This window comes from Ancylobacter lacus (assembly GCF_018390635.1).
Classification (GTDB): domain Bacteria; phylum Pseudomonadota; class Alphaproteobacteria; order Rhizobiales; family Xanthobacteraceae; genus Ancylobacter; species Ancylobacter lacus.
Map to the genome: position 1 here is coordinate 54,843 of NZ_JAHBGE010000008.1, position 55,033 is coordinate 109,875.

The 55,033-nt window shown below is 70.1% G+C and carries 52 protein-coding genes and 1 tRNA gene (2 of these 53 only partly in view); 24 read left to right on the forward strand and 29 right to left on the reverse strand.

Going from position 1 to position 55,033, the window contains the following annotated elements; all coding sequences use genetic code 11:
- The 4 genes from dapF to KHC27_RS01690 all read left to right on the forward strand — a co-directional run.
- Positions 1 to 251: the 3' end of a diaminopimelate epimerase gene (gene dapF / locus KHC27_RS01675; protein ID WP_213334249.1), read on the forward strand. The gene continues 613 nt to the left of window position 1, outside the view; the window shows 251 of its 864 coding nt (coding positions 614-864); its start codon lies off the left edge, out of view; it ends in the stop codon at positions 249 to 251.
- A gap of 113 nt (positions 252 to 364) precedes the next feature.
- Entirely contained in the window at positions 365 to 1,612 is a 1,248-nt protein-coding gene (mtaB, locus tag KHC27_RS01680) for a tRNA (N(6)-L-threonylcarbamoyladenosine(37)-C(2))-methylthiotransferase MtaB (RefSeq protein ID WP_246518701.1), read from the forward strand.
- Between the two features lie 17 nt (positions 1,613 to 1,629).
- Positions 1,630 to 2,568 (forward strand): signal recognition particle-docking protein FtsY, encoded by a 939-nt coding sequence (ftsY, locus tag KHC27_RS01685; protein WP_213334253.1) that lies wholly within the window; start codon positions 1,630 to 1,632, stop codon positions 2,566 to 2,568.
- Between the two features lie 104 nt (positions 2,569 to 2,672).
- Positions 2,673 to 3,293: a septation protein A gene (locus KHC27_RS01690; RefSeq protein ID WP_213334255.1), complete on the forward strand. Its 621-nt coding sequence runs from the start codon at positions 2,673 to 2,675 to the stop codon at positions 3,291 to 3,293.
- A gap of 34 nt (positions 3,294 to 3,327) precedes the next feature.
- Here KHC27_RS01690 and KHC27_RS01695 read toward each other — a convergent pair whose 3' ends face one another.
- The 3 genes from KHC27_RS01695 to KHC27_RS01705 form a co-directional block, all read right to left on the reverse strand.
- On the reverse strand, positions 3,328 to 4,377 hold the full coding sequence (locus tag KHC27_RS01695) for an NADP(H)-dependent aldo-keto reductase (protein ID WP_213334257.1): 1,050 nt from the start codon (positions 4,375 to 4,377) through the stop codon (positions 3,328 to 3,330).
- 129 nt (positions 4,378 to 4,506) lie between these two features.
- A complete protein-coding gene (locus tag KHC27_RS01700) occupies positions 4,507 to 4,992 on the reverse strand; it encodes a DUF2267 domain-containing protein (RefSeq protein ID WP_213334259.1) in 486 nt (161 codons plus the stop codon).
- Between the two features lie 10 nt (positions 4,993 to 5,002).
- Positions 5,003 to 5,590, reverse strand: coding sequence for an arylesterase (locus tag KHC27_RS01705; RefSeq protein WP_213334512.1), 588 nt, complete (start codon positions 5,588 to 5,590; stop codon positions 5,003 to 5,005).
- Between the two features lie 160 nt (positions 5,591 to 5,750).
- Between KHC27_RS01705 and KHC27_RS01710 the strand changes: the two genes are divergently transcribed.
- The 3 genes from KHC27_RS01710 (at position 5,751) to KHC27_RS01720 (ending at position 10,052) form a co-directional block, all read left to right on the forward strand.
- Positions 5,751 to 6,488, forward strand: a complete 738-nt coding sequence (locus tag KHC27_RS01710) for an ABC transporter ATP-binding protein (RefSeq protein ID WP_213334261.1) — start codon at positions 5,751 to 5,753, stop codon at positions 6,486 to 6,488.
- Positions 6,485 to 9,091, forward strand: coding sequence for an ABC transporter permease (locus KHC27_RS01715; protein ID WP_213334264.1), 2,607 nt, complete (start codon positions 6,485 to 6,487; stop codon positions 9,089 to 9,091). Before KHC27_RS01710 ends, KHC27_RS01715 begins: the two co-directional genes overlap by 4 nt.
- A 169-nt stretch (positions 9,092 to 9,260) precedes the next feature.
- Positions 9,261 to 10,052, forward strand: coding sequence for a Bax inhibitor-1/YccA family protein (locus KHC27_RS01720; RefSeq protein WP_213334266.1), 792 nt, complete (start codon positions 9,261 to 9,263; stop codon positions 10,050 to 10,052).
- Positions 10,053 to 10,159: 107 nt separating this feature from the next.
- Here the strand turns inward: KHC27_RS01720 and KHC27_RS01725 are convergent, their stop codons facing one another.
- A complete protein-coding gene (locus tag KHC27_RS01725) occupies positions 10,160 to 10,426 on the reverse strand; it encodes a hypothetical protein (protein ID WP_213334268.1) in 267 nt (88 codons plus the stop codon).
- Between the two features lie 166 nt (positions 10,427 to 10,592).
- Here KHC27_RS01725 and KHC27_RS01730 point away from each other — a divergent pair, with 166 nt between their 5' ends.
- Positions 10,593 to 11,348, forward strand: coding sequence for a bestrophin-like domain (locus KHC27_RS01730; RefSeq protein WP_213334270.1), 756 nt, complete (start codon positions 10,593 to 10,595; stop codon positions 11,346 to 11,348).
- Between the two features lie 72 nt (positions 11,349 to 11,420).
- Positions 11,421 to 12,494 carry a class I SAM-dependent methyltransferase gene (locus tag KHC27_RS01735; protein WP_213334272.1) on the forward strand — a complete coding sequence of 358 codons (1,074 nt, stop codon included), beginning with the start codon at positions 11,421 to 11,423 and terminating at the stop codon, positions 12,492 to 12,494.
- A gap of 4 nt (positions 12,495 to 12,498) precedes the next feature.
- Here KHC27_RS01735 and KHC27_RS01740 read toward each other — a convergent pair.
- Positions 12,499 to 12,574, reverse strand: a tRNA-Thr gene (locus KHC27_RS01740).
- 228 nt (positions 12,575 to 12,802) lie between these two features.
- The gene (htpX, locus tag KHC27_RS01745) at positions 12,803 to 13,792 is read right to left on the reverse strand and encodes a zinc metalloprotease HtpX (protein WP_213334274.1); all 990 of its coding nucleotides are present in this window, start codon (positions 13,790 to 13,792) and stop codon (positions 12,803 to 12,805) included.
- 128 nt (positions 13,793 to 13,920) lie between these two features.
- On the opposite strand from htpX, the gene KHC27_RS01750 reads away from it, so the two are divergent.
- A complete protein-coding gene (locus tag KHC27_RS01750; protein ID WP_213334277.1) occupies positions 13,921 to 14,133 on the forward strand; it encodes a DUF1674 domain-containing protein in 213 nt (70 codons plus the stop codon).
- Between the two features lie 41 nt (positions 14,134 to 14,174).
- Here the strand turns inward: KHC27_RS01750 and KHC27_RS01755 are convergent, their stop codons facing one another.
- The 5 genes from KHC27_RS01755 to KHC27_RS01775 all read right to left on the reverse strand — a co-directional run bounded on the left by KHC27_RS01755 (position 14,175) and on the right by KHC27_RS01775 (position 19,297).
- Complete coding sequence (locus tag KHC27_RS01755; RefSeq protein WP_213334279.1) at positions 14,175 to 14,648, reverse strand: tellurite resistance TerB family protein; 474 nt, start codon at positions 14,646 to 14,648, stop codon at positions 14,175 to 14,177.
- Between the two features lie 197 nt (positions 14,649 to 14,845).
- The gene (locus KHC27_RS01760) at positions 14,846 to 15,565 is read right to left on the reverse strand and encodes a GntR family transcriptional regulator (protein ID WP_213334281.1); all 720 of its coding nucleotides are present in this window, start codon (positions 15,563 to 15,565) and stop codon (positions 14,846 to 14,848) included.
- A 418-nt stretch (positions 15,566 to 15,983) separates the two neighbouring features.
- On the reverse strand, positions 15,984 to 17,489 hold the full coding sequence (locus KHC27_RS01765; RefSeq protein ID WP_213334282.1) for a tripartite tricarboxylate transporter permease: 1,506 nt from the start codon (positions 17,487 to 17,489) through the stop codon (positions 15,984 to 15,986).
- Positions 17,490 to 17,542: 53 nt separating this feature from the next.
- Positions 17,543 to 18,046, reverse strand: coding sequence for a tripartite tricarboxylate transporter TctB family protein (locus KHC27_RS01770; RefSeq protein ID WP_213334284.1), 504 nt, complete (start codon positions 18,044 to 18,046; stop codon positions 17,543 to 17,545).
- Positions 18,047 to 18,289: 243 nt separating this feature from the next.
- Complete coding sequence (locus tag KHC27_RS01775) at positions 18,290 to 19,297, reverse strand: Bug family tripartite tricarboxylate transporter substrate binding protein (RefSeq protein ID WP_213334286.1); 1,008 nt, start codon at positions 19,295 to 19,297, stop codon at positions 18,290 to 18,292.
- An 800-nt stretch (positions 19,298 to 20,097) separates the two neighbouring features.
- Between KHC27_RS01775 and zwf the strand changes: the two genes are divergently transcribed.
- The 3 genes from zwf to edd are packed head-to-tail and all read left to right on the forward strand — an operon-like array spanning position 20,098 to position 24,190.
- Entirely contained in the window at positions 20,098 to 21,576 is a 1,479-nt protein-coding gene (gene zwf / locus KHC27_RS01780) for a glucose-6-phosphate dehydrogenase (RefSeq protein ID WP_213334289.1), read from the forward strand.
- Positions 21,573 to 22,286, forward strand: coding sequence for a 6-phosphogluconolactonase (gene pgl, locus KHC27_RS01785; RefSeq protein WP_343210806.1), 714 nt, complete (start codon positions 21,573 to 21,575; stop codon positions 22,284 to 22,286). The genes zwf and pgl overlap by 4 nt, the downstream gene beginning before the upstream one ends.
- 59 nt (positions 22,287 to 22,345) lie before the next feature.
- Positions 22,346 to 24,190, forward strand: a complete 1,845-nt coding sequence (gene edd, locus KHC27_RS01790; RefSeq protein ID WP_213334294.1) for a phosphogluconate dehydratase — start codon at positions 22,346 to 22,348, stop codon at positions 24,188 to 24,190.
- Between the two features lie 43 nt (positions 24,191 to 24,233).
- On the opposite strand, the gene KHC27_RS01795 is transcribed toward edd, so the two are convergent.
- From KHC27_RS01795 to KHC27_RS01805, 3 genes are all read right to left on the reverse strand, one after another.
- On the reverse strand, positions 24,234 to 25,724 hold the full coding sequence (locus KHC27_RS01795; protein WP_213334298.1) for a CoA-acylating methylmalonate-semialdehyde dehydrogenase: 1,491 nt from the start codon (positions 25,722 to 25,724) through the stop codon (positions 24,234 to 24,236).
- A gap of 104 nt (positions 25,725 to 25,828) precedes the next feature.
- Positions 25,829 to 26,812 carry a Bug family tripartite tricarboxylate transporter substrate binding protein gene (locus KHC27_RS01800; protein WP_213334300.1) on the reverse strand — a complete coding sequence of 328 codons (984 nt, stop codon included), beginning with the start codon at positions 26,810 to 26,812 and terminating at the stop codon, positions 25,829 to 25,831.
- 172 nt (positions 26,813 to 26,984) lie between these two features.
- Positions 26,985 to 27,662 (reverse strand): GntR family transcriptional regulator, encoded by a 678-nt coding sequence (locus KHC27_RS01805; RefSeq protein ID WP_213334303.1) that lies wholly within the window; start codon positions 27,660 to 27,662, stop codon positions 26,985 to 26,987.
- Positions 27,663 to 27,810: 148 nt separating this feature from the next.
- Here KHC27_RS01805 and KHC27_RS01810 point away from each other — a divergent pair, with 148 nt between their 5' ends.
- The 5 genes from KHC27_RS01810 (at position 27,811) to KHC27_RS01830 (ending at position 33,228) form a co-directional block, all read left to right on the forward strand.
- Entirely contained in the window at positions 27,811 to 28,707 is an 897-nt protein-coding gene (locus KHC27_RS01810) for a dihydrodipicolinate synthase family protein (RefSeq protein ID WP_213334306.1), read from the forward strand.
- A gap of 64 nt (positions 28,708 to 28,771) precedes the next feature.
- Positions 28,772 to 30,010, forward strand: a complete 1,239-nt coding sequence (locus KHC27_RS01815) for an NAD(P)/FAD-dependent oxidoreductase (RefSeq protein WP_213334309.1) — start codon at positions 28,772 to 28,774, stop codon at positions 30,008 to 30,010.
- A 36-nt stretch (positions 30,011 to 30,046) separates the two neighbouring features.
- Positions 30,047 to 31,048 (forward strand): 4-hydroxyproline epimerase, encoded by a 1,002-nt coding sequence (locus tag KHC27_RS01820; protein ID WP_213334312.1) that lies wholly within the window; start codon positions 30,047 to 30,049, stop codon positions 31,046 to 31,048.
- Between the two features lie 33 nt (positions 31,049 to 31,081).
- The gene (locus KHC27_RS01825) at positions 31,082 to 32,185 is read left to right on the forward strand and encodes a cis-3-hydroxy-L-proline dehydratase (protein WP_213334314.1); all 1,104 of its coding nucleotides are present in this window, start codon (positions 31,082 to 31,084) and stop codon (positions 32,183 to 32,185) included.
- Positions 32,186 to 32,193: 8 nt separating this feature from the next.
- Entirely contained in the window at positions 32,194 to 33,228 is a 1,035-nt protein-coding gene (locus KHC27_RS01830; protein WP_213334316.1) for a trans-3-hydroxy-L-proline dehydratase, read from the forward strand.
- 21 nt (positions 33,229 to 33,249) lie between these two features.
- Here the strand turns inward: KHC27_RS01830 and KHC27_RS01835 are convergent, their stop codons facing one another.
- Positions 33,250 to 33,687 (reverse strand): MerR family transcriptional regulator, encoded by a 438-nt coding sequence (locus KHC27_RS01835; protein WP_425514850.1) that lies wholly within the window; start codon positions 33,685 to 33,687, stop codon positions 33,250 to 33,252.
- A 97-nt stretch (positions 33,688 to 33,784) separates the two neighbouring features.
- Between KHC27_RS01835 and KHC27_RS01840 the strand changes: the two genes are divergently transcribed.
- Positions 33,785 to 36,133 carry a heavy metal translocating P-type ATPase gene (locus KHC27_RS01840; protein WP_213334318.1) on the forward strand — a complete coding sequence of 783 codons (2,349 nt, stop codon included), beginning with the start codon at positions 33,785 to 33,787 and terminating at the stop codon, positions 36,131 to 36,133.
- Between the two features lie 61 nt (positions 36,134 to 36,194).
- Here the strand turns inward: KHC27_RS01840 and argH are convergent, their stop codons facing one another.
- Positions 36,195 to 37,577 (reverse strand): argininosuccinate lyase, encoded by a 1,383-nt coding sequence (gene argH, locus KHC27_RS01845; protein WP_213334320.1) that lies wholly within the window; start codon positions 37,575 to 37,577, stop codon positions 36,195 to 36,197.
- Between the two features lie 27 nt (positions 37,578 to 37,604).
- On the opposite strand from argH, the gene tlpA reads away from it, so the two are divergent.
- Positions 37,605 to 38,381, forward strand: coding sequence for a thiol:disulfide interchange protein TlpA (gene tlpA / locus KHC27_RS01850; protein WP_213334323.1), 777 nt, complete (start codon positions 37,605 to 37,607; stop codon positions 38,379 to 38,381).
- 155 nt (positions 38,382 to 38,536) lie between these two features.
- Here the strand turns inward: tlpA and KHC27_RS01855 are convergent, their stop codons facing one another.
- Complete coding sequence (locus tag KHC27_RS01855; RefSeq protein ID WP_213334325.1) at positions 38,537 to 41,122, reverse strand: mechanosensitive ion channel family protein; 2,586 nt, start codon at positions 41,120 to 41,122, stop codon at positions 38,537 to 38,539.
- A 397-nt stretch (positions 41,123 to 41,519) separates the two neighbouring features.
- Between KHC27_RS01855 and KHC27_RS01860 the strand changes: the two genes are divergently transcribed.
- Positions 41,520 to 42,413 carry a DMT family transporter gene (locus KHC27_RS01860; protein WP_246518670.1) on the forward strand — a complete coding sequence of 298 codons (894 nt, stop codon included), beginning with the start codon at positions 41,520 to 41,522 and terminating at the stop codon, positions 42,411 to 42,413.
- 342 nt (positions 42,414 to 42,755) lie between these two features.
- Here the strand turns inward: KHC27_RS01860 and KHC27_RS01865 are convergent, their stop codons facing one another.
- The 3 genes from KHC27_RS01865 to KHC27_RS01875 form a co-directional block, all read right to left on the reverse strand.
- On the reverse strand, positions 42,756 to 43,598 hold the full coding sequence (locus KHC27_RS01865) for a pirin family protein (RefSeq protein WP_213334329.1): 843 nt from the start codon (positions 43,596 to 43,598) through the stop codon (positions 42,756 to 42,758).
- 115 nt (positions 43,599 to 43,713) lie between these two features.
- A complete protein-coding gene (locus KHC27_RS01870; protein ID WP_213334331.1) occupies positions 43,714 to 44,370 on the reverse strand; it encodes an NAD(P)-dependent oxidoreductase in 657 nt (218 codons plus the stop codon).
- Between the two features lie 238 nt (positions 44,371 to 44,608).
- Positions 44,609 to 45,163 carry an FMN-dependent NADH-azoreductase gene (locus KHC27_RS01875; protein ID WP_213334333.1) on the reverse strand — a complete coding sequence of 185 codons (555 nt, stop codon included), beginning with the start codon at positions 45,161 to 45,163 and terminating at the stop codon, positions 44,609 to 44,611.
- Between the two features lie 106 nt (positions 45,164 to 45,269).
- On the opposite strand from KHC27_RS01875, the gene KHC27_RS01880 reads away from it, so the two are divergent.
- The gene (locus KHC27_RS01880) at positions 45,270 to 45,668 is read left to right on the forward strand and encodes a winged helix-turn-helix transcriptional regulator (protein ID WP_213334336.1); all 399 of its coding nucleotides are present in this window, start codon (positions 45,270 to 45,272) and stop codon (positions 45,666 to 45,668) included.
- A 51-nt stretch (positions 45,669 to 45,719) separates the two neighbouring features.
- Here the strand turns inward: KHC27_RS01880 and KHC27_RS01885 are convergent, their stop codons facing one another.
- The 9 genes from KHC27_RS01885 to KHC27_RS01925 form a co-directional block, all read right to left on the reverse strand.
- Complete coding sequence (locus KHC27_RS01885) at positions 45,720 to 46,601, reverse strand: 3-hydroxybutyryl-CoA dehydrogenase (protein ID WP_213334339.1); 882 nt, start codon at positions 46,599 to 46,601, stop codon at positions 45,720 to 45,722.
- An 87-nt stretch (positions 46,602 to 46,688) separates the two neighbouring features.
- Complete coding sequence (locus KHC27_RS01890; protein WP_213334342.1) at positions 46,689 to 47,636, reverse strand: electron transfer flavoprotein subunit alpha/FixB family protein; 948 nt, start codon at positions 47,634 to 47,636, stop codon at positions 46,689 to 46,691.
- Positions 47,637 to 47,638: 2 nt separating this feature from the next.
- Positions 47,639 to 48,391 (reverse strand): electron transfer flavoprotein subunit beta/FixA family protein, encoded by a 753-nt coding sequence (locus KHC27_RS01895; RefSeq protein ID WP_213334345.1) that lies wholly within the window; start codon positions 48,389 to 48,391, stop codon positions 47,639 to 47,641.
- A gap of 163 nt (positions 48,392 to 48,554) precedes the next feature.
- A complete protein-coding gene (locus tag KHC27_RS01900; protein ID WP_213334346.1) occupies positions 48,555 to 49,280 on the reverse strand; it encodes a rhomboid family intramembrane serine protease in 726 nt (241 codons plus the stop codon).
- A gap of 219 nt (positions 49,281 to 49,499) precedes the next feature.
- Positions 49,500 to 50,084, reverse strand: a complete 585-nt coding sequence (locus KHC27_RS01905; protein ID WP_213334347.1) for a cob(I)yrinic acid a,c-diamide adenosyltransferase — start codon at positions 50,082 to 50,084, stop codon at positions 49,500 to 49,502.
- A 133-nt stretch (positions 50,085 to 50,217) separates the two neighbouring features.
- Positions 50,218 to 50,421 carry a twin transmembrane helix small protein gene (locus KHC27_RS01910; protein ID WP_213334348.1) on the reverse strand — a complete coding sequence of 68 codons (204 nt, stop codon included), beginning with the start codon at positions 50,419 to 50,421 and terminating at the stop codon, positions 50,218 to 50,220.
- Positions 50,422 to 50,456: 35 nt separating this feature from the next.
- Entirely contained in the window at positions 50,457 to 50,936 is a 480-nt protein-coding gene (locus tag KHC27_RS01915; protein ID WP_213334350.1) for a TspO/MBR family protein, read from the reverse strand.
- 81 nt (positions 50,937 to 51,017) lie between these two features.
- Positions 51,018 to 51,476 (reverse strand): baeRF12 domain-containing protein, encoded by a 459-nt coding sequence (locus tag KHC27_RS01920; protein ID WP_213334352.1) that lies wholly within the window; start codon positions 51,474 to 51,476, stop codon positions 51,018 to 51,020.
- A gap of 174 nt (positions 51,477 to 51,650) precedes the next feature.
- Positions 51,651 to 52,460 (reverse strand): YihY/virulence factor BrkB family protein, encoded by an 810-nt coding sequence (locus tag KHC27_RS01925; RefSeq protein ID WP_213334515.1) that lies wholly within the window; start codon positions 52,458 to 52,460, stop codon positions 51,651 to 51,653.
- A gap of 743 nt (positions 52,461 to 53,203) precedes the next feature.
- On the opposite strand from KHC27_RS01925, the gene KHC27_RS01930 reads away from it, so the two are divergent.
- Both KHC27_RS01930 and KHC27_RS01935 read left to right on the forward strand, forming a co-directional pair.
- A complete protein-coding gene (locus KHC27_RS01930) occupies positions 53,204 to 54,445 on the forward strand; it encodes a glutamate-5-semialdehyde dehydrogenase (RefSeq protein ID WP_246518707.1) in 1,242 nt (413 codons plus the stop codon).
- Between the two features lie 61 nt (positions 54,446 to 54,506).
- A protein-coding gene (locus KHC27_RS01935) for a nicotinate-nucleotide adenylyltransferase (protein ID WP_213334519.1) crosses the window boundary here: on the forward strand, positions 54,507 to 55,033 show its 5' portion. The gene runs 193 nt beyond the window's last position; the window shows 527 of its 720 coding nt (coding positions 1-527); the start codon lies at positions 54,507 to 54,509; the stop codon falls past the right edge of the window.

A 55,033-nucleotide genomic window follows, 5' to 3' on the forward strand; every position in this document is an offset into this window, starting at 1 on the left:
GCCTCGCGGTGTGGGAGCGCGGCGCCGGCCTCACCCGGGCCTGCGGCTCGGCGGCCTGCGCCGCCGCGGTCAACGCCATGCGCACCGGGCGCAGCCCGCGCCGCGACGGCCAGCCGCTCCGCGTCACCCTGCCCGGCGGCGACCTGCTGATCGAATGGCGGCAGGCCGACGATCACATCCTCATGACCGGCCCGGCCGAGACCGAATTCGTCGGCGAACTCTCGCCCGCCATGCTCGGCGCCGCCGCCTGAGAGCGTCCATGACCGACTCCTCCCTGACCGACCCCGCCCCGACCGACGCGGCCGCCGCCGCGGCTTCCGGCGATCTGCCGGGCCACGTGCCGGCCGCGGCCGGCGTCGCGGTGATGACGTTCGGCTGCCGGCTCAACACGCTGGAATCGGAGGCGGTGCGCCGCGCCGCCGAGGCGGCGGGACTGGAGCGCGCCGTGGTGGTCAACACCTGCGCGGTCACCGCCGAGGCGGTGCGGCAGGCGCGGCAGGCGATCCGCCGGCTGAAGCGGGAGGACCCCGGCCGCCGTATCCTCGTCACCGGCTGCGCCGCGCAGACCGAGCCGGAGACCTTCGCCGCCATGGACGAGGTCGAGCGGGTGGTCGGCAACGCCGAGAAAACCCTGCCGCAGACCTGGGTCGCGGCGCGGCAGGCGGTCGATTTCGGCATCGGGGCGGAGGAGAAGGCGGTCGTCGGCGACATCATGAGCGTGCGCGAGACCGCGCTGCACCTCATCGACGGCATCGAGGGCCGCACCCGCGCCTTCGTGCAGGTGCAGAACGGCTGCGACCACCGCTGCACCTTCTGCATCATCCCCTATGGCCGGGGCAATTCCCGCTCGGTGCCGATGGGCGAGGTGGTGGCGCAGGTGCGCCGGCTGGTCGAGAACGGCTATGGCGAGGTGGTGCTGACCGGCGTCGACCTCACCTCCTACGGCGCCGGCCTGCCGGGCGCGCCGAAGCTCGGCACGCTGGTGCGCGCCATTCTGCGCCATGTGCCGGAGCTGGCGCGGCTGCGGCTGTCCTCGATCGATTCGGTGGAGGCCGATCCCGAACTGATGGCGGCGCTGGCGGAGGAGGAACGGCTGATGCCCCATCTCCACCTCTCGCTGCAGGCCGGCGACGACCTCATCCTCAAGCGGATGAAGCGCCGGCATTCCCGGGCCGACGCCATCGCCTTCTGCCGGGAGGCCCGGCGGCTGCGCCCCGATCTGGTGTTCGGCGCCGACATCATCGCCGGCTTCCCCACCGAGACCGAGGCGCATTTCCGCAATTCGCTGGCGCTGGTCGAGGATTGCGGGCTCACCCATCTGCACGTCTTCCCCTTCTCCCCGCGCCGGGGCACGCCGGCGGCCCGCATGCCGCAGCTTGCCCGCGAGGTGGTGAAGGAGCGGGCCAGGCGGCTGCGCGAGCGGGGCGCCCAGGCCCTGCTGCGCCACCTCTCCGGCGAGGTGGGCCGCCTGCGCGCGGTGCTCGCCGAGACCGAAGGCCTCGCCCGCACCGAGGGGTTCACCCCGGTGCGCCTTGCCCGCCCGCTGGAGCCGGGCACCCTTTCGACGCTGCGCATCGCGGGCCATGACGGCACGCGGCTGCTCGCGGCCTGAACCTGCCGGAACCCGACATGAGCGAGAACGACGCCCCCCGGCCCGGCTTCTGGAAGCGGCTGACCCAGGGCCTGACCCGCACCGCGACCAACCTGTCGAGCGGCATCACCGACCTCTTCACCAAGCGCAAGCTCGACGCCGCCACGCTGGAAGACCTCGAGGACATCCTCATCCGCGCCGATCTCGGGGTGGAGACCGCCGGCCGCATCAGCGAGGCGGTGGGCAAGGGCCGCTACGAGAAGAGCATCGACCCCGACGAGGTGCGCGGCCTCGTCGCGCAGGAGATCGAGCGGGTGCTGGCCCCGGTCGCCACCCCGCTGGTGTTCGATCCCGCCATCCGGCCGTTCGTGCTGCTGATGGTCGGCGTCAACGGCTCGGGCAAAACCACCACCATCGGCAAGGTGGCGGCGCGTCTGCGCGCCGAGGGCAAGAAGGTGGTGCTGGCCGCCGGCGACACCTTCCGCGCCGCCGCCATCGAGCAGCTCAAGGTCTGGGCGGACCGCACCGGGGCCAGCATCGTTTCCCGCGAGCCGGGCGCGGATGCCGCCGGCGTCGCCTTTGACGGGCTGGCGAAGGCCCGCGCCGAGGGCGCCGACGTGCTGATCGTCGACACCGCCGGCCGGCTGCAGAACCGCGCCGAGCTGATGGCGGAGCTGGAGAAGGTGGTGCGGGTGCTGAAGAAGCAGGACCCCGCCGCCCCGCACGCGGTGGTCCTGGTGCTGGACGCCACCGTCGGCCAGAACGCGCTGTCCCAGGTCGAGGCGTTCCGCCGGGTGGCGGGCGTCACCGGCCTCGTCATGACCAAGCTCGACGGCACCGCCCGCGGCGGCATCCTGGTCGCGATCGCCGCCAGGCACGGCCTGCCGGTGCATCTGGTCGGGGTGGGCGAGGGGGTGGACGACCTCCAGCCCTTCACCGCCCGCGATTTCGCCCGCGCCATCGTCGGGCTGGACTGAGCGCCCTCGCCTTCCCGCCCCGCCGGCACGCCCCGGCACACCCGGCGCGGCCTTGATCCTGCCGCGCCCGCGGGCCACAACGGGGCATCACCCGAGGACACCGCATGACCGAGACGACGCCGGCGCCCGCGCGCACCATGCACCCGCTGCTCAAATTCGCGCTGGAGATGGGCCCGCTCGTCATCTTCTTCGTCGCCAACGGCAAGGCCGGCATCTATGTCGCCACCGCCGCCTTCATGGTGGCGACCTTCGCCGCGCTGGCGCTGATGTGGGTGCTGGCGCGCAAGATCGCGGTGATGCCGCTGATCTCCGCCGCGGTGGTGCTGGTGTTCGGCACGCTGACGCTGTGGCTGCAGGACGACCACTTCATCAAGCTGAAGCCGACCATGGTGAACGCGCTGTTCGGCGCCGCGCTGCTCGGCGGGCTGGCCTTCGGCCGGCCGCTGCTGCCCTATGTGCTGGGCGACGTGTTCCGGCTGAAGCCGGAGGGCTGGCGCCGGCTCACCATCCGCTGGGGGGTGTTCTTCCTCGCCATGGCGGTGCTGAACGAGATCGTGTGGCGCTCGGTGTCGACCGACACCTGGGTCGCCTTCAAGACCTTCGGCTATCTCCCGCTCACCTTCGTCTTCGCCCTGGCCCAGGCCCCGCTGCTGAACCGCTACGCGCTGGAGCCGGAGGCCGATGCCGCCGCCCGCGCCGCCGAGGGCCGCCCGGCGGCGGAGTAGGGGGAGCGGGCCGGGGTGCCGGCCCGCCCGCCGTTCACGGGCAGGGGTTGCCCACGCGCTGGTGCACCGCGTCGATCTTCGCCTCGACCTCGGGGCTGAGGACGAGGTCGATCGCGTCGATGTCGGTCTTGAGCTGCGCCATGGTGGTGGCGCCGATGATGACCGACGTCATGAAGGAGCGCGACAGGCAGAAGGCGATCGCCATCTGCGCGGGGTCGAGCCCGGCTTCCGCGGCGATGCCGAGATAGGCCGCCACCGCCTCCTCCGTGCCCGGCGTCTCGTAGCGCTGGCCGCGGTTGAAAAGGGTGGAGCGCGCCCCGGCCGGGCGGGCGCCGTTCTGGTACTTGCCGGTGAGGTAGCCCTGCGCCAGCGGGGAATAGGCCAGCAGGCCGACATCCTCGCGCAAGCTCACCTCGGCAAGGTTCACCTCATAGGTGCGGTTCAGCAGATGGTATGCGTTCTGGATCGACACCACGCGCGGCAGCCCCCCTCGCGCGTCGGCCTCGTGGAGGAAGCGCATCGTGCCCCAGGCGCTCTCGTTGGAGAGCCCGAAATGGCGGATCTTGCCTTCCTTCACGAGGTCCCCCACCGCTTCCAGCGTTTCGAGGATCGGGGTCTCCTCGCCGGAGACGTCCTTCCACCGCGTGGGGTTGGAGCCGAAATACGGCACCGGCCGGCCCGGCCAGTGGAGCTGGTAGAGGTCGATATAGTCGGTCTGCAGCCGCGTCAGGCTCTTCTCCACCGCCTCGCGGATCTGCGCCCGGTTCGGCCGCGCCGGCGAGCCGTCGTCGCGGAACCACGTCATGTCGGAGAGGCCGCAGACCTTGGTGGCCACGATGACCTTGTCGCGGTTGCCCCGCGCCTTCATCCAGGTGCCGATGATGCGCTCGGTCGAGCCCTGGGTGTCGGGCTTGGGCGGGATGGAATAGAGCTCGGCGGTGTCGAGGAAGTTGATGCCCCGGTCGAGGGCATAGTCCATCTGGGCGTGGCCTTCGGCCTCGGTGTTCTGCTGGCCATAGGTCATCGTGCCGAGGCAGATGGCGCTGACCTCAAGGCCGGTGCGGCCAAGCGGGCGATACTGCATGGGATTGTCCGGGAATCTGGGGGCAGGATGGAAGCAGGTGCGGCGTTGCACCGGGTTCTGCATGATAGGGGGCCACCCCCGGCCGGACAAGATGCCGCTTGGTCAGTGGCCTTGATCAGCCGCCTTTGGTCACTCGCCTGCCCCGCCGCGCGTGGCGCCCGCCGCCCTTCCCTCCCCGGCCCAGAAGGCGCGGGCCTGCGGCGGCAGCCGCGCCAGCGCCGCGGCAAGCCCCGCGGCATCGTCCCGCGCGGCATCGTCCGGAGCGGCCAGCGTCACGGCGAGGGCGGCGGCGACATGGCTGACCGCGTCGGCCCCGGCGAGGTTGTGGTGCGGCCGCAGCGCCTTCACGTCCCGCAGCACCGCCGCGGGGTCCCAGTTCTCCTCGCGTGGCTGCGGCTCCCAGTGCTGGATGAACATCCCGCCCAGCAGCGGCGGCAGCGCGGCGGCGAACAGCAGCGTTTCGGTGGGGTCGAGCCGGCGGCGGAAGGCCCGGAACACCGCGTCGACCACGGTGTAGGCCTGATGCCGGCTCGACAGGCCGGCGCGCTCCGCGACCTCGCCGAGAAAGCCGTCCAGCTCGGCGCTGGCGCGGCGATAGGCCATCGGAACCGTCATGCCCGCGTCCTCAGCCCTTCAGCGTCGCCAGCCACGCCTCCACCGCCGGCAGCATGCGCTCGACGATGATGTCGACGCCGGCCGCGGTGGGGTGGACACCGTCGGCCTGGTTCAGCTTGCCCTGCCCGGCGACGCCGTCGAGGAAGAACGGGTAGAGCGGCACGCCGTATTTCGCCGCCAGCGCGGGGTAAAGGGCGTCGAAGCGCTGCTTGTAGGCGGCGCCCATGTTGGGCGGGGCCAGCATGCCGGCGAGCAGCACGGGAATGCCGCGCGCCTTCAGCCGCGCCAGCATCTCGTCCAGCGCCTTTTCCGCGAGGCCCGGGTCGAGCCCGCGCAGCGCGTCATTGGCGCCGAGTTCGAGGATCACCCCCTGGGTGCCGTCGGGGATCGACCAGTCCAGCCGGGCGAGGCCGGCGGCGGTGGTGTCGCCGGAAACCCCGGCATTCTCGATCACAACGTCGTGTCCGCGCGCCTTGAGCGCCGCCTGCAGCCGGGCCGGAAAGGCCTCCTTCGCCGGCAGGCCGAGGCCGGCGGTGAGGCTGTCGCCAAAGGCCACCAGCCGCAAAGGCTCCGCCCGCGCCGGTCCGGCGAGGGCCATAGTGCCCAGCGCCAGCAGCGCCAGCGCCAGATGACGCAAGGTCGTGAACGCCCCCACCCGCCCCTTTCGCCGACGGTGCAGCGCACCATATGCTGGCGTTCCGAACCATAGCCGGCTCGCGAATCCGGGGCGCCGCGAACGGCCGTTGAAACCAGAGATCATGCAGCGCGATTCCTTCTCGTCTTCCGCTCCGGCGGTCCGGCTGGACAATGTCCAGCTTTCCCTCGGCTCCGGCGCGGCGCGGGTCCACATCCTCAAGGGCGTTTCCCTTCATATAGGGTCGGGCGAGGCGGTTGGACTGGTCGGCCCCTCGGGTTCGGGCAAATCGAGCCTGCTGATGGTGCTGGCCGGGCTGGAGCGGGCCGACAGCGGCACGGTCGAGGTGGCGGGCGAGCCGCTGACCGGGCTGGGCGAGGACGCGCTGGCGCGGTTCCGCGGCCGCCATGTCGGCATCATCTTCCAGGCCTTCCACCTCATCCCCACCATGACCGCGCTGGAGAATGTCGCGGTGCCGCTGGAGCTGGCGGGCCGGGCGGACGCCTTCGCGCGGGCCGCGGCGGAGCTGACGGCGGTCGGGCTCGGCCATCGGCTGGACCATTACCCCGCCCAGCTCTCCGGCGGCGAGCAGCAGCGCGTGGCGGTGGCCCGGGCGCTCGCCCCCGAGCCGGCCATCCTCGTCGCCGACGAGCCCACCGGCAATCTCGACGAGGAAACCGGCCGCCAGATCATGGAGCTGATCTTCGCCAGCCGCGCCGCGCGCGGCACCACGCTGGTGATCGTGACCCACGATCTCGGTCTCGCCCGCCGCTGCGACCGGGTGGTGCGGCTGCGCTCCGGCCATATCGAGGCGGAAGACGCGGGAGCCGCGCCGCTGCCGGCCGGCGCGGTGCCGGCATGAGCGTCGCCGCCTCGCCGGCCACCACCGCCGCCCGCTCCACGCGCCGCCCGCCCGGGCGGGCCGCCGGGCTCGGCATCGCGCTGCGCTTTGCCCTGCGCGAGCTGCGCGGCGGGCTGCGCGGCTTCGCCGTGTTCCTCGCCTGCCTCACCCTCGGCGTCGCCGCCATCGCCGGGGTCGGCTCGCTGTCCCGCGCGCTGACCGACGGGCTGGCGCGGGAGGGCTCCACCCTGCTGGGCGGCGACGCCGCCTTCACGCTGGTGCAGCGCGAGGCCACCGCGCCGGAGCTGGCGCTGCTCGGCGCGCGGGGCCAGGTGTCCACCATCGCCACGCTGCGGGCCATGGCCCGGGTCGGGGAGGGCGAGTCCTTCGTCTCGACCCTCGCCGAGGTCAAGGCGGTGGACGGCGCCTATCCCCTCACCGGGACGCTGGAGACCGTGCCGCCCGGCCCGCTGGCGCCGGCGCTGGCCGAGGTCGACGGCGCCTTCGGCGCGGTGGTCGATCCGCTTCTGGCCGAGCGGCTGGGGCTGAAGCCCGGCGACCGCTTCCAGATCGGCGAGGCGACGCTGCGGCTCGCCGCGACCATCGTCCGGGAGCCGGACCTGCTCTCCACCGGCATCGGCTTCGGCCCCCGGCTGATGATCTCCCGCGCCGCGCTGGACGCCTCCAGGCTGGTGCAGCCCGGCAGCGTGGTGCGCTGGCAGTATCGGGTGAGGCTGGACGACCCCGCCGGGCTCCCCGCCTTCCTCGACGCGGTGAAGGCCGGCGCCCCGCAGGCGGGCTTCGAGATCCGCAGCCGCGACGCCGCCGCTCCCCGGCTGGAGCGGGACGTGAACCGGTTCGCCCAGTACCTCACCCTGGTCGGGCTCACCGCGCTGCTGGTCGGCGGGGTGGGGGTGGCCAATGCGGTGAAGAGCCATCTCGACGCCAAGCGGGCGGTGATCGCCACCTTCAAGTCGCTCGGCGCCACCGGGGGCACGGTGTTCGCGATCTACCTGATCGAGGTCGGTCTCATCGCACTGATCGGCGTCCTCATCGGCCTCGGAATCGGCGCGACCATACCGTATGGCGTGCTCTGGGCGGCAGGTTCCATGATACCCCTCGCCATCGAGCCGAGCGTGCAGCCGCTGGCGCTGCTGCTGGCGGTCGGCTACGGCCTGCTGGTGGCGCTGGCCTTCGCGCTGTGGCCGCTGGGGCTCGCCCACGAGGTGCCGGTCTCGGCGCTGTTCCGCGACCGCACCGACCCCGGCCGCCGCCGTCCCCGCCTGCTTTATCAAACACTTGCCTATGGCGCGGCGGCCGCGCTGGCCGGGCTCGCGGTGTTCGCGGCGGAGGATCGGCGCATCGCGCTGTACTATCTCGTCGGCGCCGGCAGCGTTCTGCTGGCGCTGCGGCTCGTCGCCTTCGGCCTCATGGCCCTCGCCCGCCGCCTGCCGCGCCCGCGCGCCACCGAGGCCCGGCTCGCCCTCGCCAACATCCACCGCCCCGGCGCCCTGACCCCGACCGTGGTCCTGTCGCTGGGCCTCGGCCTCACGCTGATCGTGACGCTCGCCCTCATCGACCGCAGCCTTACCCGGGAATTGACCGCAAACCTGCCGAATGAGGCCCCGAGTTTCTACTTCGTCGACGTTCAGAGCACGGAAGTCGACGATTTCACCCAATTTCTCGGAACGGAGGCGCCCGGCGCCAAGGTCGAGGTGGTGCCGATGCTGCGTGGCCGGCTGATCACCATGGGCGAGCGGGCGGTGGAGGACATCACCCCGCCGCCGGAATTCGCCTGGGTCCTCTCCTCCGACCGCGGCATCACCTATGCCGACTCGCTGCCCGAGGGCTCCGCCCTGGCCGAAGGCACGTGGTGGGCGCCCGACTATGCCGGCCCGCCGCTGGTCTCCTTCGAGAAGGAGATTGCCGATGCTTTCGGTCTGAAGATCGGCGACAGCGTGGTGGTGAACGTGCTGGGCCGCCCGATCACCGCGAAAATCGCCAATCTGCGCCATGTCGACTGGGAAAGGCTGGCGATCAACTTCGTCATGGTGTTCTCGCCCAACACCTTCCGCGGCGCCCCCCACACCTCGCTCGCCACCCTCGCTCTGGCGCCCGGCGCCGATTCCGGGACCGCGGAGCGGCAGGTCGCGCGCGCCGTCGGCACCCGCTTTCCCGGGGTGACGGTGGTGCGGGTCAAGGATGCGCTGGCGCAGATCGGCGATATCGTCGGCCAGCTCCTGCTCGCCATCCGCGCCGCCAGCCTGGTGACGCTGGTGTCGAGCGTGCTCGTGCTGGCCGGCGCGCTGGCGGCGGGCCAGCAGCAAAGGGTCTACGACGCGGTGGTGCTGAAGACGCTCGGCGCGACCCGAGGTCGGCTTCTGCTCGCCTATGGGCTGGAATACGCCGCCCTCGGCCTCGCCACCGCGCTGGTCGCCATCGCCGCCGGCTCGCTCGCCGCCTATGTCGTGGTCACCAGCGTGATGAAGATCGGCTTCGCCTTTTCCGCCCCGGCCGCGCTGGGAGCGGTGGCGGCGGCACTGCTGCTGACCGTCGGCTTCGGCCTGATCGGCACATGGCGCGCTCTGGGGCAGAAGCCTGCACGCCTGTTGCGCAATCTGTGACATACTGGGGTAGCAGGGGGGATCGCGCCTGACGTTGGGTCAATTCTGACGCAAAGTTCACTTGCGGCGTGATCCGGCCTTGCCCATATTCCTGAACGAAAACAGTCCATAGCTGCGGCATCCGGCCGACAGGAGGCTGTTTCGGGGAATTTCGAGAGGATCCGACACGATGTCCGACTATGATCGCAACGTCGCCGCCGCGCGGTTCGGCACCAGGGCGGCGCGGACGGAGGCCGCGATCGACCAGGGCCTCCGCTCGTATATGCTGAGCGTCTACAACTACATGACCCTCGGCCTCGCCATCACCGGCGCTGCGGCTCTGGGTATCTACATGCTCGCCGTGACCAACGATGCGAGCCAGGCGGCCGGCCAGGTGGCCGGCGGCATCATGCTGACGCAGTTCGGCTATGCGCTGTTCGTGAGCCCGCTGAAGTGGGTGGTGATGCTGGCCCCGCTGGGTGCGGTGTTCTTCCTCAGCTTCCGCATCAACAGCATGAGCGTATCCGCCGCGCAGCTGACCTTCTGGGTCTATGCCGCGCTCGTCGGCATTTCGCTCTCGACGATCTTCCTGGTCTATACCCACGCCAGCATCGTCCGGGTGTTCTTCATCACCGCGGCGTCGTTCGGCGCGCTGAGCCTGTATGGCTACACCACGCCGCGCAGCCTCTCGGGGATGGGCTCGTTCCTGATCATGGGCCTGTTCGGCATCATCATCGCGAGCCTGGTGAACATCTTCCTCGGCTCGTCGATGCTGCAGTTCGTCATCTCGGTGGTGGGCGTGCTGGTCTTCGCCGGCCTGACGGCCTACGACACCCAGCGCATCAAGGAGATGTATTTCGAGGGTGACGACACGCTCGTCGCCGGCCGCAAGGCCATCATGGGCGCGCTGACGCTCTATCTCGACTTCATCAACCTGTTCATGATGCTGCTGCAGCTCTTCGGCAATCGCAACAGCGACTGATCCCGCGTCGCTTGCGCCGTCACGATAGAAATGGGCCCCGGCACGTCGTGCCGGGGCCTTTTCATTGCCCGCGCCTGTGGGACACCCGTCTGCGGGAGTGCCTGCAGCTACCAGCGCAGATTTGCCTCGAGCCAGTAATTGACTTCGCGAGGCCCGAGGCCGCGATAGGGCATTTTCATCAAGGCGAGGTAGAGGCTGTCGCCGTCGTCGACGAAATCGCGCAGCCGGTCGAACAGATCCTCGTCGTTCTCCGTCGTGGCGACCGCGAAACTGCGCGAGGTGAGCTGCGTCCAGGGCGTCTGCTTGATCGCGGCGACCAGCCCCGCTTCCCGATCGGGGTGGCCGACATCGTACGTCACGAGAAAAACAGCCATCGTTCCCTCAAAGAATGCGTAACGTGGCGGAAGGGAGCACAGCCTGTGCCATATCGCCACTGCAAGGACGACGTGCCTGCGCGGCACTCGTGACAATCCCTCCGGCCTTGCTCCATAGTGCCGGCGGCGCCACACGGCGCACGTGTCCTTCTGGAGTTCGGCGCCGATGGTGTCGCTGGTCATTGCCGCCGCTGTGTTCGTCAGCCTGCTGGTGGGCGCTTTCGTCGGCATCCTTGCCCGCAGCCGGCTGCCGCAGCACCATCTGAGCCGGGACAGCCTCGACGTCGTCGCCATCGCCATGGGCATGGTGGCGGCCATCACCTCCGTGGTGCTCGGGCTGCTGATCGCGTCGGTGAAGGAATCGTTCGACCAGGTGCAGGGCGATGTGCGCACGTTCGCGGTGCAGTCGATCCTTCTCGACGAGGCGCTGCAGCCCTTCGGTCCTTCGGCCGATACGGCCCGCGCGGCGCTGGTTCGCGAGATGGAGGTCGTGCTGCGCGATCAGTTCGGGCAGATGGAACGGCTGGACGACACCCGATCGGCCCTGACCGGCGCGATGATCGCGCTCGGCGGCGCCCTCAATGCGCTGCAGCCGTCAAACGTCACCCAGGAACAGTCCATCGCCAATGCGCGCTCGGCGTATAACCAGCTCATCCAGTTGCGCTGGACGGTGGTGGAGCAGCGTAACGGCAGCATTTCGCCGATACTCCTCATCGTCATCGTGAGCTGGATCGCCATCGTCTTCTTCAGCTTCGGCCTTGCGGCGCCGCCGAATGGCACGCTGATCGCGACCTATGTGCTGTGTGCGTGGTGCATCGCGGCCTGCATTTTCGTGCTGGTCGAGATGGACCGGCCGCTGGACGGCCTGATCCGCATCGATCCCTCGCCCCTGTCGGATGCACTGGTACGGGTGCGCGGCTGAGCGGACCCCCCTTGTCGCGGCCACGGCGGCGGTGCCACGATGATGCGCGACCGTTCGCCGGAGGGGCCGATCATGACCATGCGCCGGCCCGGCCGCCCGGCTCCCATGCTGGGCGGCGGATTCTACAACCGGCACTCGCGGCTGCAGTCCGGCGGCAGCGCCTTTGCCCTGCCGATGATCGCGCCGGCCATCGCCGGCCTTCCGCAGCCTCTCGGTGTGCCGGCCGTCATCGCGGATTACGGTTGCGCCCAGGGGGGCAATTCCCTGCAGCCGGTCGGCCTCGCCGTTGCCGCGCTGCGCGAGAGGATCGATGCCGAGGCGCCGGTGTGCGTGGTGCATGTCGACCAGCCCGACAATGACTTCGCCACCTTGTTCCATCTCATCGAGGAACATGAGGCGAGCTATCGCCGGGTCAGTCCCCGGGTGTTCGCCTCGGCGGTGGGCCGCAGCCATTTCGAGCAGGTGCTGCCCGATGACACCGTGAGCTTCGGCTGGTGCGCCTTCGCGGTCCACTGGCTCAGCCGCGCGCCTGTCAGCGCCGCGGGCCATCTCTGGGGGCGGATGGCGCCGCCGCCGATCCGCACCGCGCTCGCAGCGCAGTCGGCGGAGGACTGGCGGACGTTTCTGCGCTGCCGGGCGCGGGAATTGCGGTCCGGCGCCGCCCTGCTCGTGGTCCAGCCGACGGTGGAGGACGAGGCGGCGACCACCTTTCCGGTGATGATGGCCGCGGCACAGGCGCAGATCGAGGCGCTGGCGGCCTCGGGCGTGTTACGTCCGGCCGAGCGCGAGCGGCTGACGGTGTGGCTGTTCGAGCGCACGCCGGAGGCGATCCGCGCACCCTTCGCGGCGGGGGACGTCGCTGGGCTGGCCCTCGTCGAGGAGCGGCTGGACCGCCGGCCGGACCCTTACTGGGCGGCGTATCGGGAAAATGGCGATGCCGCCGCGCTCGCGGCCGGGCAGATCGGCTTTATCCGGGCGGCTTTCGGCCCCTCGCTGCTGGCCGCCCTCGATGCCGACCGCAGCGCGAGCGAGCGGGAGGGCATTCTGTCGGACCTGCTGTCGGGCCTTGAAGCCGGCATGGCGGCTTCCCCCAGCGCGCTGCTGGAGCCGCTGACGGTGCATGCCGGGCTGATCGTGAAACGCTAGAGTGTGGTGCCCCAAGACGGATTCGAACCGCCGACCTACTATTTACGAAACAGTTGCTCTACCGGCTGAGCTATTGGGGCATTTCCACATCGGTACGACCTGAAAGGCCGTTTGCCGTCGTCGGCACCCGCTGGTGCGTCGGTCCGGCCGCGCCGACGGGTCCCCGCGGCGCGGCCCTTCTGTAACCGCGAAGCGCCGGCATTTCAAGCCGGTGCCGGCAGGCCATCGCCACCCCGGCGCAAGCCCCGGTGTGGCGGTGGCGCCGGCCTTGGCCCCAGCGCCGCACCGCCCGCCGGCGCGGCGTCGCCTCAGCCCCAGGGGCCTCGGCGCGGCGCGGTGCGGCCCGCCGTGGCGCGCCCCCAGGCACCCGACCGGGTCTGCGGCCCGCCGCCGCCCCAGGGGCCGGCCGGCGCGTCGCCAGCGGTTGAGCCGTCGCTCCAGCCCCCCGCAGCGCCGCCTCGTTCGGCGAGGGCACGCAGCGCGGCGATGCGGTTTTCGGTGGCGGGGTGGGTGGAGAACAGGTTGTCCATCCGCTCGCCAGAAAGCGGATTGATGATGAACATGTGGGCGGTGGCGGGATTGTGCTCGGCCGCCATGTTCGGCACCTGGTGAGCGGCATTGGCAATGCGCGCCAGCGCCGAGGCGAGCCAGAGCGGCTGGCCGCAGATCTCGGCCCCCAGCTTGTCGGCCTCGTATTCGCGCGAGCGCGACACCGCCATCTGCACGACCATCGCCGCCAGCGGCGCCAGCACCATCATCAGGAGGGTGCCGATCATGCCGAAGGGCTGGTTGTTGTCGCGGTTGCCACCGAAGAACATGCCGAAATTCGCCAGCATGGAGATCGCGCCCGCCAGCGTGGCGGTGATCGTCATGGTCAGCGTGTCGTGATTCTTGATGTGGGCGAGCTCATGGGCCATCACGCCCGCCACTTCCTCGCGGGAGAGGGAGTTGAGCAGGCCGGTGGTCGCGGCCACCGCGGCATTGCGCGGGTTGCGGCCGGTGGCGAAGGCGTTGGGCTGGGGGTTATCCATGATGTAGACGCGCGGCATCGGCAGATCGGCCCGGCGGGCGAGATCCTCGATCATGCCGACGAACTCGGGCGCGCTGGAGCGATCCACCGGACGTGCCCCATACATCGAGAGCACCATGCGGTCGGAATTCCAGTAGCTGAAGACGTTCATGCCCGCCGCGACGATGAGCGCGATCACCATGCCGCCCTGCCCGCCGATCATGAAGCCGACGCCCATGAAGAGCGCGGTCATGCCTGCCAGCAATATCGCCGTTCGCATGTAGTTCATTGGGTCCTCCGGCTTGCGCCGACCGGCCGGCGCGCCGAAATTAGGATGGGAAGAAGGCGGGGCTTCCGCAAGGGTTCCGCCTTCCCCAACGTTATGACACTCCGCCGTGCCCATGCTGTGAGCGAGCCATGACCGACGAAAATCCTGTTGCCGAAGGCGTCCCGGTGCGGACGCGGCTTTTGAGCCCGGCGGCGCAGCGCGCCCTCGCCGAGGCCGCCGCCCGACGTGCGGCCCGCGACCGCGAGGAAAGCGTCCCCGCCCGCGAGATCAACGGGCGGGATGGGCCGGAGCCGGTGCGCTATGGCGATTGGGAGGTGAAGGGTATCGCCTCGGATTTCTGAGGTCGGCCCATGTGGCGGCGGTCGGCCTGGGCGGCGGTGGCTCAGACCTCGTCGGCCTCGCCGTCGTCGAAGGCGTCGCGCACCCGCTTGCGGATCTCCACCCGGTCGCGCGAGGCGACATTCAGCAGTTCCGCCGCCCGCCAGACCAGATTGTCCTCGAACTCGGTCAGCCCGCCATCGGCAAAGGCGACCTCGAACATCATCTCGACGATGCGGCGGCGGCCCTCCTCGTCCAGCGCGCGGTTCAGCACGCTGGTGAAGCTGTAGAGGTCCACCGCTTCGGCATCGCGGGCGATCGCCGATTCCACCAGCTCGGCGGCCTCGGCCGGACCGAGGCTGAAGCGCGCGGCGAGGATGCGGCGCAGCTTTTCCATTTCCTGCGCGCCGACCACGCCGTCGATGGTCACGACATGCACCAGCAGTGCCGCTGCGGCGAGACGGTAGTCGGTGTCGACGAAGGTCTCGCGGTGCCCGCCGGCGATCTCGGCGATGAAATCGGTCAGGGTGCGCAGCATGGCTGGGCTCGTATCCTCGCGGCGGCGCGGTGTGCGGGCGATGGGTGGTCGCTGATGATCGGGAGGCGGCCGGGAAGGCCACGCCAGCTTGGGTTAGCTGAAAGCCGCCAAAGGCGCAACGGCCGCCGGACGCAAAGAAATCCCGGCGGCACCGAGGGAGCCGCCGGGAGAGTCGAGAGAGTGCGGGCCGCTGTCGGTCAGCTCAGATAGTCGGCGTGGCGGGCGACATGATCGGCAAGACCCAGCGCGTGCATCTTCACCAGTGTCTCGGCGCGCTCGGTGTCGCGCGCCTCCAGCGCCTGGATGATGGCGAGGTGATCCTGGATGGAGCGGGCCACCCGGTCGTTCTCGCCGATCGTCTTGCGCCGGATCATGCGCATATGGGTGAAGAGATTTTCGGCGAGGTTCACCAATATCCCGTTGCCGCCCATGGCGATGATGGTCTGGTGGAACTGGATGTTTATCTCGGAATATTCGTCGAGCTTGGCGTGGAGCGTGCCGTCTTCGAAGGTCGTGAACATCTCCCGGAGACGGGAAATCTCCTCATCCGTGGAGTGCAGCGTGATGAGGCGGGCGGCCAGTCCTTCCAGCGCCGCCCAGACCTGGATCATCTCGATGACTTCGCGCCGGGTCTTGCGCACGACATAGATGCCCCGGCGGGGAACCGAATGGACGAAGCCCTCGCGTTCGAGCTGGGCCATGGCTTCGCGCACCGGCGTGCGGCTGACACCGAGGCTTTGCGCCAGCTGGCGCTCGTCGAGGCGAACCTCGTGGGGCTGGTCGTAGATGTTGAGCGAGACGATGACCTCCTTCAGCGCGCTGTAGGCGCGGTTCTTGAAGGTCGAGGTATCCTCCAGCGGCGCCACCGCCAGTTTCGGCGCTCCTGGCAGGCGGCGGATCTGCGGATCAAAGCTCATGGAGCGCTCTCCCGTTCGGGAAGGCCGGCAGCGTGGCGGACGACGTCGGGGATCTTGTGCCGGCCGTGGCGCGGGTATCGGCGGGTGCCGTTAGCCTCGCGCCCGTTCGCCCGGGCCATTCCGCCGGTGAGTAGGGTGATGAGATGGACCATTCGCGTTTCCTCCCGAACCCGGAATCTATGTGGACGGGCGCCTTGCCGGCGGATCGCATTCTGCGGCGTCCGTCCGACACGGCAAGCCGTGTCTCCGAATGCCCGAGCTCCGCTCTCCGGGGAGGGTGAGGGATCGGGTGATGGCCTGGGCCGCTCACCGGGCAGAAGCCCCCGCCGCGCCGGCTGGGCCGGTACGGCGGGGGCTTGTCGAGGTCGAGGCCGCCGCTGCCTGCGCGGCGATGGCCTCGTTCACGGTGCCGGCAGTGTCATGCCGGCTGTGCCACCCGGAAGCGGCCGATCGCGTTGGAGATCAGCGGCCAGAGGCCGGCCACCAGGCCGAGGACCATGATGGTGGAGACCAGCGGGTTGGAGAAGAACACCCCGAGCGAGCCACCCGAGCCGAGCAGGGACTGGCGGAACGCCTCCTCCGCGCTGTCGCCGAGGACGATGGCGAGCACCAGCGGCGCCAGCGGGTAGCTGGTCTTCTTGAGCAGGTATCCCAGCACGCCGAACACCATCATCATCAGCACGTCGAAGACGTTGTTGTTCACGGTGTAGGCGCCGATCGCGCAGATCACCAGGATGACCGGGGCGATGATCGAGAACGGAATGCGCAGGATCGAGGCGAACAGCGGAACCGTGGTGAGCACCAGCAGCAGGCCGACGACGTTGCCGAGATACATGGAGGCGATCAGGCCCCACACGAACTCGCTCTGCTCCACGAAGAGCATCGGGCCGGGCTGGAGACCCCAGATCAGCAGGCCGCCCAGCAGCACCGCGGCGGTGGGCGAACCGGGGACGCCGAGGGCGAGCATCGGCAGCATCGCCGACGTGCCGGCGGCATGGGCCGCGGTCTCCGGCGCGATGACGCCCTCGATCTCGCCATTGCCGAAGTTCTTGCCGTTCTTGGACACGCGCTTGGCGATGCCATAGGCCATGAAGGAAGCGGGAGTCGCGCCGGCGGGGGTGATGCCCATCCAGCAGCCGATGATGCAGGAGCGCAGCGAGGTTGCCCAATAGCGCGGCAGCGTGGCCCAGGTCTTGAGAACGACCTTGGGGTCGATCTTGGCGGCCTTGCCGCGGAACTCCAGCCCTTCTTCCATGGTCAGCAGGATTTCGCCGATGCCGAACAGGCCGATGACCGCGATCAGGAAGTCGAAGCCGTTCAGCAGTTCCTCGGAACCGAAGGTGAGGCGCAGCTGGCCGGTCACCATGTCAAGTCCGACCGCGGCGAGCGCGAAGCCGATCATCATGGAGACGATGGTCTTGGCCGGCGGTTCCTTGCTCATGCCGACGAAGGAGGCGAAGGCGAGGAAATACACCGCGAACTTCTCGGCCGGGCCGAACTGGAGGGCGAAGCGGGCAACCAGCGGCGCGATCAGGGTGATCATGATGACGGCGACGAAGGCGCCGACGAAGGACGAGGTGAAGGCCGCCGTGAGCGCTTCGCCCGCCTTGCCGTTGCGTGCCATCGGGTGGCCGTCGAAGGTGGTCGCCACCGACCATGGTTCGCCGGGGATGTTGAACAGCACCGAGGTGATGGCGCCGCCGAACAGCGCACCCCAGTAGATGCAGGTCAGCAGAATGATGGCCGAGGTCGGCGACATCGAGAAGGTGAGCGGCAGCAGGATGGCGACGCCATTGGCGCCGCCGAGGCCGGGCAGCACGCCGATGATCACGCCGAGCAGGATGCCCACCGCCATCAGCAATATGTTGAACGGATCCGAGGCTATGGCGAACCCGTGGTAGAGATTGATGAAATTGTCGAACATTGGCGCATCCCTGGGACGGCGCGAGCCGCCTGTGCATGTCTCGCGTTACGGGTTCAGAGTCCGAGCATGGCCTCGATGGGCCCCTTGGGCAGCGGGATGAGGAACCAGCGCTCAAGCGTGAGGAAGAAGAACACCGGCACGCCGATGGCCACGGCGAGCGTCAGGGGCCAGCCATATTTGCCGAGCCAGATCATGAAGAGGGTGATCAGAAGAAAGGACGGCACGTAGATCCCGAGATACGGGATCAGGATGACGTAGATCGTCGCCGGAATGAGCACCTTGAGGACCTGGCTCATCTGGCCCCATTCGGCGAACAGCTCGGTCGGGTCGACACGGAGCGCCTGAACGAGATTGATGATGCTGCAGCCGGCGATGACGAGACCGACATAGAACGGGAAGAAGCCGGCCTGGGGGCCGTCGCTGCTCCAGCCGACGCCGACCAGCAGGCTGCCATAGATGACGATGCCGCCGAAGAGGAGGGTGAGGAGCGCGGTGCCGAGTTCGGCATTGCGCTGCGTCGGCCCGGAGCCTGGGGCTCCGTGGGGTGGATGTGCCATCAGTGTCTCCGAAAAACCGCGCAAGAAGCCTTCCGGCGGGCAAGGCCCGCCAGGGATGGGTCGCGCCCAGCGCTTCAGGCTGGGCCTCTATGTTGTTGCCGGCATCCGCGCCGGAACGTCCGCCATCGGTGGGAGCGCCACGGTGGGCGCGTCCGACGCGCTCCCGCGTTCCTTTGGAAGAAACCGGAGCGCGGCAGGCGGAAGGGGTGTCGCGCACCGCACCAGGCGGTGCGCGACACAGGCTCAGTTACCCGCGATAAAGCCGGCTTCCTGCATCAGAGCCTTGTGGTTCTTCTCACTGCCCTCGAGCCAGCTCACGAATTCCGGGCCGGCCATGAAGGTCGGGTTGAAAGCGCCGTCCTTCATGAGCTGCTGCCACTCGGGCGTCTCGCGGACCTTCTTGAAGAGGTCGACGAAGTACGCCACCTGCTCGGCGCTGACCCCCGGCGGCATGAAGATGCCGCGCAGCATCAGATATTCCACGTCGACACCGGCCGACTTGCAGGTCGGCACGCTCGACCAGGAGAGGTCGCCGAGGATCTTGTCGGTGTAGGGGAGGGTCTTGTCGTCGAAGACGCAGAGCGGACGAACCTTGTCGCCGCGCCACTGGGAGACCGCTTCGATCGGGTTGTTCACGGTGGAGTCGACATGGCCGCCGACGAGCTGCACGGCGACCTCGCCACCGCCCTTGTACGGAATGTAGGTCAGCTTCTTGCCGATGGCCTTCTCGAAGGCGACCGTGATGATCTGGTCTTCCTGCTTGGAGCCGGTGCCGCCCATCTTGAAGGTGCCGTCCGGCGCCGCCTTGATGGCCGTGACATATTCCTGCGCGGTCTTGTAGGGCTTCTCGGCGTTCACCCACAGGACGAATTCGTCCAGCGCCAGCATCGCGACGGGGGTCAGGTCCTTCCAGTTGAAGGGAATGCCGGTCGCGAGCGGGGTGGTGAACAGGTTCGAGAGGGTGATGACGATCTTGTGCGGGTTGGCCTTGGAGTTCTTGACGTCAAGGAAGCCTTCGCCGCCGGCGCCGCCCGACTTGTTGATGACCACGAGCTGGGTCGACATCAGCGAATGCTTGGCAATGATGCCCTGCAGCGTGCGCGCCATCTGATCGGCGCCGCCGCCGGTGCCGGCGGGCACGATGAATTCGACCGGCTTGGTCGGCTCCCAGGCCGCCGCAGGCTGGAGAGACATCGCTGTAATGCCCAGCGCGGTGATGGCGCCGAGACCAAAGGCGTTGAAAATGTTCATCTACCGTTTCCTTCCCAAAGGGTTCGTCCAACTGCCGATCATTTTGCGTCGGCATGTTTTTTTGCGCCGCCCCTCGGGCCCCGACGTGGCGGCACCACAATGACCGAACGGCCGTTCAGCCGCGCCCTCGGTTATTATGTAGAATAAGGTGTACCAAGAATCCGTGGCCGACAAGCACTAATTCCAAAGTGGAATGCTGCGACGCAAGGTCAGTGAGTTTGCTTGTTTCTGAAGCGTTGGCATCTGTAATAATGTTCTTGGTATACGTAATACTCGATGCCCGAATATGTTGCGCGAATTCTTGCAAGCCACTGTTGTCACGAGCGAATTACGTCGCTCGTATCCGCCGGTAAGGTCTGCGCGCAGGGTATGACGGGTGAAGGCGCCGTCAGACAGCCGGTGGCGGGTGCTGCTTTCCCTCCCGCCGCCACGACGGCCGGATACTCGCGGCGTCAAGTAATGCCGGGTACCTGTTCGCGGGAGATGGCGGTCGCCGCTACGGAGCCGGTGACCCCCTGGCAAACACCGCTGCGGCAGGGCCGTTGGTGACTTCACGCCGGTTGGTGGTGCGCGGGCTCCATCTGCGGCATGTCGCTGCGTGGAGGCGGCGCTACGAATGTGCGGGCGGGAGTTCGACCGTGGCACGGCCGCCAGCCGCTGCCCAACTTCCTCCTGTCCTCTGTCGCACTGCGGAATCGTTTTTGCTAGAAACGGCCCGTGGCGCAGGCCTTTGCGTCGCGCCACGGGGACGCGTTTCGCGTCGTCACGGCGGCCGCCGGCCGCATGAGGAGAGGTTCCCTATGACCAGCCGTGTGATTCCGGTGGCTCCCTTCGTTCTCACGGTCTTCGGCGCGACCGGCGATCTGTCGCGCCGCAAGCTGATTCCCGCCCTGTTCCATCGCGATCTCGCCGGGCAGCTCCCGGACGAGGCCACCATCGTCGGTGTGTCCCGCCGCCACATGAGCGACGAGGAGTTCCGCCATTTCGCGAGCCAGGCCCTCGCGGACCACGTTCCGGCCTCGGAACTCGAGGGATCGGAGGTGGAGCGCTTTCTCGGCCGCCTGCACTATGTCACCGTCAATGCCGAGGGCGAGGAAGGCTGGAGCGAGCTGGCGAGCGCGATCGCCGGACAGGGCGACCGGATTCGTGTCTATTACCTCGCCACGGCGCCGCACCTGTTTGGCCCCATCTGCGAGAAGCTCGGCAAATACGGGCTGTCGGAGCAGGGCGCTCGCGTGGTCATCGAGAAGCCGATCGGCAAGGATCTCGCCTCCGCCCTCGCCCTCAACGAGCAGGTCGGCCGCTACTTCCCGGAAGATCGGGTGTACCGCATCGACCACTATCTCGGTAAGGAGACGGTGCAGAACCTGATGGCGCTGCGCTTTGCCAATGCCCTGTTCGAGCCGCTGTGGAACAACGCCCACATTGACCATGTCCAGCTCACGGTGGCGGAAAGCCTCGGGGTGGAAGAGCGCGCCGGCTATTACGACACCGCCGGCGCCATGCGCGACATGGTGCAGAACCACCTGCTCCAGCTCCTCTGCCTGGTGGCCATGGAGCCGCCCTCCTCGCTCGACGCCGACGCTGTGCGCGACGAGAAGCTCAAGGTGCTGCGCGCGTTGAAGCCGATCAACGAGCACAATGTGGCGAGCGTCACCGTGCGCGGGCAGTACCGCGCCGGCGCCTCCTCGGGCGGGGCCGTGCCCGGTTATCTTGAAGAACTGGGCTCCACCCGCAGCCAGACCGAGACCTTCGTCGCCGTCAAAGCCGAGGTGGAGAACTGGCGCTGGGCCGGCGTGCCGTTCTACCTGCGCACCGGCAAGCGGCTGGCCTCGCGCGTGTCGGAAATCGTGGTCGGCTTCCGCAATGTGCCCCATTCGGTGTTCGGGGAATCGGTCGGGGCGATCGAGCCCAACCGGCTGGTCATCCGCCTGCAGCCGGACGAGGGCGTCAAGCTGTGGCTGATGATCAAGGACCCCGGTCCGGGTGGCATCCGCCTGTCGCATGTGCCGCTCGACATGAGCTTCGCCAAGGCCTTCAAGGTGCGCAATCCCGACGCCTATGAGCGCCTGCTGCTCGACGTGGTGCGCGGTAACCAGACCCTGTTCATGCGCCGCGACGAGGTCGAGGCGGCCTGGAAGTGGGTGGACCCGATTCTCTCCGCATGGCGCAACGTCAAGGAGCCGCCGCGCCCCTACACGGCCGGCACCTGGGGTCCATCGGCCGCCATTGCCCTCATCGAGAGGGATGGCCGGACATGGCTGGAGGATGGTGCGTGAGCTGGCATCCCGGCCATGGCCTGACCGTGCACGGCTTCTCCTCCGCGGCGGCGCTGGCGGAGGGGCTGGCAGCCCATGTCGCGGCCACGCTGCGGGCGGGAGTCGCGGAAAAGGGCGCCGCCAGCTTCGCGGTGTCCGGCGGCCGCACGCCCGTGAACTTCTTCGAGGCGCTGTCGGCGCAGCCGCTGCCCTGGGCCAGGGTCAGCCTCACACTGGTGGACGAGCGCTGGGTGCGGGAGTCCTCCGAGCGCTCCAATGCCCGTCTGGTGCGGCAGCATCTGCTGCGTGGGGAGGCGGCCGGGGCGCGCTTCGTGCCGCTCGCCAACGACGCCCCAACCCCGGAGGACGGCCTCTTCGCGGTGAACGAGGCGCTGGAGGACCTGCACTGGCCGCTTGCCTGCGCCGTGCTGGGCATGGGGGATGACGGCCACACCGCCTCCTTCTTCCCCGGAGGCGATCATCTGGCGGAGGCCATCGACCCGAAGGGAGCGCTGGGCCTCGTTCCGATGCGGGCGGCGGGTGCCGGCGAGCCGCGCATCACGCTGACGCTGCCGGTGCTGCTGGCCGCCGACCTTCTGGTGCTCCACATCGAGGGAGAGGCCAAGCGTGCGGTGCTTGAGAAGGCCCTGGAGGACGGCCCGGCCGAGGAGATGCCCATCCGTGCCGTCCTGCGGTCGGCCCGGCCGCCGCAGGTGTTCTGGTGCCCGTAAAACCGGGCCATGCATGTCCGCCGAAAAATTGCCTATCACCTTTACGTCAGGAGGTCCCCATGGCCGACCCCGCCCTTTCTTCCGGCATTCATGCGCGCATCGGCGAGGTGACCGAGCGCATCGTGCGCCGCTCGCACGACCGCCGCGCCCGCTATCTCGACCGCATCGCCGAGGCCGCCGAGAAGCAGCCGAGTCGGGCCCGGCTCGGCTGCGCCAACCAGGCCCACGGCTTTGCCGCCTGCGGGCCGTCCGACAAGGCGATGCTGCGGCAGGGCGCCGGGGCGAACCTCGCCATCGTCACCGCCTATAACGACATGCTGTCGGCGCATCAGCCCTATGAGCGCTATCCCGATCTGATCCGGGCGGCGGCCCGGGCGGCGGGTGGCGTCGCCCAGGTGGCCGGCGGGGTGCCGGCCATGTGCGACGGCGTCACCCAGGGCGAGGCGGGGATGGAGCTCTCGCTGTTCTCCCGCGACGTCATCGCGCTCTCCACCGCTGTGGCACTGTCGCACCAGACCTTCGACGCGGCGGTCTTCCTCGGCATCTGCGACAAGATCGTGCCCGGCCTCGTCATCGGTGCCCTCTCCTTCGGGCATCTGCCGGCGGTGTTCATCCCCGCGGGGCCGATGACCTCGGGCCTGCCCAATGACGAGAAGGCCAAGATCCGGCAGCTCTTCGCCGAGGGCAAGGTGGGGCGCGACGCCCTGCTGGAGGCCGAGGCGCAGTCCTATCATGGACCCGGTACCTGCACCTTCTACGGCACCGCCAACACCAACCAGATGATGATGGAGATCATGGGCCTGCATCTGCCCGGCGCCTCCTTCGTCAACCCCAACACCCCGTTGCGCGACGCCCTCACCACCACGGCGGCGGAGCGCGCCATGGCGATGACGGCGCTGGGCAATGATTACCGCCCGATCGGGCGGATGATGGACGAACGGGCTTTCGTCAACGGCGTCGTCGGTCTTCATGCCACGGGCGGCTCGACCAACCACACCCTCCACATCGTCGCCATGGCCGCCGCCGCCGGCATCACCATGACCTGGGACGATTTCTCCGATCTCGCCGAGGTGACGCCTCTGCTCTGCCGCGTCTACCCCAACGGCAAGGCCGACGTGAACCATTTCCACGCCGCGGGCGGGATGGGTTTCGTCATCCGCGAGCTGCTCGGGCACGGCCTGCTCCACCGCGACGTCGAGACGGTGTGGGGCGGCGGGCTGGACGCCTATGTGCAGGAGCCCGTCCTGAAGGACGACGGCGCGCTGGACTGGCGCGAGGCCGCAACGGCAAGCGGCGATGAGGCGGTGCTCCGGGGCGTCGGGACGCCGTTCCAGGCCACCGGCGGGCTGCGGCTGCTCTCGGGCGACCTCGGCAAGGCGGTGATCAAGACCTCGGCCATCGCGCCGGAGCGTCACGTCATCGAGGCGCCGGCCCGGGTGTTCCACTCGCAGGAGGCGCTGCAGGCCGCGTTCAAGGCCGGCGAGCTCACCGGCGATCTGGTCGCCGTGGTCCGTTTCCAGGGTCCGAAGGCCAATGGCATGCCGGAGCTGCACAAGCTGATGCCGCCGCTTGGCGTGCTGCAAGACCGCGGCTTCCGGGTCGCCCTCGTCACCGACGGGCGGCTGTCCGGCGCGTCCGGCAAGGTGCCGGCGGCGATCCATGTCACCCCCGAGGCGGCCGATGGCGGCCCGATCGCGCTGATCCGCGACGGCGACATCGTCCGTGTCGACGCCGTGAACGGCACGCTCACCGTGCTGGTCGACGAGGTGGCGTGGGCCGAGCGCGCGCCCGCCTCGGCCAATCTGGCGGCCTCGCATGTCGGCGTCGGCCGCGAGCTGTTCACCGCCTTCCGGGCGGCGGTGGGAACCGCCGATACGGGGGCGAGCATCTTCGCGGTGGCGTGAGCGGGCGGCGGGTGATGCCCGCCGCCCTTTTGTCGCGGAGGCGTCAGCCGGTGGTCGGGATGACGAACTGGGCGCCTTCGCGGATGCCGGTCGGCCAGCGGGCGGTGGTGGTCTTCATCTTGGTGTAGAAGCCGACGCCTTCCATGCCGTAGACGTTGCGGTCGCCGAAGATCGACCGCTTCCAGCCGCCGAAGGAATGGAACGCCACCGGCACCGGGATCGGCACGTTGATGCCGATCATGCCGGCGCGGGCGTCGCGGTTGAAGGCGCGCGCGGAATCGCCGTCGCGGGTGAAGATGGCGGCGCCGTTGCCATATTCGTGGTCGTTCACCAGCTTCACCGCCTCGTCGTAGCGGTCCACCCGCACCACGGAGAGCACCGGCCCGAAGATCTCCTCCTTGTAGATGCGCATGTCCGTGGTCACGCGGTCGAAGAGCGTGCCGCCGAGGAAGTAGCCACCTTCATAGCCCTGAAGCTTCAGGCCGCGTCCATCCACCACGAGTTCGGCGCCGGCGGCCACGCCGTCGTCGATATAGGACGAGACCTTGGCGAGATGCTCCTTCGTCACCAGCGGGCCCATCTCGCTGTCGGGGTCGAGGCCGGGGCCGACCTTCAGCGCCCGCACCTTGGGCGCCAGCCGCTCGATCAGCGCATCGCCGACCCCGCCAACCGCCACGGCGACCGACACCGCCATGCAGCGCTCGCCGGCCGAGCCATAGCCGGCCCCCATCAGCGCATCGACCGTCTTGTCGAGGTCGGCGTCGGGCATCACCACGAGATGGTTCTTGGCGCCGCACAGCGCCTGGGCGCGCTTACCGTGGGCGCAGGCGGTGCGATAGACATACTCTCCGATGGCCGTGGAGCCGACGAAGCTCACCGCGGCGATGTCGGGATGGCTCAGAAGGGCGTCAACCGCCTCCTTGTCGCCCTGCACCACATTGAAGACGCCCGCGGGCAGGCCGGCCTCGAGCAGAAGCTCGGCGAGCAGCAGCGCCGCGCTCGGGTCCTTCTCGGAGGGTTTCAGCACGAAGCAGTTGCCGCAGGCCAGCGCGACCGGGAACATCCACATCGGCACCATGGCGGGGAAGTTGAACGGCGTGATGCCGGCCACCACGCCAAGGGGGTGGCGGGTCGAAAACACGTCGACGCCGCGGGCCACCTGGTCGGTGAAATCGCCACGCAGCAGGTGGGGGATACCGCAGGCGAACTCGACCACTTCAATGCCGCGGGTCACCTCGCCCTTGGCGTCCTCGAGGGTCTTGCCGTGCTCGCGCGTGATCGCCGTCGCGAGCGCATCGATGTCGCGCTCCAGCAGCGCCTTGAACTTGAACATGATGCGTGACCGCGTCAGCGGCGGCGTGTCCGCCCAGGCGGGGAAGGCCGCAACGGCCGATGCCACCGCGTCCGACACGGTGGCGGAAGATGCCAGCTCGACCTCGCCGCTCTGTGCGCCGGTGGCGGGGTCGAAGACCGGCCCGGTTCGTCCGCCCTTGCTGACCGGCCTGCCGCCGATGAAATGCCCGATGACCGCCATGGATTCCGTTTCCTCCGTTCGCGACTGTGTCGACGCTTTTGCGCCACCATTCCTCATCCGCCGGGGTGGAGGCCGTCAAGCCGCCTTCCGCTGGGGGTGGCGCGTCAGAGCCCCAGGGCTGTCAGGAGATCACGGAGGCGTTCCGTCTCGGCCTGCACGTAGACCTCGAACGGCTCGCCGCCGAGATAGGCGCTGATCCAGTTGTACTGGTACAGCTTCGATCTCCAGGTCAGGGTTGAGACCATGCGGTCGGTCATTCCCAACAGGGCCTGATAGCCGCTCTGGCTGATGCCGGGCGAGGCGAAGAGGCCGCACCAATTGGGTGTCCGGCAGTCGACGCCGTATTCAAACAGCGTAGGCACGTTCAGCCCGGGCAGCCGCTGGGGCGCCGCAACCGCGAGGGCGCGCAGCAGGCCGGAGCCGAGATACGGCACCAGGTCGCTCAGATTGATGACGCCGCATTCCACCTGGCCCGCCAGGACCGCCTTCAGGCCTGCCGCCCCGGTGACGCTCGGGCGATAGGAAACGGCGTTCGCCGGCAGGTTCAGCTGGCGTGCGATCGAAAGCGCGAGGAGGTGGCCGGTGCTGCCGAGTTTCGCACCCGTCCAGCGCACGCTCTCGGGCGCCGCCACCCAGGCGGCGGCGAGTTCGCTGAAGTTCGCGGCGGGATTGTCGCGGCTCACCACCACGACCCCGTAATCGTTGAGCAGCCGTACCAGCGGTCGCGTCGAGGACAGGTAGATGGCGGCGTGCCGGTAGAGCAGCGTGCCGATGATCGCACCGCTGGCTATCAGCACCGTTGTCGAAGGGTCTGTCCGCGGAGAGAGCAGCTTCGAAACCGCGTCGCTCGCTTCCCCGCTGGCGGTGAGCTCGATCCTGGCGTCGATCCCTGCTTCCCCGAGGCAGTCCGCCAGTACGTTGCCCACAAGGTCGAGCCCGGTACCTCCCAGAGTCGGTACCAGAATGTTGAGCGTCCGGGGCGGGAGGATGGCGGGCGTATGGACCTGTGCGCCCGCGATGGCCGGTGCCCCCACCACCAAGGTGGAGAGACATCCGAAGGTAAAATGGCGCCGGTCCGGCCTGCTCATGAATATGTTACCGGCAGAGATAGCGCGTCACACCAAGGTGAGGCGACGTTCGAATGGCGCTGGTTCCATTTGGGCTCTCAGCACCATGGAAATTGCATCATATATATACGCAATATTGGAATATGTGATACGGCCTCAGGCCATTTTGCAATTTCGCGGTGCTGCCCTTCCGTTACGCTCCGACCGGCCGACGCGTCGTCTCCAGAAAGCGCACCAGCGAATCGCACGCTCCCAGAATGTGGGCCCGGGTCAGTTCCGCGGCCCGCTCGCCGTCCCGGGCAATGCACGCGTCCAGAATCTGCTGGTGCTCCTGCCGGGCGCGGTCCATCCCCGAGGTCAGCACGAGCTGCGCCCTGAGGTAACGATCCACCCGGTCCAGTGCCGCGCGAATGGTCTGGAGATAATAGGGACGGCGGGCCTCCTCGTAGAGGCGGTAGTGAAACTGGCGATTCAGATCGCCCCATTTCGCCGAATTGGCCTCCGTCGCAAAGGCTTCGGCAAAGCCGCGCGCCTCTGCGAGGGCATCGTCGGAGATGCGGGCGATCGACAGGCGCAGCACTTCCGGCTCGATGAGGGCGCGGAATTCGAACACCTCGCGGATTTCCTCGATCGACAATGAAGCCACAACGGCGCCTCGGTAGCGTTGCGTCGCGACCAGCCCCTGTTCTTCCAGCCGCGTGAGCGCCTCCCGCACGGGGATGCGGCTGACATTGAACATGCGGGCAATGTGATCCTGACGCAGAACCTGGCCTTCGCCGATGTCGCCCCGGGCGATGGCCTCGCGCAATGCGTCGAAGATCACGTCCGAAGCGGACGCCATCTGCGCGATGTTGGTCGCATTGATTTTCACGAGAACCTCCGCCAGAACGAAATTCGATATTGCAAATTGGATCCAAAAAACACAAGCTCATCCTCAGAGCGCGAGCCACCGCACCATGACCGCCGGGGCCTCGCCGCGCCACCCGATCGTCGGCGCCCCCGCCGCAAAGGAGAAGACCATGTGGACAGGTGTCCTTCCCGCTGTCACCGCCAAGTTCAAGGAAGACGGTAGCCTCGATCACCGCGAGATGGAGCGCTGCTTCGCCTACCAGATCGAGGCCGGCGTCGACGGGCTCATCGTCAATGGCTCGCTCGGCGAGGGCTCCATGCTCTCCCATGACGAGCGCATCGCGGTGCTCAAGACCGCGCAATCGGTCGCCGGGAAGAAGCCGGTGCTGATGACGATTGCCGAAGCCGCGACCCGCGACGGGGCGGCTCTGGCGGCGCGTGCCGCACGCGAGGGCGCCTCGGGCCTCATGGTCGTGCCCAGCACGATCTACCACACCAATCCCAAGGAGACGGTGGCCACCATCCGCGCCGTCACCGAGGCCGGCGACCTGCCGGTCATGATCTATTCCAACCGCGTCGCTTACCGCGTCGACGTCACCGTCGACATCCTCGCCGAGCTGGCGAGCGACCGGCGGATCTGCGCCATCAAGGAATCGTCCGACGATATCCGCCGCAGCATCGACGTGATGAACGCTTTCGGCGACCGCTTCAACGTGCTCACCGGCGTCGACAACCTCGCCTACGAGGCGCTGGCGGTCGGCGCTGTGGGCTGGGTGGCTGGCCTCGTGGTGGCCTTCCCCCACGAGACCGTCGCGATCTACCGGCTCATGAAGGCCCGCCGCTTCGACGAGGCGCTCAGCATCTATCGCTGGTTCCGCCCGCTGCTCGACCTCGACGTGTCGTCCTATCTCGTCCAGAACATCAAGACCGTCGAGGCCATGGTGATCGGCACCACCGAGCATGTGCGCGCGCCGCGCCTGCCGCTGGAAGGGGAGCAGCGCGCCAAGGTCGAGAAGATCGTGCGGGAAGCCCTCGCCACCCGGCCGACCTTGGCTCTGGCGGCCTGAGGCCGATGCCGGCCGCCTCCCGGTGGCCGGCGTCCTTTTGGATCGGCTGGCGTGAGCGTTCGGTATGAGTGACGTGATCGCGGTGGTCGGGGCCGGCATTGTCGGCCTCGCCGTCGCCTGGCATCTCCAGCAGGACGGACACGAGGTCCGGCTGGTCGAGCGTGGGCCGGTCGCCGAGGGCGCAAGCTACGGCAATGCCGGCGCCTTCGCCTTTTCCGACGTGCTGCCGCTCGCCTCGCCGGGCATCCTGCGCAAGGCGCCGCGCTGGCTGCTCGATCCGCTGGGGCCACTCTCGATTCCGCCGGCCTATCTCCCGGTCATCACGCCCTGGCTGCTGCGGTTCTGGCGGGCGAGCCAGCCCGACCGTTTCGCGGCGAGCCTCGCCGCGCAGTGCGAGCTGATGCGGCTGGCCTCCCGCGCCATGGACGCCATGGTGGCGGGCGCCGGGCTTTCCGGCCGGGTGCGCAGCGACGGCAATCTCCAGCTCTATGAGAGCGAGGCGGAGCTGCGCACCTCGCTGCCGGGCTGGGCGGCGCGCGAGCGCGAGGGCATTGCCTTCGAGCATGTGCGCGGTGAACGCCTCGCCGCCCTTCAGCCGGGGCTGGCGCCGCGCTTCGTGGCTGGCACATTCACCCCGCACTGGCAGACGGTCGACGATCCCTACCGCTTCGCCATGGCGCTGTTCGACGTGGTGATGGCGCGCGGCGCCTCGGTCGAGCGCGGCGACGTCGGACAGATCGAGCAGGGTCTCTCCGGCGTGCGTGTCCGCATGTCGGATGGGCGCTTCATCGATGCCGACGCGGCGGTCATCGCCGCCGGCGCGTGGTCGCGGCCGCTCGCCGCTGTGCTGGGCGACGCCATTCCGCTCGAGACCGAGCGCGGTTACAACACCACCCTTCCCACGGATGCGTTCGACCTGCGGCGGCAGCTCACCTTCGGCGGTCACGGCTTCGTGGTCACGCCGCTGTCGACCGGCATCCGGGTCGGCGGCGCGGTGGAACTCGGCGGCCTGAAGCGTCCGCCCAATTTCGCCCGGTCCAGGGCGATGCTGGACAAGGCGGCCGCCTTCCTGCCGGGCCTGCTGACCGAGGGTGGCCGGCAGTGGATGGGGTTTCGGCCCTCGCTGCCCGACACTCTGCCGGTCATCGGGCCGGCGCGCGGTTCCTCCCGGGTGTTCTACGCTTTCGGACATGGCCATTCCGGCCTGACCCAGAGCGCGGCGACCGGCCGCCTGATTGCCGACCTCATCGCCGGCCGACCGCCTGCCATCGCGCTGGAGCCGTTCCGGCCCGACCGCTTCTGATTTTCCGGCACATCTGCCGACCACGAGGGACACGCCATGGCGCGCCACAGCTTCTTCTGCATCGACGGGCATACGTGCGGAAATCCGGTCCGCCTCGTGGCGGGCGGTGGCCCGCAGCTTCAGGGTGCCACCATGATCGAGAAGCGCGCCCATTTCCTCGCCGAGTTCGACTGGATTCGCCGGGGTCTGATGTTCGAGCCGCGCGGCCACGACATCATGTCCGGCTCCATCCTCTACCCCCCGACCCGGCCGGATTGCGACGTCGCCATCCTTTTCATCGAGACCTCGGGCTGCCTGCCCATGTGCGGCCATGGCACCATCGGCACCGTGACCATGGCGATCGAGCACGGCCTCGTGAACCCGAAGACGCCGGGCACGCTGCGGCTCGATACCCCCGCCGGCCTCGTCGTCGCGCAGTACCGGCAGGAGGGCCAGCATGTGGAGGAAGTGCGCATCACCAATGTGCCGGCCTTCCTCTATGCCCGTGGCCTCACCGCGGAATGCCCCGGCCTCGGCGAGGTGACGGTGGATATCGCCTATGGCGGGAATTTCTACGCCATCGTCGAACCGCAGGCGGCGTTCCGGGACATGGAGGACTTCTCGGCCGGCGACCTTATCCGCATGAGTCCGGCGCTGCGCGCTGCGCTGAACGCGAAATACGAGGTCGTGCATCCCGAGAAGCCGGAGATTCGCGGGCTTTCCCACATATTGTGGACCGGTGTCGCCCGGCATCCCGAAGCGCATGCCCGCAACGCGGTGTTCTACGGCGACAAGGCGATCGATCGTTCGCCCTGCGGCACCGGCACCTCTTCGCGGATGGCGCAGCTCGCCGCGCTCGGCCGGCTGAAGGTGGGTGACGAATTCGTGCATGAGAGCATCATCGGCTCGCTGTTCCGCGGCCGGGTGGAGGCGGCGGCGAAGGTGGGCGAGCGCGACGCGATCATTCCCTCCATCGGCGGCTGGGCCCGGATGACCGGTTACAACACCATCTTCATCGACGACCGCGATCCCTTCGCCCACGGCTTCATCGTCGCCTGACCTCGCCATCCCCTCCTTCCGCAGGAAGACGCCATGAAGATCACCGGCATCAAGGCCTGGCAGGTCGATCTGCCGCTCCGCGAGGGGCGCTACAGCTGGTCGAACGGCAATTTCGTCGAGGTGTTCGATTCCACCGTCGTCGCCGTCGAGACCGACGCGGGTATCACCGGCTATGCCGAATGCTGCCCGCTGGGCTCGGCCTACCTGCCCGCCTACGCGGCGGGAGTGCGCGCCGGCCTTGCCGAGCTCGGGCCGAAGCTGATCGGCCTCGACCCGACCGATCTCCTCGTGCTGAACCGGCACATGGACGCCGTGCTTCGCGGCCACCCCTATGTGAAGGCGCCCGTCGACATCGCGTGCTGGGACATTCTGGGCAAATCCACCGGGCTGCCGGTCTACAAGCTGCTCGGCGGCGCGGCGCAGGAGCGCGTCGCGCTCTACCGCGCCATCTCGCAGGAGGCGCCGGAGACGATGGCCCGCAAGATCGCCGGCTACCGGGCGGAGGGCTACACCCGCTTCCAGCTCAAGGTGGGCGGCGACGCCGACACCGACATCGCCCGCATCCGCGAGACCCGGGCGGTGCTCGGGGCGGGCGACGTGCTTGTCGCCGACGCCAATACGGGCTGGACCCGGGCCGAGGCGGCGCGGATCGTGGCGGCGGTGGCCGATCTCGACGTCCATATCGAGCAGCCCTGCCCGACCTATGAGGAATGCCTCTCGGTCCGGCGGCGCACCGCGCGGCCCTTCGTGCTGGACGAGGTGATCGGCGGGCTCGACACCCTGCTGGCGGCCTTGGCGGACGACGCCATGGACATCATCAACCTGAAGATCTCCAAGGTCGGCGGACTGACCAAGGCGAGGCTGATGCGTGATGTCTGCGTCGCCACCGGCACCCCGATGACCATCGAGGATACCTGGGGTGGCGACATCGTCACGGCGGCGATCGCCCATCTCGCGCGGTCGACGCCCGAGGAGTTCTGCTTCTCCGCCACCGACTTCAACAGCTACGGCACGGTCGACATCGCCGACGGTGCGCCGCGCCGCGCCGAGGGCTTCATGACGGCGGCGGACGCGCCGGGCCTTGGGGTGGTGCCGCGCTTCGACGTGCTCGGCTCCCCTGTCCTCACCATCGGCTGAGAGCTTCCATGCGCAGCGCACGGGTCATCCATGTCGTCGGCTGCCACGCGGAGGGCGAAGTCGGCGACGTCATCGTCGGAGGGGTCGCCCCGCCCCCGGGCGACACGGTGTGGGCGCAGTCGCGCTTCATCGCCGCCGACGGGACGCTGCGGAATCTGGTGCTGCAGGAGCCGCGCGGCGGGGTGTTTCGCCACGTGAACCTGCTGGTTCCGCCGAAGGACTCCCGCGCCGTGGCGGCCTGGATCATCATGGAGCCGGAAGACACCCCGCCCATGTCCGGCTCCAACGCGATCTGCGTGTCGACGGTCCTGCTCGACACCGGCATCGTCCCGATGACCGAGCCGGAGACCCGCATGGTGCTCGAGGCGCCGGGCGGGCTGATCGAGGTCACGGCCTATTGCCGGAACGGCAAGGCCGAGCGGATCCGCGTGCGCAACCACCCCTCCTTTGCCGACCGGCTCGACGCGCGGCTGGAGGTCGAGGGGCTGGGCACCCTCACCGTCGATACCGCCTATGGCGGCGACAGCTTCGTCATCGTCGACGCTGCCGCGCTCGGCTTCGCCATCCGGCCCGACGAGGCGAAGGACCTCGCCGAGACCGGCATGCGCATCGTGAAGGCGGCGAACGCCCAGCTTGGCTTCCGCCACCCCGAGAACGCCGACTGGAATCACATCTCGTTCTGCCAGTTCGCCGCTCCCCTTACGCAGGAAGACGGCGTGGCGTCGGGCGCGAACGCCGTGGCGATCCGCCCCGGCAAGATCGACCGTTCGCCCACCGGCACCGGCTGCTCCGCCCGCCTCGCGGTGCTGCACGCCAGGGGCGTGCTGAAGGTCGGCGACGGTTTCATCGGCCGTTCCATCATCGGCTCGCGCTTCGACTGCCGGATCGAGGCGGAGACCATGCTCGGCGGCCGCCCCGCCATCGTGCCCTCCATCATGGGGCGGGCCTGGATCACCGGTACCTCCCAGCTCATGGTCGACCCGGACGATCCCTGGCAGACCGGCTACCGGCTTACCGACACCTGGCCGCTCTGGGAGGGCTGAGCCCGCGCCGGCGGTCGCGGCTCAGCGGGTGTGATGGCGGCAGGTGCCGTGATCGGCGAGCGTCTCGATGACGCGGCATTCTCCCACCACGCCGTGGGAGCAGCCCTCGACCATGCGCTTGAGCTCCTCGCGCAGCGCCTCCAGCGCGGCGATGCGTCGCTCGACCTCGGCCAGCCTCTCGCGCGCGAGCGCATCTGCCACCGCGCAGGGCTGGTCGGGGTCGTCCTGCAGGTGGAGCAGGTTGCGGATGGCATCGACCTCGAAGCCGAGTTCCCGGGCATGGCGGATGAAGGAGAGGCGTCGCATGTCGGCGTCGCTATAGGCGCGGCGGCCTCCTTCGGTGCGCGGCGGCGCCGGCAGCAGGCCGATCTGCTCGTAATAGCGGATGGTCGGCACCTTCACCCCGCTGATGCGGGCGGCATCGCCGATGGCGCGCATGTCGGTCGCGGAGGTCATCATGGGGCTTGCTCCTCTAGTCGCTAGAGGATGTAGCCTTGGCTCAACGTCATGCAAGGGCCGGCGTTGGGAAACCTTCCGCCGGCATTCCGGGTGTCCCATGAGCCAGACCGCCGAGAAGCTTCGCTACCGTATCGAGGGCATGGACTGCGCGTCCTGTGCCGCGAAGATCGACACCGCCGTCCGTCGCATCGAGGGTGTCGCGGAGGTGTCGGTGTCCGTTGCCGCCGGCACCATGACAGTGCGGCAGGAGGGCGCCGACCTTGCCTTGCTCGAGCGGCGGGTCACCGGGCTCGGCTATCGCATCGTTCCGCTGCCCGCTCGCGGTGCCGCCGCTGCCGCCCCGGCGCCCGTTTCCGGCGCGGGCCACCCCCACGGCCATGACCATGAGCACGACCATGATCATGGTCACGCTCACGGCAGCGGGTCGTGTGGCTGCGGGCACGACCACGATCACGATCACGACCACGGCCACGATCACGGCCATCGCCACCCATCCGACCATGGCCGTAAGGCCCTGGCGGCCGGCGGCAATCCCTCGGCCGCAGCGGCCGGCCTTCATGGCCATGAGCATGGCTTTGAGGAGGGGCCGTGGTGGCGCACCGGAAAGGCCCGGCTGACGCTGGCCTGCGGGGCGGCGCTGGTGGTGGCCTATGGCATTGGCCGGTTCTGGCCCGGCGCGGATCTCTACGTCTTCACGGCCGCGATGCTGGTCGGCCTCATCCCGATCGCCCGGCGCGCCTTCGTGGCGGCGCGGCTCGGCACGCCGTTCTCCATCGAGATGCTGATGACCATTGCGGCCGCCGGTGCCGTGGCCATCGGCGCGGGGGAAGAGGGCGCGATGGTGGTCTTCCTCTTCCTCGTCGGCGAATTGCTGGAGGGTGTCGCCGCCGGCCGGGCCCGCGCCAGCATCCGCTCGCTGGCCGCGCTGGTGCCGAAGACGGCGCGGCTGGTCGAAAGCGGAGCCACCCGCGAGATTCCGGCCGAGGCGGTCGCGGTCGGCTCGCTGCTGCTGGTGCGCCCGGGCGAGCGCGTCCCTGCCGATGGCGAGGTCGTCGAGGGTGCGAGCGACGTCAACGAGGCGCCGGTCACCGGCGAGAGCCTGCCGGTGCGGCGTGGGCCGGGCGATCCGGTCTTCGCCGGCACCGTGAACGGCGAGGCTGCGCTCACCATCCGCGCCACCACCGCGGCCTCCGACAACACCATCGCCCGCGTCGTCCGGCTGGTGGAGGAGGCGCAGGAGAGCAAGGCGCCGACCGAGCGCTTCATCGACCGCTTTTCCCGCTGGTACACCCCGTTCGTGGTGGTGCTGGCCGCGCTCGTGGCGCTTCTCCCGCCGCTACTGGCGGGGGCGGGCTGGGATGAATGGATCTATAAGGGCCTTGCCATCCTGCTGATCGGCTGCCCCTGCGCGCTGGTGATCTCGACGCCGGCGGCGGTGGCGGCGGCGCTCGCCTCCGGCGCCCGCAGCGGCCTGCTCATCAAGGGCGGCGCGGTGCTGGAGCGGCTGCGCAGCGTCTCCGCGGTGTGCTTCGACAAGACCGGAACGCTCACCCTCGGCAAGCCGGTGGTGACCGATATCCTCGGGCTCGACGCGGCGGAGGACGAGGTGCTCCGGCTCTGCGCCGCACTGGAGGCGGGCTCCACCCATCCGCTGGCGCAGGCGATCCTCGTCCGGGCGGCGGCGGGCGGAGTGGCCGTGCCGCCGGTGCGCGAGGCGGCCGCGATCAGCGGCGAGGGTGTCGCCGGGGTGGTGGAAGGCCGCGCGCTCTTTCTCGGCTCACCGCGCGCCGCCGCTGCCCGCGCACCCCTGCCCGCCCGGCTGGAGGAGGCCATTGCCAGCCTCAACGGCGCGGGCAAGAGCGTCGCCGTGCTGGTCGCGGACGGGCGCACCCTTGGGGCGGTGGCGATCCGCGACGAGCCGCGGCCCGACGCGGCAGCGGCGCTGAAGCGCCTTGCCGCCCGCGGCATCCGCACCCTCATGCTCACCGGCGACAACCGGCGCACGGCGGAGGCGGTGGGCGGCGATCTCGGCATCGAGGTCCGCGCCGAGCTGATGCCGGCGGACAAGAGCCGCATCGTCCGGGAACTGCAGGCGCAGGGGCTGGTCGTGGCGAAGGTCGGCGATGGCATCAACGACGCGCCGGCGCTGGCGGCGGCCGATGTCGGGATCGCCATGGGCGGGGGAACCGACGTGGCGCTGGAAACCGCCGACGCCGCCATCCTGCACGGCCGCCTCGCCGATATCGAGGCAATGGTCGCGCTCTCCGCCCGCACCATGGCGAACATCCGCCAGAACATCGCGCTGGCGCTGGGGCTGAAGGCGGTGTTCCTCGTCACCACCATTCTGGGCATCACCGGCCTGTGGCCGGCGATCCTGGCCGATACCGGGGCGACGGTGCTGGTGACCGCCAACGCGCTGCGGCTGCTGGGCCGGCGCGCCGACTGAGCGCGCGGGCCTGAGTGGACCGGGCCGGGCGGAGCCGTGTGGTCCGCCCGGCCCGGTCGGGTTATTTCGCGAGCTGCTTCAGCCAGCGCTTGGCCTGCGCCCGAACGTTCTTCGGCGCGGTGCCGCCATAGGACACCCGGCTGCCGACGGATTTCGACACCGAAAGGACGCCGAACACCTCCTGGGTGATGCGCGGCTCGACGCCCTGCATGTCGGCGAGCGACAGCCGGTGCAGCGGCACGCCGCGACCCGCGGCCAGCGCCACGATGCGCCCGGTGACGTGGTGCGCCTCCCGGAAGGGCAGGCCGAGCACCCGCACCAGCCAGTCCGCGAGATCGGTGGCGGTGGAATAGCCGGCACCGGCGGCCGCCTTCATCTTCGCCTCGTCCGGGACCATGTCGCGCACCATGCCGGCGGTGGCCGCGATCATCAGCGACAGGGTCGAGAGCGCGTCGAAGGCGCCTTCCTTGTCCTCCTGCATGTCCTTGGCATAGGCCAGCGCCAGGCCCTTCATCACCATCAGCAGGCCCGAGAAGGCCCCCGCGATGCGCCCGATCTTGGCCCGCACCAGCTCGGCGGCGTCGGGGTTGCGCTTCTGCGGCATGATGGAGGAGCCGGTGGTGAAGCGGTCGGAGAGCTTCAGCAGCCCCACCAGCGGCGAGGTCCAGATCACGATCTCCTCGGCGAAGCGGGAGAGGTGCATGGCGCAGATCGAGGCCGCCGCCAGCGTTTCCAGCACGAAGTCGCGGTCGGAGACGGAGTCGAGGGAATTGGCTGTCGGCCTTTCAAAACCAAGGGCCGTTGCGGTAGCGAAACGGTCGATCGGGAACGAGGTTCCGGCCAGCGCCGCGGCGCCCAGCGGGCATTCGTTGAGCCGGGCCCGGGCGTCGCGCAGCCGGCCGCGGTCGCGGCCCAGCATCTCGACATAGGCCAGCAGATGGTGGCCGAAGGTCACGGGCTGGGCGGTCTGGAGGTGGGTGAAGCCGGGCATCACCGTGCCGGCATGGTCCAGCGCCTTCTGCGCCAGCGCGCGCTGGAGGTCGGCGAGCTGGGCATCGAGCGTGTCGATGGTGTCGCGCACATAGAGCCGGAAGTCGGTCGCCACCTGGTCGTTGCGCGAGCGGGCGGTGTGGAGCCGCCCGGCGGCGGGGCCGGCGAGGGCGGCGAGCCGGGATTCCACATTCATATGAATGTCTTCCAGGCTGCGCGAGAAGGTGAAGCCGCCGCTCTCGATCTCTGACAGGATCGTGTCTAGACCGGCTCCGATCTTTTCGGCATCACTCCCCGAGATGATGCCCTGCGCCGCCAGCATTGCCGCATGCGCCTTTGAACCGGCGATGTCCTGCGCGTACAGGCGCTGGTCGAAGCCGATGGAGGCGTTTATCTCCTCCATGATCGCGTCGGGGCCGGTTTCGAACCGGCCGCCCCACATCTTGTTGCTCATGCTGACTTTTCTCCGCGAGGCGGGCTCATGACCGAACGACCTGATGACCTTCCGGCGGACACGGCAACGCCGCCGGGCCGGGGGATCACGCGCGGTCGCTTCGCCCTGATCGTTTCCGCAGCGCTGGTGGCGGGCGTGGCCGTCGGGCTTGCTGGCGTATACGGGATGGGAGGGGCGGGGCGCAACGCCGATGCGTCGGGACCGCTCGCGGTGGCCGATTCCGGCGTGGCTGGTCAGGCCGGTGAGGTGGACAGTGAGTGCGGTGCGGCCAGTGAGACCGCCCGCCGGCTGCAGCCGCTGGTCCGCGGCGAGGTGGCGGCCTTCGCCCCCACCCTGACCCCGCGCCGGGTGCCCGACCTTGGCTTCCAGGATGCCAGCGGCAAGCCGATGACCCTCGCCGCCCTCGATGGCCGGCTGCGGCTGGTGAACATCTGGGCAACCTGGTGCGCGCCCTGCCGCAAGGAGATGCCGGCGCTCGACAGGCTGCAGGCCGAACTCGGCGGCCCGGCCTTCGCGGTGGTGGCGGTGAATGTCGATACCCGCGACCCGCAGAAGCCGCACGACTTCCTGGCCGAGACCGGCATCCGCAACCTCGCCTTCTATGCCGACCCCAAGGCGCAGGCCTTCCAGGACCTGCGCGCCGCCGGGCGCGGCTTCGGGCTGCCGACGACGCTGCTGGTCGACGGCAAGGGCTGCGAGATCGGCTTCCTCGCCGGCCCGGCGGACTGGGCGGGGCCGGATGCGCTGGCGCTGCTGCGCGCGGCGCTGGACTCCTCCGCCGCCCCTGCCGCCCCGGGCGGCTGAGCCCGCCGCAGGCCGGAGAGCCGCAGGGCCGGTGGCCGGTATGGCGGCCCGCCCGGCGCGGGCCCGGCGCCGCGGCCCGTCCCAGCCCCTCCGCCACCGCGAAGCGCCGCCGTCCGGCGGCGCGACCTTAAACACGCCCCCGCCGCTCCCGCTTTTCAGGCGGTGGAACGGCGGCTGCGCCAGCGCAGCCGCCAGCGCTCCCGCTTGCCGTCCAGCGCGGCGGGGGCGGTGCCTTCCTCCACCGGGCGGTAGGCGGCGGAGCCTTCCGGCGGGTAGGCCAGGGTGTCGGCGAGGCTGGTGATGTCGGAGCGGTGCAGCTCCGGGAAGGGCAGGTTGCCCTCGGCCCGCCAGAGCTGCACCTCGCGTTCGGCGGCGGCGCGCTTTTCCGCGTCGAGCGGCAGGTCCTCGGCGCCGTAGCCGAGCTCCGCCGGCAGGGCGAGCTGCACGCCGCAATCGGCCAGAATGCCGAGGATGCGCAGGTTGAGGTCTTCCTGGATGGCGAGCTGCTCGTGCTCGTGGGTGGTGAGCAGGGTGGCGTCGATGTCGATGTCGAAGGAGAAGTCGCCGAAGCCGACGAAGCGCACCCAGCAGGGATCGTGCGCCACCTTGGGGTGGGCCAGCAGCAGCTTGCGGATTTCCACCAGCACGAAGCGGAGCTGGTCGATGGAGGTTTCCTGCCGCAGCTTCAGCACGGTGTGGTAGCGCATGCGGTCGGAGCGGGTGATGTTCTCCAGCACCATGCCGGCGAAATCCGAATTCGGCACGGCGATGAGGGAGCGGTCGCGCGAGCGGATATGGGTGGAGCGCATGCCGATGTGCTCCACCGTGCCGATGTGCTCGCCGAACCGGCACTCGTCGCCGACGCTCACCGGGCGGTCGGCATAGAGGGTGAGGCCGGAGAGGAAGTTCTGCAGCGTCGGCTGCGCCGCGAGCGCCACCGCGAGGCCGCCGATGCCGAGGCCGGTGATGACGCCCTCATAGGGCACGTGCAGCACCTCCGCGAGCATCAGGAAGCCGATCAGCACCACGATGACCCGGCCCACGCCGGACACCAGCGAGATCAGCGTCTCGTGATAGCCCACCAGGTTGTGGCGGCGGCGGTAGCGATCCGCGATGTCGCCGACGATCTGCCACAGCACCGGCACCGCGCCGACCACGATGCAGGCCCAGGCGAACGCCTTCACCGGCGCGCCGATGATGTCGGGCAGGCCGAGCGGGCGCAGCGCGATGATGAGGAACAGCCCGAGGAAGATGAGCCGCACCGACCACGCCACGATGCGCACGAAGCGGGCGGCGGGATTGTTGCCGCGCAGGCTCAGCAGCAGCCACTGCAGCAGCGCGTTGGAGAGGAAGCCGACCAGCACGCCGGCGAACAGCGCGAAGGCGAGCAGCCACCACTGCCAGCGCTCGATCGGCCCGATGCGCGCCAGCAGGCGCGGGTCGAGCTGGCGGGCCACGGTGCGGGCGACGAAATAGGGGTCGTCGCTGGCGAAGGCGGCGAATTCCGGCGCCACCGGCATGTCCTCGATATCGGCATAGAGATCGCGCACATGGCTGAGGGTTTCGGGGGTGAAGCGCCAGACGGTGGCGCCCTCGACCTCCGAGGGGCCGATCACGATGTTGCCGGCGGGGTGCTCGAAATAGACGAAGGCGGCCTTCGCCCTCGGGTCGTCCGGGATTTCCTGCCAGTAGACATAGCCGATGCGGTCCAGCACCTTCTTGAGGTAGCGGGCGAGCAGCGCCGCCTCGTCTTCGCGCACCGCCGGGTTGTAGTTGCGCATGTCGAGGGTGCTTTCCGGCGGGGCGTTGAAATCCTCGCTCAGGGCGCCGAGCAGCACCTTGAAGGTATCGCGCGGCGAGGAAAGCCTGGAGGGATCGCGCACCGGGTCGCGGCCGAGGCCGCGGGCGGCGTCGAATTCCGCCAGCTTGCGGCGCAGCGCGTCGGTGGGCTGGCCGACCATGAACCACTGGCCGCGCTGGCGCACGAAGCCGAGATCGAAGCTGGCGGCGGTGCCGAACTGGTGCAGCGTCACGGCGACGGCGTCGCTGTCGCCGGTGTCGTGCGGCACGTCCCACAACCGGAAGGTGGTGCGGTCGATGACGTCGTAGAGCAGCCGGACATAGCCCGGCATGTCGAGGCCCTGGCGGGCCTGGGCGTCGACCAGCACGGTGCCCTCGGCCCGGCCGACCAGCGCCATGCCGCCGCCGGCGCCGCGGGTGACGCCGTCGGCGCCGCTCTCGTTCATCGCCTGCAGGAAGCTGCGCAGCGCCATCATCGGGCTGGTGCGGTCGATGCGGATGGCGGTGAAGGCGGCGGCGTCCATGCGCACGCCGGTCCACCATTCCGCCTGGCCGGTGGCCAATCGGCCCATGAAGCTCTGGCCGTCGGGGGCCTGGACGAAGAGGAAGTCGCCGGAGCGCCCGTTCTGGGTCCAGCGCCCGGTCAGCTCGTTGCCCTGGGCATGGGCGACGATGGTGCCGTCATAGAGCGGGTAGGTGCCGGTGACCTCCGCGCCGTTCTGCTGGAATTCGATCAGCGCGCCGCCGCCGCGCCATTTGGTGTTCCACGCCCCCTGCCAGTTGGCGACCGGCGTTTCCGCCCGCGCCACGGGGGCGAGGCAAGCCGGTGCCGCCAGTGCCAGAAGGGCGAGAAGAAGGCCCCGGAACGCGGCGGGAAACCACCGGGCGCGGGAGGCGCTCCCGCCCGGGCGGCGGAACGAGGGGGAAGCGGCAAGCTGCATCGCGGCATCCAGCGTCGGCGGCGAATGACCCGGCCGGCGGGCCGGGAGGAGGTCGATACCTATTCCTAGGGGCGCCCCGGTCCGGTGCAAAGCCCGATCTCGCCGCAGCCGGCGCCTTCCGCAGAGGTCTGCCGGCTGCCGCGGCGTCGCATCGGGCGGCGCGGCGGTGCCGGGTTCCGCCGGCTCCCTACCCCGGTCCCGTGGGCGGCGTCGGGTGGCGCTTTCGGGTGGCGCCGTGCCGCCGGAACGACTAAGAGGCAGCCTCACGCGTTGCAGGAGCCTGCCCATGCCCGGAGCCGAGCCCGTTTCGCCGCCCGGGCACGCGGCGCCGCCGGCGGGCCCCGGCGCACCCGGCGCGACCGCTTCCGGCGCGCCTTTCCCGGCCGGCCCGCAGCCCATGGCCCCCGCCGACTGGGGCGCGCTGGTGCTGCTCTCGATGATCTGGGGCGGCTCCTTCTTCTTCGGCAAGGTCGCCATCGCCGAGATTCCCCCGCTCACCATGGTGTTCGCGCGGGTGACCATCGGCGCGGCGGCGCTGTTCCTCATCGCCCGGCTCACCGGCGCCCGGCTGGCGCTGGACCGCCGGCTCGCGGCCGAGTTCGCCCTGCTCGCGCTCATCGCCAATGTGGTGCCGTTCGGGCTCATCGCCTGGTCGCAGCAGCACATTCCGAGCGGGCTGTCCTCCATCCTCAACGCGGCGACGCCGCTTTTCACCGTGCTGGTGGCGCAGGCCTTCACCCGCGACGAGAAATTCACCGCCGGAAAGCTGGCGGGGGTGGCGCTGGGCTTCGTGGGGGTGGCGGTGATGATGGGGCCGGCGCTGCTCGGCCAGCTCGGCGGGCAGCACCTCGCCGCCCAGCTCGCCGCCCTCGGCGCGACCGTCGCCTATGGCTTCGCCAGCGTCTATGGCCGGCGCTTCCGCGCGCTGCCGCCGCTGGCGGTGGCGATGACGCAGCTCGCCTTCTCCAGCCTGCTGCTGCTGCCGGCGGTGGCGGCGGTGGACCAGCCCTGGCGGCTGCCGCTGCCCTCGCCGAAGGTGATGGGCGCGCTGGCGGGGCTTGGCGTGCTCTCCACCGGCATCGCCTATATCCTGTATTTCCGCATTCTCGCGCGGAACGGGGCGACCAACATCTCGCTGGTCACCTTCCTCGTGCCGGTGAGCGCGATCCTGCTCGGCGCGCTGGTGCTGGGCGAGGCGCTGGAGCCCCACGACGCCGCCGGCTTCGCGCTGATCACGCTGGGGCTGGCGGCGATCGACGGCCGGGCGTGGCGGTGGTGGCGCGGCGGGTGAGGCCCCGCCGGACCGGGCTCTCGTCGCGCGGTGGAGCGCCCCCCGATGCGCGCCGCGCCCGGCACCGCCCGGGACCCTGCTGGCCGCGATCATCGCCGGGCATCCCGCCGGCCTGCATGACGGCATCGGGCTGACCGAACGATAGGCCACCCTGCGGGCGGCCCGGCCCGCTCATCGCGGTCCCGACGACCCGCCGGCACGCGCCGGTTCGCGCCATCGACCCGATGTGTCCTGTGATGCCCATGGGTTGAGAGAGAGCCCTCGCCCCCCATGCGGGGGCGTGGGTCGCAACGTGGCGTGGCGAACCGCCTCCTGCGGGACGTGGCTGTTCCTCCTCCCGGGCTAGACCGGCGCGAGGTGACCCATCCCGCCGGCATGATAGCGCTGCTGCGCCGCCCGGATTCCGGCGGCGTCGTTCATGATGAAGGGGCCGTCCGCGACCACGGGCTCATCCAGCGCGGCGCCGGACAGAACCAGCACATGGGCCGGGTGCGCCGTGGCGGCGAGGCGCAGATTGGCGGCATCGGCGACGGCGATGGCCGCCTGGCTCGGCAGCGCACGCACGGCATCGTCGACGGCCAGCTCGACCGCGCCGTCCAGACAATAGAGGACGGTGTGATCGCCCTTGCCGAGAGGGACGCGGACCTCGGTGGCAATGCGTGCGTCGAGGATTCGATAGGGTTCGGCCGGGGCGATGGCTGAGGCCAGATCGCCATATCGGCCGACCAGCACGCGGACGCGATTGGCGGCTTCATCGGTCCACACCGGCACCTCCTCCGGCTGGAGGTACATGGTTCTGGGCGCCACCACCTTGTTGCGGGCGCTGAGGTTGACGTAGATCTGGGCGCCATGCAGCTCCCGGCCCGGGATGGCCGGCACCTCCTGATGCTGCGCTCCCTTCCCCGCCTGCAGCCAGACGATGCCGCCCGGCCGGATGTCGAGGTCATTGCCGAGGGAGTCGCGGCTGCGCAGCGCGACCGGGGAATCCTCCAGCACATAGGTGATCGCCGAGAAACCGGCATGCGGGTGCGGCCCGAACGGGGCGCCGGAGACACGGAAATCGTCGAGCAGCGCGAGCGGCGAGGCCAGTCCCTCCAGCCGCTGGAGATCGATGGCGTTCACCGAGAAGGTGGTGCCGCTCCGATGCCGGCGGGCGTTCTGGACCCTGGAGATTCGAGGAGCCATTGGGTTCACCTGGGAGGAGAGAGGCGGCCGCCGTCCTGACGGCCGCCGGAAGCGGCAGGGGCGCGCGGCGGACGCGGGGGAGGCGGGGGACGCGGGTCTTGCCGCGCCCGCGGGCTCAATAGGCCACCCCGATCTGGGCGCGGTGACGGGTGGGGTGCTCGATCTCGTCCAGCACCGCGCGGGCGTAATCCGGGCCGCTGATGGCGGAGCGGCCGTCCGCGTCGAACAGGGCGACCTCGTCGCCGACGCGGTAGCGGCCCAGATCCTCGCCCGGCATCCAGGAGGAGAACTCCATGGCCGGCGACACGAACAGCCAGTCGAGGCCGCTCGTGTCGGCGAGAAGATGGCTGAGGACCTCCATGTTCTCCTTCGCCTCGATCACCACCGCCTCCGGCACCTCCGGGGGAAAGCTCTCGGCTTCGATCATGCGGGGGCCGCCCGCCGTGCGCCGGAGGCAGGAGAAGCCGCCGACCAGCACCAGCCGGGCGCCGGCCTGCCGTGCCTGCCCGGCAAGGCCGGCATAGGCCTTCGCCAGCGTGCCGGCGTTTTCGGCGCGCGGCGAGACGGCGCCGACGACAACGTCCGCCTCACCGAGGGGGAGCGTGTCGCGGAGCAGGTCGGCGGCGACATGGGTGACACCCTCCACCGTCTCGGCCGGGACCGAACGGCTGATCGCCGTGACGGCATGGCCGCGCTTCGCGGCCTCCCGCAGGATCGCCGAGCCGGCATAGCCCGTGCCCCCGACGACGGTGATCTTCTTCAGCGAGGTCATGGAAGGTCCTTTTGGTTGTCGCTGCAATGGCGGCCGTCGCCCGGCAGCGGGAGGCGCCCGCGGTGCAAAGGGATGATCGGCGCGGGAAAGCGGGAAGCACGATCGGGAGCCGTGCCGGCGAAAGCGGATCGCCCGGCGTGCAGGGCGGTCATCGCCCGCCATTCCGCGGCGGGATCGCCGCGGAGGGAATGGATGTCATGGCCGGAGGGCGGGCACGGGCGCGGCCTCCGGCCGGTCGTCAGACGGCCAGACGCTCGGCCGCCTCGAGCGCGCCCTTCAGCGCCCGGTCGCGCTGCTCGGGCCCCAGGGCCAGACCTTCGGCGTGGAGAAAGGTGATGTCGGTGATGCCGATGAAACCGAAGAAGGTCGCGAGATAGCGATCCTGCAGTTCATAGCTGGCGATGGGCGAGTCCGGGCCGTAGAACCCCCCGCGCGTCGAGGCGACGATCACCTTGCGCCCGCCGGCCAGTCCCGAAGGTCCGTTGGCGCCATACTGGAACGTCCTGCCCGCGATCGCGAGCCGGTCCAGCCAGGCCTTCAGATGGGTGGGCACGGTGAAGTTATACATGGGCGCGCCGATCACCACCGTATCGGCGGCCAGAAACTCGTCGACCAGCGCGTGATCAGCGAGATCCGCCAGCGTGAGATGTGGCAGGGCATCGGCCGCCAGATCGCGGTAGATGACCTCGGCACCGGGATGACGGGCGATCAGATGGCGGACGACGGCCGCCGTGATCTTCCGGCTGGAGCTGGCCTCGCCAGAGATGCTGCTGTCGATGTGAAGGATGTTCATCAGGGCCTCGCGGTATGAAAAAAGAACCGAGGCACTCTAGATAACCGCATGGGAATCGTTCACAAGACGGCACATTTGCGAGCCTGACACACATGGATGTAACCACATGGCCGGTCTGCCCGAGCTTGGACTTGAGCAATTCGACCCGGAGAGCGCGCGTTGTCAGGGCGTCAGCGGCGTGTTGCAGCGCGTCGGCGACAAATGGAGCGTGCTCATCGTGGCGATCCTCGCCGCGGGCCCCCGGCGCTTCTCGCAGCTGCGCCGGGAGATTCCGGCCATTTCACAGCGCATGCTGACCCTCACGCTGCGCAGCCTGGAACGCGACGGCCTGGTTTCGCGCACGGTGACGCCGACCATTCCGCCGCGGGTGGACTACGAACTGACGACGCTGGGACATTCGCTTCAGCAGCCGGTTCTGGCGCTGGCGCAGTGGGCCGTCGCGCACCTGCCCGAGATCGCGGAGGCGCAGGCGCGGTTCGACACGACCCGGGAGCGCCCGCGCTGAGGGGGCGGCTCCCCGCATGCGGGGAAGATCAAAGGCGCCGGCGTACCCGCCTCAGCGCGTCGGCACCGGCTTTTCGCCGCGGTAGTCGTAGAAGCCGCGCTGGGTCTTGCGGCCGAGCCAGCCGGCCTCGACATATTTCACCAGCAGCGGGCAGGGCCGGTACTTCGAATCGGCCAGCCCCTCATGCAGCACCTGCATGATCGACAGGCAGGTATCCAGCCCGATGAAATCGGCGAGCTGGAGCGGACCCATCGGGTGGTTGGCGCCGAGCCGCATCGCGGTGTCGATGGCGTCCACCGAGCCGACGCCCTCATACAGCGTGTAGATCGCCTCGTTGATCATCGGCAGCAGGATGCGGTTGACCATGAAGGCCGGGAAATCCTCCGACACCGCATAGGTCTTGCCCAGCCGGGTGACGAAGCCCTTGGACAGCTCGAAGGTCTCGTCCTCGGTCGCGATGCCGCGCACCAGCTCGACGAGCTGCATCAGCGGCACCGGGTTCATGAAGTGGATGCCGATGAAGCGCTCCGGCCGGTCGGTGGTGGCGGCCAGCCGGGTGATGGAGATGGAGGAGGTGTTGGTGGCGAGGATCGCCTCCGGCTTCAGGTGCGGGCACACCTCGGCGAAGATCTTGCGCTTGATCTCCTCCTTCTCCACCGCCGCCTCGATGACGAGGTCGACCTCGCCGAGCCCGGCATAGACGTCGGCGCCGGTGATGCGGGCCAGCGCCTGCTGGCGCTCCTCGTCGCCATAGAGCCCCTTGGCGACCTGCCGCACCATGTTGCCGTTGATGGTGGCGAGGCCCGAGCGGATGCGGTCGGCCGCGACGTCGTTCAGCACGACGTCATAGCCGGCCAGCGCGCACACATGCGCGATGCCGTTGCCCATCTGGCCGGCGCCGATGATGCCGATGCGCTTGATCTCGAATGCCATGGTGCCCGCCTGAGCTCTTCCGATCCGGGGCCGGCGGCGGGCGGGGTGCCCGTCGCGCGGCGGCGTCGACAGTATATAGAACGGCCGTCAGCTTTTGGCCTTGGCAATTTCCGCGGTGAGCGCCGGCGCCAGCTCGAACAGGTCGCCGACCAGGCCGTAATCCGCCACCTGGAAGATGGGGGCCTCCTCGTCCTTGTTGATGGCGACGATGACGCGGGAGTCCTTCATGCCGGCGAGGTGCTGGATGGCGCCGGAAATGCCGAGCGCGACATAGAGGTCGGGCGCCACCACCTTGCCGGTCTGGCCGACCTGCCAGTCGTTCGGGGCGTAGCCGGCGTCCACCGCCGCGCGCGAGGCGCCGACCGCCGCGCCCAGCGCGTCGGCCAGCGGCTCCACCACGGCGTGGAAATTCTCCGCCGAGCCGATTGCCCGGCCGCCCGAGACGATGAGCCGCGCGCTCGCCAGCTCCGGCCGGTCGGTGTGGGCGATGGCTTCGCCGACGAAGCGCGACAGGCCGGGGTCGGCGCCGGCGGCGACGGCGCGAACCGGGGCGGCCCCGCCCGCCTCCGCCTCGGCGAAGGCGGCGGCGCGCACGGTCAGCACCTTCACCGGGTCGGCGGACTGCACGGTCTGCACCGCGTTGCCGGCATAGATGCTGCGCTCGAAGGTGTCGGGGCCGAGCACCTTCTGCACGTCGGAGACCTGCATCACGTCGAGCAGGGCGGCGATGCGCGGCAGCACGCTCTTCCACCCCGCGGTGGAGGGCGCCACCAGCGCGCCATAGCCGGCGGCGAGTTCCACGCCGAGCGCGGCGACCGGCTCGGCGAGGCGGTGGGCGTAGAGCGGGGCGTCGGCGAGCAGCACCTCGCGCACCCCGGCGAGCCCGGCGGCGGCCTGCGCCACGGCGGCGCAGCCGCTGCCCACCACCAGCACATCCACCGGCGCGCCGAGCGCGAGCGCGGCGGTCAGCGCCTTGGCGGTGACGGGGTTGAGGGTGGCGTCGTCATGCTCGGCAAAAAGCAGGGTCGCGGCCATGGTCAGAGCACTCCCGCCTCGGTCTTCAGCTTCTCCACCAGCTCGGCGACCGAGCCCACCTTCACGCCGGCCTTGCGGCCCGGCGGCTCGGCGGTGTTCAGCACCTTCAGCCGCGGCGCGAGGTCGACGCCGTACTCCTCCGGCGCCTTCTCGGCGATCGGCTTCTTCTTCGCCTTCATGATGTTGGGAAGGCTGGCGTAGCGCGGCTCGTTGAGCCGCAGGTCGGTGGTGACGATGGCCGGCAGGTTCAGCGCCACGGTCTGCAGCCCGCCATCGACCTCGCGGGTGACGGTGAGCGCGCCCTCGGCCACCGCGACCCTCGAGGCGAAGGTCGCCTGCGGCCACCCGAGCAGGGCGGCGAGCATCTGGCCGGTCTGGTTGCAGTCGTCGTCGATGGCCTGCTTGCCGAGGATGACGAGGCCGGGCGCCTCCTCCCCGACCACGCCCTTCAGCAGCTTGGCGACCGCGAGCGGCTCGATGCCGGCTTCCGTGGTCTTGACCCAGATGCCGCGGTCGGCGCCCATGGCGAGCGCGGTGCGGATGGTCTCATCGGTCTTGGCCGGGCCGATCGAGACGGCGACCACCTCGGTGGCGATGCCGGCCTCGCGCAGCCGCAGCGCTTCCTCCACCGCGATCTCGTCGAACGGGTTCATCGCCATCTTGACGTTGGCGAGTTCCACGCCCGAGCCGTCCGGCTTCACGCGGATCTTGACGTTGTAGTCGACCACCCGCTTCACGGGCACCAGTATCTTCATCGCGAAACTCCCGCCTCCCGTCTCCGCGCCGGGCCGGCTGCGCCCGGGAAGGGGGCTCCGCGCCGGAATCGGGCGCCGTGCCGGAGCTTCCCGGCCAAAGCTTGCCCGGATAGCGCATCGTTCGGGAAAATCGGCGGCAACGTATGGGGGGTGCCGGGGGCTGTCAACGTGGCGATTCGGCGGGTGGCGGCGGGGTGCCGTCGCGCGTGGTGACCCAGAGTTGCACGCCCCGCCGGCGCATCGGAATCACCAGCAGCCCGCCGGCGATGAGCCCGCCGAGATGGGCGAGCCAGGCGGTGCCGTCCTGGTCGTTGGCGACGAGGTTCCAGAGCTGGAACACGATCCACGCCCCGATCGGCCAGATCGCCGGCAGGCGCAGGGGAATGCGCATCAGCACCAGCACCCAGATCCGCACATTGGGGTGCAGCATCGCATAGGCGCCCACCACGCCGGAGACGGCGGCGGAGGCGCCGATGAGCGGCACCTCGGAGGCGGGGTGGCCCAGCGTGTGGACGATGGCCCCGGCGATGCCGCACAGGAAATAGAAGGCGAGGTAGCGCACATGGCCGAGCGCGTCCTCGACATTGTCGCCGAACACCCAGAGGAACGCCATGTTGACGATGATGTGGCTCCAGCCGCCGTGGAAGAACATGTAGCTGGCCAGCGTCAGCTCCGGCGGCAGGTGGCGGAAATCCTCGGGCAGCACCGCCATGTGGCTCAGCACGGCGGGAATGGTGCCGAAGGAAAAGGCGGTCGTCGCCTCGATGCCGCCGGTCCAGCCGCCCTGCACGAAGAGGAAGACGAGCACGTTGGTCGCGACCAGCGCCCACGTCACATAGGCGTGGCGGATGCGCTCGAAGGGGTTCTCGTCATTCAGCGGCAGGAACATGCGGGCGAATCTCGGCGGCGCGGCGGCGCCCTCGCCGGACTGTGGCGCCGAACGCGGGGGAACACCAGAGCAACATCGCACCGCGCGCGGCGTATGCCGGCCTCGCCGCCGTTCCCGGCCGCTGTCGCGGGGATCAACGCCCCGCGGCGGGGTGTTTCCCGTGAATCACCCGCGAGGTTCCGGCCGCCCGGCCTCGCCGCGCCGCTTCGGGGGCGCCGGCTAGTCCCGTCCCGCGGCGGGCACCCACAGCACGTCGCCCGGCCCGTCTTCGGCATTGGCGAAGCGGCTGGCGACGAAGAGCAGGTCGGAGAGCCGGTTGAGGTAGCGCACCGCCGGCGGACCGACGACCTCGCCCGGCACCTGGGCGAGGGCGACGGCGAGCCGCTCGGCCCGCCGGCACACGGTGCGGGCGACATGCAGATGCGCCGCCGCCGGGCTGCCGGCCGGCAGCACGAAGGAGCGCAGCGGGCCGAGGCTGGCGTTGAAGCGGTCGATGTCGCGCTCCAGCCGCTCCACCTGCCCCGGCACGATGCGCAGAGGCTCATAGGACAGCGGTTCCCCGGTCTCCGGGGTGGCAAGGTCGGCGCCGAGGTCGAACAGGTCGTTCTGCACCCGCGCCAGCACCCCATCCAGCTCCGGCAGCGCCGCCAGATGCAGCCGGGCGACGCCGATGGCGGCGTTGGTCTCGTCCACCGTGCCATAGGCCTCGATCCGCAGGTCGGATTTCAGCCGGCGCGCGCCGCTGCCGAGCGCGGTGGTGCCGTCGTCGCCGGTGCGGGTGTAGATGCGGTTGAGCACGACCATCGGGGTCTCTCCCAGGGGCGGCCGGCGGAGGCCGGAAGGGGCGAACAGGGGGGCGGGCGAAGCGGGGGCGGGCGGCGCGGTGCCTTGCCGCGGCGGGTATGGTGGCGCGATACGGCCCGCCGGGCCCGGCGGATCAGCCGCGGTGCATCAGCCAGATGGTGGCGAGCACGAAGCACAGCGCCACGAACTGCAGCCCCACCCGCCAGCGCATCAGCTTCTGCGAGCGCTCGGGCGGGCCGCCCCGCACCAGATTGGCAAGGCCCAGCAGCAGCACGATCGCGACGGCGCCGAGCGCGATCGGCAGCACCACGAATTTGGCGAGGGTGATGAGGTCCATGGCATGCTCCAGCCGGCCCGGCCGCGGCGGCGGCCTCAGTTCAGTCCCACGATGGCCGCGTTGAGGGCGGTGGCGTAGCTGACCCAGCCGAGATAGGGCACCAGCAGCCCCGCGGCGATGCGGTCGATGCGCGCGCAGGCGAGGATGGTGGCGAGGATCGCCGCCCACAGCAGGACGACGACGACGAGCCCGGCCGCCGGCGCGTGCAGGGCGAAGAACACCGGCGACCACAGCGCGTTGAGCGCGAGCTGGAGCAGCCACAGGCCGACGGCGCGGCGGCGCGCGGGGGAGGGGGCGTTGCGGTCCCACAGCCGCCACAGCGCCACCGCCATCAGCACGTAGAGCGTGGTCCAGGCGATGGGGAAGGCGGCGTTCGGCGGGGTCCAGCCGGGCTTGGCGAGGCCGGCATACCAGCCGCCGATCTCCGGCGTGGTCGCCATCGAGCCCACCGCCCCGACCGCGAGGCACAGCCCGACGCACAGGACGAGGCGGAAGAAGGACAGCGTGCTTTTCATCGTTCGGTCTCCGCGCGGTGTACGCGGCGCGATCATAGACGGATGATCGGCCGGCGCACCCCCGCGCGCGGGACCGCCGGTTCAGGCGGCGAGATGGCGCTCGATCTCGTAGACCGGCAGCTTGACGAGGTCGCGGTCGACCTCGGCGGAGATCGCCCCCGCCAGGGCGCGGCTGTAATGCGGCCGCAGGATGCCCAGCGCCCGGGGCGGGGCGACGAGGATGACGTCGCGGGTCTCGCCGCCGGTCACCGCCCGGTCCAGCGTCTCGGCGAGGCGGGTGAGGAAGTCGTGCTCGGCCTGCTCGTGCAGGTCGGTCTCCTCCACCGCCGCCCGGGCGGGGCCGGCGGATTCGTGCACCCGGCCGGGGCGGCCGCCGCCCTGCTCGTGGGCCGGCGGGTTGCGCTGCTCGCGCACCTCGCGGGTCCGCAGGTTGGGGAACCTGGCGTCGCCGCCATTGACGAGGATGAGCGCCTTGCGGCCGTCGCACACCACCACCCAGGCTCCGGCGGCGATGGTGACGGGGACATGCGGGCTGGTCATGGGCCGATCTCCTCGGGCTGGTGGGGCGGGTGTTTCCGCTTCCTTCCCGGTAAGGGAGCACGGCCCGGCCGGCCGCACCTTGACCTCCGTCAACCCGCCGCGCCAACGCGGGGGCCGCGTCAGGGCCGCGTCAGGGCCGCGTCGGGGCCGCGTCGGGGCGGCGTCGGGGCGGCGTCAGGGTCGCTGCTCGCGGGCCCGGCGGATCGCGGCGTTGAGTTCGCCGCCATACACGAAGATGGAGGCGGTGGTGTAGAGAAAGACCAGAGCGATCATCACCGACGCGAGGCCCGCATAGGTGGTGACGTAATTGCCGGCGAACTCGGCGAGGTAGCGGCCGAAGGCGGCGCCGGCCATCAGCCACAGCGCCAGCGTCACCAGGATGCCCGGCGCCACCTGCGACAGCCGCCGCCGCCCGGCCGGCAGCCACATATGCGCCACCAGCAGCGCCACCACCAGGATGACCGAGGTGGCGGCGTAGCGCAGGAAGGTGATGATCCAGCCGAAGGGCTGCAGCGCCGGCACCCATTTCAGCGCCGCCAGCCACAGCACCGGGCCGAGCACCACGAGGAAGGACAGCGCCAGCAGCCCGCCGGCGCCGACCAGCACATAGCCGATCGATTCCAGCCGCAGCAGGTACCACGGCCGGGTCTCGCGCACGCCATAGGCGCGGTTCAGCCCGATCCGCAGGCTCTCGATGCCGTTGGAGGAGAAATACACCGCCAGCATCACGCCGAAGGTGAGCGCGTCGGTGCGCACCCGGGTGAGCACGCTGCGGATCTCGTGGCCGATCGGCCCCGCCACCTGCGAGGGCCAGGCCTCCAGCAGAAGCTGCACGGTCTCGTCGGCGAGGTTCTTGAAGTCGAAGAAGGCCGCCAGCGCGGTGACGAAGATGAGGAACGGAAACAGCGACATCAGCGCCGACAGGGCGATGTGGCTGGCGATCGCCCAGCCATCGTCCTCGACGAAGCGCCAGAAGGCGTCCATGACGATGTCATAGGCACGCAGAAGCAAACGCCCGCTCCGAGGCTGGAGAACACGGTCCGCGCTGACATCGGACGTCGCGTGGAAAATGGCAAGCCCGGCGCGGGAAAAGCTGGCCCGCCGGGCGGCAAAGCCACCATCGGGTGGGGCCGGGCAGGTCCGGGGCCGGCGCTCGACGACAGGGACGGGAAGGCACGGCGCGCCAGGGGTAGGACGGTGCGCCCTAGCGGTTGCCAGGCGGACACATCCTCCACCTCGCCGGCACGGAAATGGTATTGTCCTGCGGTGCGAATGCAAGGGGTGGCGTCCGCCGCCGCCCTCGCGGGATGCCGCCATTGGCGGCGCCGCGCCCGCGCCGGCCGGACGATGCCGACGGCGTCCCGCACGAGGTCGCCCCCGCCGCGCCCGCCCGCCTCGCCGGTCGAGGCGAGGAACCCGCCGGCACCGGCGAGGCGACGTTTCCGCGCGGTGTCCGAGCCATGGTCCCGCGGGGAGGCGCTGCGGCACGTGCCGAAGGTCGCGGCGCGCCGGCGCCGCAGGCCGGGCGAAATGGGTGGTCCCGCCGGGTGCGGGGCTGTGATAAGCAGGGCCGCCCGCCGCCGGCGGGCCCGCATTCCTGTATCCGGCATTCCCCCAACCGAGGCTCGACCCCCATGTCCGCGACCCATTCCCTCTCCTCCGGCAGCTCCGCGACGCCCCTGCGCGCGGTGCCGCCGGCGGACGCGGGCGAGGATGTCGCCGCGCTCATGGCCGACATTGGTGCCCGCGCCCGCTGGGCCGCGCGCGCCCTCGCCCTCGCCAGCGCCGCCCAGAAGGCGGAGGCGCTCCACGCCGCCGCCCGCGCCATTCGCCAGCGCGCCGAGGATATCCTCGCGGCCAACCGGCAGGACGTCGAGGCCGGCCGCGCCGCCGGGCTCAGCGCCGCGCTGATCGACCGGCTGGTGCTGACGCCGGCCCGCGTCGCCGCCATTGCCGAGGCGGTGGACGAGGTGGCGGCGCTGCCCGACCCGGTCGGCCGCGTCACCGAGCGCTGGACCCGCCCGAACGGGCTGGTGATGGAGCGCGTCACCACCCCGCTCGGGGTGATCGGCGTGATCTATGAGAGCCGGCCCAACGTCACCGCCGATGCCGGCGCGCTGTGCCTGAAGGCTGGCAACGCCGTGATCCTGCGCGGCGGCTCCGACAGCTTCAATTCCAGCCGCGCCATCCACGCCGCCATGGCCGAGGGGCTGGCCGCCGCCGGCCTGCCGGAGGACGGCATCCAGCTGGTTCCCACCCGCTCGCGGGCGGCGGTGGGCGAGATGCTGGCCGGGCTCGGCGGCCATCTCGACGTCATCGTGCCGCGCGGCGGCAAGAGCCTCGTCGCCCGGGTGCAGGCGGAGGCGCGGGTGCCGGTCTTCGCCCATCTGGAGGGCATCGTGCACGTCTATGTCGACGCCTCGGCCGATCTCGGCAAGGCGCTCGACATCGTGCGCAACGCCAAGATGCGCCGCACCAGCGTGTGCGGCTCGGCCGAGACCCTGCTGGTGGAGCGCCAGGCGGCGGAGAGCCACCTGCGCCCGCTGGTGGCCATGCTGCTCGACGCCGGGTGCGAGGTGCGCGGCGAGGCGGACATCGCCGCGCTCGACCCCCGCATCGTGCCGGCGGTGGAGGCGGACTGGACCACCGAATATCTCGACGCCATCATCTCGGCGAAGCTGGTCGACGGGCTCGACGCCGCCATCCACCACATCGAGACCCACGGCTCCCACCACACCGACGCGATCATCACCGAGAACCCGGAGGCGGCCCGCCGCTTCATGGCCGAGGTCGATTCCGCCATCGTGGTGCACAACGCCTCCACCCAGTTCGCCGATGGCGGGGAGTTCGGCTTCGGCGGCGAGATCGGTATCGCCACCGGGCGGATGCACGCGCGCGGCCCGGTCGGCGCGGAACAGCTCACCTCCTTCAAATACCGGGTGCACGGCACCGGCCAGACCCGGCCGTGACCGCGGGCGGACGCGCCGTCCGGTGAGCGGGGCGGGGGAGTCCGGGCAGCTCGCGCCCGGTGTGGCGGCTGGCACGGAGGCGGCCGGCGCGGCGCTGTTCCGCGTGCCGCCGCTGGCAGACGGCCTGCGCGTCGGCCTCTATGGCGGCAGCTTCAACCCGGCCCACGGCGCCCACCGCGCCGCCAGCCTGCTCGCCGCCCGCCGGCTCGGGCTCGACCGGGTGTGGTGGCTGGTCAGCCCGGGCAACCCGCTGAAGGACAACCGCGCTTTGCCCCCGCTGGCGGAGCGGCTCGCGACCGCCCGCGCGGTGGCCGCCCACCCCGCGCTGGTGCCCACCGGGCTCGAGGCCGGGCTCGGCACCCGCTACACCCACGACACGGTGGCGGCGCTGGTGCGGCGGTTTCCCCGGGTGCATTTCGTGTGGCTGATGGGCGCCGACAACCTCGCCAGCTTCCACCGCTGGCAGCGCTGGGCCGATCTCGCCCAGCTGCTGCCGATGGCGGTGGTGGACCGGCCGGGCCAGACCTTCCGGGCCATGGCCTCGCCGGCGGCGCAGGCGCTCGGGCGCTGGCGGCTGCCGGAGAGCGA

Coding starts and splice junctions, on each gene's coding strand:
- mtaB (WP_246518701.1), top strand. CDS start 365: ATGACGTTCGGCTGCCGGCTCAACACGCTGGAATCGGAGGCGGTGCGC.
- ftsY (WP_213334253.1), top strand. CDS start 1,630: ATGAGCGAGAACGACGCCCCCCGGCCCGGCTTCTGGAAGCGGCTGACC.
- KHC27_RS01690 (WP_213334255.1), top strand. CDS start 2,673: ATGACCGAGACGACGCCGGCGCCCGCGCGCACCATGCACCCGCTGCTC.
- KHC27_RS01695 (WP_213334257.1), bottom strand. CDS start 4,377: ATGCAGTATCGCCCGCTTGGCCGCACCGGCCTTGAGGTCAGCGCCATC.
- KHC27_RS01700 (WP_213334259.1), bottom strand. CDS start 4,992: ATGACGGTTCCGATGGCCTATCGCCGCGCCAGCGCCGAGCTGGACGGC.
- KHC27_RS01705 (WP_213334512.1), bottom strand. CDS start 5,590: ATGGCCCTCGCCGGACCGGCGCGGGCGGAGCCTTTGCGGCTGGTGGCC.
- KHC27_RS01710 (WP_213334261.1), top strand. CDS start 5,751: ATGCAGCGCGATTCCTTCTCGTCTTCCGCTCCGGCGGTCCGGCTGGAC.
- KHC27_RS01715 (WP_213334264.1), top strand. CDS start 6,485: ATGAGCGTCGCCGCCTCGCCGGCCACCACCGCCGCCCGCTCCACGCGC.
- KHC27_RS01720 (WP_213334266.1), top strand. CDS start 9,261: ATGTCCGACTATGATCGCAACGTCGCCGCCGCGCGGTTCGGCACCAGG.
- KHC27_RS01725 (WP_213334268.1), bottom strand. CDS start 10,426: ATGGCTGTTTTTCTCGTGACGTACGATGTCGGCCACCCCGATCGGGAA.
- KHC27_RS01730 (WP_213334270.1), top strand. CDS start 10,593: ATGGTGTCGCTGGTCATTGCCGCCGCTGTGTTCGTCAGCCTGCTGGTG.
- KHC27_RS01735 (WP_213334272.1), top strand. CDS start 11,421: ATGACCATGCGCCGGCCCGGCCGCCCGGCTCCCATGCTGGGCGGCGGA.
- htpX (WP_213334274.1), bottom strand. CDS start 13,792: ATGAACTACATGCGAACGGCGATATTGCTGGCAGGCATGACCGCGCTC.
- KHC27_RS01750 (WP_213334277.1), top strand. CDS start 13,921: ATGACCGACGAAAATCCTGTTGCCGAAGGCGTCCCGGTGCGGACGCGG.
- KHC27_RS01755 (WP_213334279.1), bottom strand. CDS start 14,648: ATGCTGCGCACCCTGACCGATTTCATCGCCGAGATCGCCGGCGGGCAC.
- KHC27_RS01760 (WP_213334281.1), bottom strand. CDS start 15,565: ATGAGCTTTGATCCGCAGATCCGCCGCCTGCCAGGAGCGCCGAAACTG.
- KHC27_RS01765 (WP_213334282.1), bottom strand. CDS start 17,489: ATGTTCGACAATTTCATCAATCTCTACCACGGGTTCGCCATAGCCTCG.
- KHC27_RS01770 (WP_213334284.1), bottom strand. CDS start 18,046: ATGGCACATCCACCCCACGGAGCCCCAGGCTCCGGGCCGACGCAGCGC.
- KHC27_RS01775 (WP_213334286.1), bottom strand. CDS start 19,297: ATGAACATTTTCAACGCCTTTGGTCTCGGCGCCATCACCGCGCTGGGC.
- zwf (WP_213334289.1), top strand. CDS start 20,098: ATGACCAGCCGTGTGATTCCGGTGGCTCCCTTCGTTCTCACGGTCTTC.
- edd (WP_213334294.1), top strand. CDS start 22,346: ATGGCCGACCCCGCCCTTTCTTCCGGCATTCATGCGCGCATCGGCGAG.
- KHC27_RS01795 (WP_213334298.1), bottom strand. CDS start 25,724: ATGGCGGTCATCGGGCATTTCATCGGCGGCAGGCCGGTCAGCAAGGGC.
- KHC27_RS01800 (WP_213334300.1), bottom strand. CDS start 26,812: ATGAGCAGGCCGGACCGGCGCCATTTTACCTTCGGATGTCTCTCCACC.
- KHC27_RS01810 (WP_213334306.1), top strand. CDS start 27,811: ATGTGGACAGGTGTCCTTCCCGCTGTCACCGCCAAGTTCAAGGAAGAC.
- KHC27_RS01815 (WP_213334309.1), top strand. CDS start 28,772: ATGAGTGACGTGATCGCGGTGGTCGGGGCCGGCATTGTCGGCCTCGCC.
- KHC27_RS01820 (WP_213334312.1), top strand. CDS start 30,047: ATGGCGCGCCACAGCTTCTTCTGCATCGACGGGCATACGTGCGGAAAT.
- KHC27_RS01825 (WP_213334314.1), top strand. CDS start 31,082: ATGAAGATCACCGGCATCAAGGCCTGGCAGGTCGATCTGCCGCTCCGC.
- KHC27_RS01830 (WP_213334316.1), top strand. CDS start 32,194: ATGCGCAGCGCACGGGTCATCCATGTCGTCGGCTGCCACGCGGAGGGC.
- KHC27_RS01835 (WP_425514850.1), bottom strand. CDS start 33,687: ATGATGACCTCCGCGACCGACATGCGCGCCATCGGCGATGCCGCCCGC.
- KHC27_RS01840 (WP_213334318.1), top strand. CDS start 33,785: ATGAGCCAGACCGCCGAGAAGCTTCGCTACCGTATCGAGGGCATGGAC.
- argH (WP_213334320.1), bottom strand. CDS start 37,577: ATGAGCAACAAGATGTGGGGCGGCCGGTTCGAAACCGGCCCCGACGCG.
- tlpA (WP_213334323.1), top strand. CDS start 37,605: ATGACCGAACGACCTGATGACCTTCCGGCGGACACGGCAACGCCGCCG.
- KHC27_RS01855 (WP_213334325.1), bottom strand. CDS start 41,122: ATGCAGCTTGCCGCTTCCCCCTCGTTCCGCCGCCCGGGCGGGAGCGCC.
- KHC27_RS01860 (WP_246518670.1), top strand. CDS start 41,520: ATGGCCCCCGCCGACTGGGGCGCGCTGGTGCTGCTCTCGATGATCTGG.
- KHC27_RS01865 (WP_213334329.1), bottom strand. CDS start 43,598: ATGGCTCCTCGAATCTCCAGGGTCCAGAACGCCCGCCGGCATCGGAGC.
- KHC27_RS01870 (WP_213334331.1), bottom strand. CDS start 44,370: ATGACCTCGCTGAAGAAGATCACCGTCGTCGGGGGCACGGGCTATGCC.
- KHC27_RS01875 (WP_213334333.1), bottom strand. CDS start 45,163: ATGAACATCCTTCACATCGACAGCAGCATCTCTGGCGAGGCCAGCTCC.
- KHC27_RS01880 (WP_213334336.1), top strand. CDS start 45,270: ATGGCCGGTCTGCCCGAGCTTGGACTTGAGCAATTCGACCCGGAGAGC.
- KHC27_RS01885 (WP_213334339.1), bottom strand. CDS start 46,601: ATGGCATTCGAGATCAAGCGCATCGGCATCATCGGCGCCGGCCAGATG.
- KHC27_RS01890 (WP_213334342.1), bottom strand. CDS start 47,636: ATGGCCGCGACCCTGCTTTTTGCCGAGCATGACGACGCCACCCTCAAC.
- KHC27_RS01895 (WP_213334345.1), bottom strand. CDS start 48,391: ATGAAGATACTGGTGCCCGTGAAGCGGGTGGTCGACTACAACGTCAAG.
- KHC27_RS01900 (WP_213334346.1), bottom strand. CDS start 49,280: ATGTTCCTGCCGCTGAATGACGAGAACCCCTTCGAGCGCATCCGCCAC.
- KHC27_RS01905 (WP_213334347.1), bottom strand. CDS start 50,084: ATGGTCGTGCTCAACCGCATCTACACCCGCACCGGCGACGACGGCACC.
- KHC27_RS01910 (WP_213334348.1), bottom strand. CDS start 50,421: ATGGACCTCATCACCCTCGCCAAATTCGTGGTGCTGCCGATCGCGCTC.
- KHC27_RS01915 (WP_213334350.1), bottom strand. CDS start 50,936: ATGAAAAGCACGCTGTCCTTCTTCCGCCTCGTCCTGTGCGTCGGGCTG.
- KHC27_RS01920 (WP_213334352.1), bottom strand. CDS start 51,476: ATGACCAGCCCGCATGTCCCCGTCACCATCGCCGCCGGAGCCTGGGTG.
- KHC27_RS01925 (WP_213334515.1), bottom strand. CDS start 52,460: ATGGACGCCTTCTGGCGCTTCGTCGAGGACGATGGCTGGGCGATCGCC.
- KHC27_RS01930 (WP_246518707.1), top strand. CDS start 53,204: ATGGCCGACATTGGTGCCCGCGCCCGCTGGGCCGCGCGCGCCCTCGCC.